This window comes from Pseudarthrobacter oxydans, from assembly GCF_013314975.1.
Lineage (GTDB): Bacteria > Actinomycetota > Actinomycetes > Actinomycetales > Micrococcaceae > Arthrobacter > Arthrobacter oxydans.
This window is the reverse complement of sequence record NZ_JABTYH010000036.1, coordinates 1-44,580: the sequence shown is the minus strand read 5'-3', so window position 1 is coordinate 44,580 and position 44,580 is coordinate 1. Positions and strand designations below refer to the sequence as shown.

Annotated in this window: 45 protein-coding genes and 1 pseudogene; 26 read left to right on the top strand and 20 right to left on the bottom strand. The window is 61.5% G+C overall.

Annotation, left to right across the window (positions count from 1 at the left end; genetic code table 11):
• The coding region (locus tag HTS88_RS18790; RefSeq protein ID WP_174181086.1) for a ParB/RepB/Spo0J family partition protein at positions 1-1,353 on the top strand (1,353 nt) is incomplete at its 5' end.
• Positions 1,354-1,700: 347 nt separating this feature from the next.
• On the opposite strand, the gene HTS88_RS18785 is transcribed toward HTS88_RS18790, so the two are convergent.
• A complete protein-coding gene (locus HTS88_RS18785) occupies positions 1,701-1,928 on the bottom strand; it encodes a DUF2188 domain-containing protein (protein WP_174181084.1) in 228 nt (75 codons plus the stop codon).
• 579 nt (positions 1,929-2,507) lie between these two features.
• On the opposite strand from HTS88_RS18785, the gene HTS88_RS18780 reads away from it, so the two are divergent.
• Genes HTS88_RS18780 through HTS88_RS18770 form a run of 3 tightly spaced genes read left to right on the top strand, consistent with a single transcriptional unit; the run spans position 2,508 to position 3,975 of the window.
• A complete protein-coding gene (locus tag HTS88_RS18780) occupies positions 2,508-2,774 on the top strand; it encodes a glutaredoxin family protein (protein WP_174181082.1) in 267 nt (88 codons plus the stop codon).
• Positions 2,775-2,788: 14 nt separating this feature from the next.
• Entirely contained in the window at positions 2,789-3,709 is a 921-nt protein-coding gene (locus HTS88_RS22525; protein ID WP_238340940.1) for a single-stranded DNA-binding protein, read from the top strand.
• Positions 3,709-3,975, top strand: a complete 267-nt coding sequence (locus HTS88_RS18770; RefSeq protein ID WP_174181080.1) for a ParB family protein — start codon at positions 3,709-3,711, stop codon at positions 3,973-3,975. The genes HTS88_RS22525 and HTS88_RS18770 overlap by 1 nt, the downstream gene beginning before the upstream one ends.
• Positions 3,976-4,013: 38 nt before the next feature.
• On the opposite strand, the gene HTS88_RS18765 is transcribed toward HTS88_RS18770, so the two are convergent.
• Both HTS88_RS18765 and HTS88_RS18760 read right to left on the bottom strand, forming a co-directional pair.
• Positions 4,014-4,466, bottom strand: a complete 453-nt coding sequence (locus tag HTS88_RS18765) for a DUF6278 family protein (RefSeq protein WP_174181078.1) — start codon at positions 4,464-4,466, stop codon at positions 4,014-4,016.
• A gap of 94 nt (positions 4,467-4,560) precedes the next feature.
• On the bottom strand, positions 4,561-4,968 hold the full coding sequence (locus HTS88_RS18760; RefSeq protein WP_174181076.1) for an SHOCT domain-containing protein: 408 nt from the start codon (positions 4,966-4,968) through the stop codon (positions 4,561-4,563).
• A 1,822-nt stretch (positions 4,969-6,790) separates the two neighbouring features.
• Between HTS88_RS18760 and HTS88_RS18755 the strand changes: the two genes are divergently transcribed.
• The 3 genes from HTS88_RS18755 (at position 6,791) to HTS88_RS18745 (ending at position 8,246) form a co-directional block, all read left to right on the top strand.
• Positions 6,791-7,474 carry a DUF4166 domain-containing protein gene (locus HTS88_RS18755; RefSeq protein ID WP_174181074.1) on the top strand — a complete coding sequence of 228 codons (684 nt, stop codon included), beginning with the start codon at positions 6,791-6,793 and terminating at the stop codon, positions 7,472-7,474.
• Positions 7,475-7,647: 173 nt separating this feature from the next.
• Positions 7,648-7,854 (top strand): hypothetical protein, encoded by a 207-nt coding sequence (locus HTS88_RS18750; protein ID WP_174181072.1) that lies wholly within the window; start codon positions 7,648-7,650, stop codon positions 7,852-7,854.
• Between the two features lie 149 nt (positions 7,855-8,003).
• Positions 8,004-8,246 carry a PLDc N-terminal domain-containing protein gene (locus HTS88_RS18745; RefSeq protein ID WP_174181070.1) on the top strand — a complete coding sequence of 81 codons (243 nt, stop codon included), beginning with the start codon at positions 8,004-8,006 and terminating at the stop codon, positions 8,244-8,246.
• Between the two features lie 229 nt (positions 8,247-8,475).
• On the opposite strand, the gene HTS88_RS18740 is transcribed toward HTS88_RS18745, so the two are convergent.
• Positions 8,476-8,931 carry a hypothetical protein gene (locus HTS88_RS18740; protein ID WP_174181068.1) on the bottom strand — a complete coding sequence of 152 codons (456 nt, stop codon included), beginning with the start codon at positions 8,929-8,931 and terminating at the stop codon, positions 8,476-8,478.
• A gap of 190 nt (positions 8,932-9,121) precedes the next feature.
• On the bottom strand, positions 9,122-9,310 hold the full coding sequence (locus HTS88_RS22520) for a PLDc N-terminal domain-containing protein (RefSeq protein ID WP_425515571.1): 189 nt from the start codon (positions 9,308-9,310) through the stop codon (positions 9,122-9,124).
• On the opposite strand from HTS88_RS22520, the gene HTS88_RS22260 reads away from it, so the two are divergent.
• Positions 9,309-9,536: a hypothetical protein gene (locus tag HTS88_RS22260; RefSeq protein ID WP_174180997.1), complete on the top strand. Its 228-nt coding sequence runs from the start codon at positions 9,309-9,311 to the stop codon at positions 9,534-9,536. The genes HTS88_RS22520 and HTS88_RS22260 overlap by 2 nt on opposite strands.
• A gap of 136 nt (positions 9,537-9,672) precedes the next feature.
• Here the strand turns inward: HTS88_RS22260 and HTS88_RS18725 are convergent, their stop codons facing one another.
• The 3 genes from HTS88_RS18725 to HTS88_RS18715 form a co-directional block, all read right to left on the bottom strand.
• On the bottom strand, positions 9,673-11,214 hold the full coding sequence (locus tag HTS88_RS18725; RefSeq protein WP_174181066.1) for a site-specific integrase: 1,542 nt from the start codon (positions 11,212-11,214) through the stop codon (positions 9,673-9,675).
• A gap of 233 nt (positions 11,215-11,447) precedes the next feature.
• Complete coding sequence (locus tag HTS88_RS18720; RefSeq protein ID WP_174181064.1) at positions 11,448-11,768, bottom strand: helix-turn-helix domain-containing protein; 321 nt, start codon at positions 11,766-11,768, stop codon at positions 11,448-11,450.
• Between the two features lie 4 nt (positions 11,769-11,772).
• A complete protein-coding gene (locus HTS88_RS18715; protein WP_238340941.1) occupies positions 11,773-12,855 on the bottom strand; it encodes a tyrosine-type recombinase/integrase in 1,083 nt (360 codons plus the stop codon).
• 135 nt (positions 12,856-12,990) lie between these two features.
• Here HTS88_RS18715 and HTS88_RS22515 point away from each other — a divergent pair.
• The 6 genes and pseudogenes from HTS88_RS22515 to HTS88_RS18685 form a co-directional block, all read left to right on the top strand.
• Positions 12,991-13,213: pseudogene (locus HTS88_RS22515) on the top strand (single stranded DNA-binding domain-containing protein); the annotation flags it as partial.
• 66 nt (positions 13,214-13,279) lie between these two features.
• Complete coding sequence (locus HTS88_RS18705) at positions 13,280-13,885, top strand: DNA-binding protein (protein ID WP_174181060.1); 606 nt, start codon at positions 13,280-13,282, stop codon at positions 13,883-13,885.
• Positions 13,878-14,138, top strand: coding sequence for a ParB family protein (locus tag HTS88_RS18700; protein WP_174181058.1), 261 nt, complete (start codon positions 13,878-13,880; stop codon positions 14,136-14,138). Before HTS88_RS18705 ends, HTS88_RS18700 begins: the two co-directional genes overlap by 8 nt.
• Positions 14,139-14,140: 2 nt before the next feature.
• Positions 14,141-14,437 carry a helix-turn-helix domain-containing protein gene (locus tag HTS88_RS18695; RefSeq protein ID WP_174181056.1) on the top strand — a complete coding sequence of 99 codons (297 nt, stop codon included), beginning with the start codon at positions 14,141-14,143 and terminating at the stop codon, positions 14,435-14,437.
• Between the two features lie 48 nt (positions 14,438-14,485).
• A complete protein-coding gene (locus tag HTS88_RS18690; RefSeq protein WP_174181054.1) occupies positions 14,486-14,737 on the top strand; it encodes a DUF6225 family protein in 252 nt (83 codons plus the stop codon).
• A 128-nt stretch (positions 14,738-14,865) separates the two neighbouring features.
• Entirely contained in the window at positions 14,866-15,114 is a 249-nt protein-coding gene (locus tag HTS88_RS18685; protein ID WP_246256468.1) for a tudor domain-containing protein, read from the top strand.
• 562 nt (positions 15,115-15,676) lie between these two features.
• Here HTS88_RS18685 and HTS88_RS18680 read toward each other — a convergent pair.
• Positions 15,677-16,003 (bottom strand): hypothetical protein, encoded by a 327-nt coding sequence (locus HTS88_RS18680; RefSeq protein ID WP_174181050.1) that lies wholly within the window; start codon positions 16,001-16,003, stop codon positions 15,677-15,679.
• Positions 16,004-16,178: 175 nt separating this feature from the next.
• On the opposite strand from HTS88_RS18680, the gene HTS88_RS18675 reads away from it, so the two are divergent.
• Entirely contained in the window at positions 16,179-16,664 is a 486-nt protein-coding gene (locus HTS88_RS18675) for a hypothetical protein (RefSeq protein WP_246256466.1), read from the top strand.
• 51 nt (positions 16,665-16,715) lie between these two features.
• Here the strand turns inward: HTS88_RS18675 and istB are convergent, their stop codons facing one another.
• The 3 genes from istB to HTS88_RS18660 all read right to left on the bottom strand — a co-directional run bounded on the left by istB (position 16,716) and on the right by HTS88_RS18660 (position 20,099).
• The gene (gene istB / locus HTS88_RS18670; RefSeq protein WP_174181048.1) at positions 16,716-17,531 is read right to left on the bottom strand and encodes an IS21-like element helper ATPase IstB; all 816 of its coding nucleotides are present in this window, start codon (positions 17,529-17,531) and stop codon (positions 16,716-16,718) included.
• A complete protein-coding gene (gene istA, locus HTS88_RS18665; RefSeq protein WP_174181046.1) occupies positions 17,528-19,204 on the bottom strand; it encodes an IS21 family transposase in 1,677 nt (558 codons plus the stop codon). The genes istB and istA overlap by 4 nt, the downstream gene beginning before the upstream one ends.
• Before the next feature lie 184 nt (positions 19,205-19,388).
• A complete protein-coding gene (locus HTS88_RS18660; RefSeq protein ID WP_174181044.1) occupies positions 19,389-20,099 on the bottom strand; it encodes a hypothetical protein in 711 nt (236 codons plus the stop codon).
• Between the two features lie 236 nt (positions 20,100-20,335).
• Between HTS88_RS18660 and HTS88_RS18655 the strand changes: the two genes are divergently transcribed.
• Genes HTS88_RS18655 through HTS88_RS18645 form a run of 3 tightly spaced genes read left to right on the top strand, consistent with a single transcriptional unit; the run spans position 20,336 to position 23,632 of the window.
• Positions 20,336-20,728, top strand: coding sequence for a MobC family plasmid mobilization relaxosome protein (locus HTS88_RS18655; RefSeq protein ID WP_321202375.1), 393 nt, complete (start codon positions 20,336-20,338; stop codon positions 20,726-20,728).
• 3 nt (positions 20,729-20,731) lie between these two features.
• Positions 20,732-22,369 (top strand): relaxase/mobilization nuclease domain-containing protein, encoded by a 1,638-nt coding sequence (locus tag HTS88_RS18650; RefSeq protein ID WP_174181042.1) that lies wholly within the window; start codon positions 20,732-20,734, stop codon positions 22,367-22,369.
• 30 nt (positions 22,370-22,399) lie between these two features.
• Positions 22,400-23,632: a hypothetical protein gene (locus HTS88_RS18645; RefSeq protein WP_174181033.1), complete on the top strand. Its 1,233-nt coding sequence runs from the start codon at positions 22,400-22,402 to the stop codon at positions 23,630-23,632.
• A gap of 49 nt (positions 23,633-23,681) precedes the next feature.
• On the opposite strand, the gene HTS88_RS18640 is transcribed toward HTS88_RS18645, so the two are convergent.
• Positions 23,682-24,359, bottom strand: coding sequence for a helicase associated domain-containing protein (locus HTS88_RS18640; RefSeq protein WP_238340963.1), 678 nt, complete (start codon positions 24,357-24,359; stop codon positions 23,682-23,684).
• A gap of 113 nt (positions 24,360-24,472) precedes the next feature.
• On the opposite strand from HTS88_RS18640, the gene HTS88_RS18635 reads away from it, so the two are divergent.
• Positions 24,473-25,648 (top strand): ATP-binding protein, encoded by a 1,176-nt coding sequence (locus tag HTS88_RS18635; RefSeq protein WP_174181031.1) that lies wholly within the window; start codon positions 24,473-24,475, stop codon positions 25,646-25,648.
• A 23-nt stretch (positions 25,649-25,671) separates the two neighbouring features.
• Here the strand turns inward: HTS88_RS18635 and HTS88_RS18630 are convergent, their stop codons facing one another.
• Positions 25,672-26,139, bottom strand: a complete 468-nt coding sequence (locus HTS88_RS18630; protein WP_174181030.1) for a hypothetical protein — start codon at positions 26,137-26,139, stop codon at positions 25,672-25,674.
• Positions 26,140-28,057: 1,918 nt separating this feature from the next.
• Positions 28,058-29,176, bottom strand: a complete 1,119-nt coding sequence (ald, locus tag HTS88_RS18625) for an alanine dehydrogenase (protein WP_174181028.1) — start codon at positions 29,174-29,176, stop codon at positions 28,058-28,060.
• Between the two features lie 180 nt (positions 29,177-29,356).
• On the opposite strand from ald, the gene ehuB reads away from it, so the two are divergent.
• From ehuB to ehuA, 4 genes are read left to right on the top strand one after another with little or no spacing between them, the layout of a single operon-like run.
• Positions 29,357-30,250, top strand: a complete 894-nt coding sequence (gene ehuB / locus HTS88_RS18620; RefSeq protein ID WP_174181019.1) for an ectoine/hydroxyectoine ABC transporter substrate-binding protein EhuB — start codon at positions 29,357-29,359, stop codon at positions 30,248-30,250.
• A 28-nt stretch (positions 30,251-30,278) separates the two neighbouring features.
• Entirely contained in the window at positions 30,279-30,977 is a 699-nt protein-coding gene (gene ehuC / locus HTS88_RS18615) for an ectoine/hydroxyectoine ABC transporter permease subunit EhuC (protein ID WP_174181018.1), read from the top strand.
• Complete coding sequence (gene ehuD / locus HTS88_RS18610; protein WP_174181016.1) at positions 30,974-31,630, top strand: ectoine/hydroxyectoine ABC transporter permease subunit EhuD; 657 nt, start codon at positions 30,974-30,976, stop codon at positions 31,628-31,630. The genes ehuC and ehuD overlap by 4 nt, the downstream gene beginning before the upstream one ends.
• Positions 31,614-32,429 (top strand): ectoine/hydroxyectoine ABC transporter ATP-binding protein EhuA, encoded by an 816-nt coding sequence (ehuA, locus tag HTS88_RS18605; RefSeq protein WP_217432732.1) that lies wholly within the window; start codon positions 31,614-31,616, stop codon positions 32,427-32,429. The genes ehuD and ehuA overlap by 17 nt, the downstream gene beginning before the upstream one ends.
• Position 32,430: 1 nt before the next feature.
• Here the strand turns inward: ehuA and HTS88_RS18600 are convergent, their stop codons facing one another.
• The gene (locus HTS88_RS18600; RefSeq protein WP_174181014.1) at positions 32,431-32,886 is read right to left on the bottom strand and encodes a RidA family protein; all 456 of its coding nucleotides are present in this window, start codon (positions 32,884-32,886) and stop codon (positions 32,431-32,433) included.
• A 44-nt stretch (positions 32,887-32,930) separates the two neighbouring features.
• On the opposite strand from HTS88_RS18600, the gene HTS88_RS18595 reads away from it, so the two are divergent.
• On the top strand, positions 32,931-33,698 hold the full coding sequence (locus HTS88_RS18595; RefSeq protein ID WP_174181011.1) for a maleate cis-trans isomerase family protein: 768 nt from the start codon (positions 32,931-32,933) through the stop codon (positions 33,696-33,698).
• Positions 33,699-33,772: 74 nt separating this feature from the next.
• Here HTS88_RS18595 and HTS88_RS18590 read toward each other — a convergent pair whose 3' ends face one another.
• Entirely contained in the window at positions 33,773-34,504 is a 732-nt protein-coding gene (locus HTS88_RS18590) for a maleate cis-trans isomerase family protein (RefSeq protein ID WP_174181009.1), read from the bottom strand.
• A gap of 241 nt (positions 34,505-34,745) precedes the next feature.
• Between HTS88_RS18590 and HTS88_RS18585 the strand changes: the two genes are divergently transcribed.
• On the top strand, positions 34,746-35,399 hold the full coding sequence (locus HTS88_RS18585; protein WP_174181007.1) for a GntR family transcriptional regulator: 654 nt from the start codon (positions 34,746-34,748) through the stop codon (positions 35,397-35,399).
• 825 nt (positions 35,400-36,224) lie between these two features.
• Positions 36,225-37,625, top strand: a complete 1,401-nt coding sequence (locus HTS88_RS18580) for an MFS transporter (protein ID WP_174181005.1) — start codon at positions 36,225-36,227, stop codon at positions 37,623-37,625.
• Between the two features lie 737 nt (positions 37,626-38,362).
• Here HTS88_RS18580 and HTS88_RS18575 read toward each other — a convergent pair.
• The 3 genes from HTS88_RS18575 to HTS88_RS18565 all read right to left on the bottom strand — a co-directional run bounded on the left by HTS88_RS18575 (position 38,363) and on the right by HTS88_RS18565 (position 44,549).
• A complete protein-coding gene (locus HTS88_RS18575) occupies positions 38,363-39,781 on the bottom strand; it encodes an amidase (RefSeq protein ID WP_174181003.1) in 1,419 nt (472 codons plus the stop codon).
• Positions 39,782-39,981: 200 nt separating this feature from the next.
• A complete protein-coding gene (locus HTS88_RS18570) occupies positions 39,982-41,472 on the bottom strand; it encodes an NAD-dependent succinate-semialdehyde dehydrogenase (RefSeq protein WP_174181001.1) in 1,491 nt (496 codons plus the stop codon).
• Complete coding sequence (locus tag HTS88_RS18565; protein WP_174180999.1) at positions 41,469-44,549, bottom strand: FAD-binding and (Fe-S)-binding domain-containing protein; 3,081 nt, start codon at positions 44,547-44,549, stop codon at positions 41,469-41,471. The genes HTS88_RS18570 and HTS88_RS18565 overlap by 4 nt, the downstream gene beginning before the upstream one ends.
• Positions 44,550-44,580: the final 31 nt, after the last annotated feature.

The following is a 44,580-nucleotide window of genomic DNA, read 5'->3' as shown; positions in this document are numbered from 1 at the left end:
ATGATTGCAGCACCCACGCTGGAAATGCTTGACCCGGCAACCCTGACCGTGGACATCAACGTCCGGAAAGACGCCGCCCTGACCACAGATTTCGTCGCCAGCATCAAGGAACACGGCGTGATGGAACCGGTGGTCGCCCACCGCAAGGACGACGGAACCGTGCACGTCCTGATGGGCCAGCGCCGCACCCGCGCCGCCGTCGAAGCCGGACGGCCCCTGATCCCCGTAATGATCATCGAGTCCCCCGAGGAAGCCGAACGCATCGTCACGCAGGTGGTGGAGAACATCCAGCGCGCCGAACTGACCGAGGCCGACGAGGCCGACGCCTACCACCAGCTGTCCCTGATCGGCGTCTCGGCGGCCGCGATCGCCAAGAAGACCGGACGGACCAAGACCACCGTCGAGTCCGCCCTCAAAGCCAAGTCCACCGAGACCGGAGCCGCCGCCCTGGGCAAGGGATACACCATCGAAGAAGCCCTCATTCTCGCCGAGTTTGAGGACGACGAGGAAGCAACGGCCGAACTCGAGTCCGTCATCATGGACGAACCCGACATGCTCCTGCACGTCACCCAGCAGCTGCGCGACAAGCGCGACCGCGCCGCCGCGCTGGCAGCCCTCACCGCAGAACTGGAAGCAGCCGGAACCATCGTTGTTCCCGAATGCGGGTACGGCGAGGACAGCGAAACCCTCCGGGTCACGTCCCTGAAAAGGGCCGACGGGGAACCGGCCACCGACGAAGACGGAAACGCCGTCTACATCGAGACGGACTATCGCGGGCAGCACTCCGCCGTCGCCGTCGTGACCGGCTGGAAAGAGCTGGGCTTCACGCTCCGCTACTACAGCGGCTACGGCACGTCCTCAGCCCCGAAAGGCCCCATGACCGACGAGCAGAAAGCCGAACGGAAAACCCTGATCGAGAACAACAAGCTGATGCAGTCAGCGACCACCGTCCGCCGTGAATGGGTCAAAAGCCTGCTGGCCAAGAAGCAGGCACCCAAGGGCTGGCAGTACTTCACCCTCCACGCGATCACCCACCACCCCGAAACCGCCAGCGGCTACGAGGGCAAAGTGGCCGCTGAAATGGTCGGAGCCAAGGTCGAAGAATCCAACCAGTGGGCGTGGAACCCGCTCCGGGATCACGTCGCCAAAACAACGGCCCGCCCGGAGTTCGGACTGCTTGCGCTGGTCTGCGCCGGGTATGAAAAGACCATCCAAAAAGACTCGTGGCGCTCACCCAGCCAATCCCACCGGGACTACCTGAACCAGCTAGTCCTCTGGGGATACACGGCAAGTGAGACTGAGCAGATCATCATCGACAGCGGCAAGCCCGCCGAGGACGAACCAGCGGCATAAGGACCCCTTGCCGGGCGGACCCCCACCGCCCGGCAAGGCCCCAGCCAATCACCACAGGCAGGGACGGAACCTTCCAGAAGTCGGGCGGTCCGCCGCCCAGGACGAACCACAGCAACCACTCACCAGCGGCGGACCGCCGATCAACGCACCCATTCCCCATACCACCACGGTGCCGCGCCCCCAGGGAACAACGACGTCCGCCAGGACAGCTGCAGGCACCATCCACAACATTCAGCTAGGCTGAATCCGTAGATTTCCTTTGCCGAGGAGAACGCAGAAGGGCCGGCTCGTTGTGAGCCGGCCCTTCTTGTATCTCCAGGCCACCGAGGCCTATTGACGGGTAGCAATCAGCCCGGGACATTCCGGGGATCGTTGCCGTAGCTGTTCTTGGAACTGATCTGGCCGTCCTGGTTCTTGATCACGTGCTCCACCTTGTCAGCCTGGGCCGCCTCCCGGCCCGCAGCTACCGCTTCGTCTTTGGTGCCGTAGCCGGCACCGAACGCGCGGTCAGTGCCCTCGCGCTTGTTCTTCCATGAACCGTCTTCGTAGTACGTCTCGATATCGCCCTGAGCCAATGCACACTCCTTCTGCCGTTCCGTACACCGACATTTGCTGCGCAAATGCGGATAGCGAAAGGCCCCGCCGCACGCAGAACGTGAGCAGGGCCTTCCAGGTCGCGCTCCGCCTGATGGGGGCCAGGCGGAGAACTGACACCAACCTAATAACAAGCATGCTTACTTTTCAAGTTCACGTGCCCGGACGGCGGCCGGCAACCATACCCATGGTCTAAGCCTGGGAGGCCGGGGCACCTTTCACTCTGGGTCGATCTTCTTTCAGCAGGGACGACACACACCAACTCTCACATTTCGCCCCCGGCCGCACGTCACTGAACCAGGCGGGAGCCCTCTAAGGCACAGGGGGGCTGCCGCTGGGGGAGCCGGCGGGGATGACCACGGTCGCCGGCGGCGTCACCAGCCTTCCTTCCGTGATTCTGGAGGACATGGCCTGCAGCTATGGCGGGGTCAATAATGGAGGAAAAAACCGCGATAATACGCGGTAAAACCCCTAGTCATTCAGTTGAATGATTGCTAAAATTGAGGTAGCAAGTCAGCCAGACGAACGAAACTTATTTGATACGAAACCAGGTGCTGAAAATGACTGCTTCACCGACCGCTTACACGGTCTACACCAAGCCCGACTGTCCGAACTGTGAGAAGACGAAGGACTACTTCGACTCCAGAGGCATCACCTACACGGCCGTTGATATCACCGAAGTGCCGGCGGCGCTGGAGTACATCACCGCCGAACTCGGCTACTCCCAGGCACCGGTGGTTGTGAACAACGCCGATGACCAGGACCACTGGTCCGGCCTGCGCCGCGACAAGCTCGTCCAAGCGGCCATGAGCCACAGGGCGGCGTGAGGACCGTGGAGAGAATGCGCCCGGTCGTCGGGTTCAACCTCAGCCCGCGGATCCCGTTGGAGGTGGACCTGTTCCGGCAGGTTAACCCCAGCGGCAGGATTCCCGCCGACATTGTGGATCCCTACGTTGTGGAACCCGCCATTGTGGAACCTCTCAGTGAGGACCTGTACGAGGGCTACGCCGTTCCGGGCAGGGGAGGGGATGACGGGTTCCTTGACGCGATCAGTCGCACCCCGCTCGGGGAGGGCGGACTGTGGGACGAACATACTGCGAACCAGTACCAACCCAACGACCTCACCCACGACGAACCGGGTGGGAACGAACCTCAGAACGAACCCACAACAGACACCGAGAACATCACCAGCACACGAGGAAAAGGAACCATCATGGCCGGCGAAACCACCATTACCGTCATAGGAAACCTGACATCAGATCCAGAGCTGAGATTCACTCCGTCGGGATCCGCGGTCGCGAACTTCACCATCGCATCCACGCCCAGGACCTTCGACCGGCAGTCCAATGAATGGAAGGACGGCGAGACGCTTTTCCTCCGGGCGTCTGTGTGGCGGGAAGCGGCTGAGAACGTTGCCGAGTCCCTGACCAAGGGCATGCGCGTCATCGTCACCGGGCGGCTGAAGTCCCGGTCCTATGAAACCAAGGAAGGCGAGAAGCGCACCGTGATCGAGCTCGAGGTGGACGAGATTGGCCCCTCACTGCGCTACGCCAACGTCCCCCGTGGGTTCACTAAAAGTGAAGCGTCTTCCGGCGCGAACCCAAGTCCAGAAAGTGCGGTAAATGATGGTGCCCCGGTGGACGGGTTCACTATCAGCGACCGGGAGTTCGCCGACGACGACCCGTGGTTCGGCACGGAGGCGAACCCGGCCGGCAGGATCAACGTTACCGGCCCGCCGGTGAGCCGGCATGGTGGTGAGTAGTGGGGGCTAAGAAGGTCGCAGCCTTCACGCCGTACTTCACGGAAGATGAGGCTGGCCAGGTCCGCGCGGCGTTCCTGGCCGGCGGCGCCCCGGAGGGGTACGCCTCCGTGTCGGACCTCATTGTGGCAGCAACCATGCGCGAAGTCAGGCGCCTGCAGCGCAAGCACAACGCCGGCAAGAAATGGCCTGGCCTCCCCGCTGGAGCGCTGCGTCGCGGCCGCCGGACCCGCGAAGAAATCCGCCAGCAGAACGCGGAGCGCACGTAGGGTAGGCCTCTTCCCAGCTGCCTCTTATGCCGAACCCTCTACGGTTCTTGCCTGACGAGTTCGAGGACGTGGGCATAGTTTTGTTCGAGGGTGGGCTTCGGGGTGGCCAGGCGCCGTAACGCGACTCGGACGACGTCGACAGCAGTTTTCCTGGTGATCCGAACCAGGGGGTATCCCTCCTCGACTACTTCCCAGTGGGCGCCGGGAACAGTGTGCGTGAGGAGATCTCCGTAGAACATCCCGATAGGGCGGACAAGCTCGGCCGGCAAACCATCATTGATGGCTTGATCAAGAGTGGCGAGGCTTTCTGCTTTGCGTGGCAGCGTTTCACCTCGCTCTTGGAAATAGCTGAGGAGTTCGTTGTATCCGCCGACGTTAGTTGGCGGAGGTACCAGAGCATCCGAAGTGACTCGCTTATATTCTGCGTACCTTCTTGGCATTCCCGCTGGCAGTTTCTGCAGAGGTTCGTCGGTATCTTCCGGGATGCTCATGTGGTCATCCTAGGCACACCCATTTGGCGTCGGTCGGATTACCGGGAACCGAACCTCGACAGCAAATCCTCAGCCGGGAGCGAGCACTTCAAGGCTATCTGCTCCCAAGGATGCGACGTTTGGCAGCGCTAAATTCCTCGTCAGAAAGTGCGCCACTTCTATGGAGTTCTGCAAGGAGGGCAAGTTCCGCCGCCAGGGACTTCTTGCCCGTTACCTTGCCGAATATCACTCGGCGATCCCTGGTGCGTTCAGTAAGAGGCACCGGATTCAGCTCGTGCGCCCGCGATGAACTGCTGACGGCGTAGGCGATTAGCAGGGTGATCGCGAGGACTCCCAGGGCAATTCCCAGGGGGACGCGGAACGGTTCCGTGGCGTTTATCAGGACAGCAAGGGTTGTTCCGGCAACGACTGCACATAGCCCAGCTATCCGAAGTGTCGTTCGGCTAATGCCGAACGTAAATGTATATCCCTCGGCCTCGGCCGAAACCAAGTGTTCGTTCATCTGCCGAGAATAGCCCTGCGAACGCTTCTTGAACATCCTGCCGACCGTGGTCAGGGGCATGCGTTCGCAACTGCAACTTTTATCGGCACACTCAGCCGCGTCGCGTCTCCGATCTGGTAGGCGGCGGCAATTTGATGGTTAGTTTGTTCGATTCCCTGGTTAGGGAGTGCTGGGCATTGGTGCAGGCGAAGCGCTCCTCATTCTTTCGGAGGTCCATTCACGCTGCTCTCCATTGAAGCTCTGGGCCTGTGAGTCCGCTGAATCCCCTTCTGCATGGGGCTGGGGTTGAGGGGGCATCGGGGCGGGTGTGGCTCCGCGCATTTGTTCTTCGGTCAGTGGGGCGGGTTCGGGCCCGCAGCTGGCGGCAGTTGCAGAAGTAGCCGGAAGCGCAGGCAGCTGTGTTGAAGAACTTGGCCAAGTGAACGATTCGCGGCAATCACTGCGCTCGGCTGCGCCGGCCCCATCATCGGCTTCAGGGGAAGGCGGAGTTGATGGCAAAGCTGGATCTTGGCTGACTTCTTCTGGGGAAAGAATCGTGACCTTCCCGCTGCTTAGGGCTTGATCAACGCAATATGCGACTCGCACGGCGTCGACCTCTGCCGATCCTGCATTCAGTCGTATACCCAGGCGGGAAGTAGGCATGTCGGCGGTTATGAGGGACTTCTCGACACTCGGGTCATCGTCGCAGTGGTCCAAGGATTCATAGACGGGGAAGCTGACACCGACACCCCAGCGGTCATCGGCAGAGGCGGCACGCGGGTAGTCTGCTGGAGCGGACGGCGCGCAAGCGGCCAGCAGCACCACGAGAAATAGGGTTAGTCCCGATTTCCGCATGTAGTCCTCCTGACGTCAATTGCCAGCATGTCTGTCTCTATGATTGCCGCTATTGCTGCGTCCTGATAGTCAACCCTTTACGGGGCAGTTGGTCTTGCTGGCATTCAGATCGAGCTGGCAACGAGGCTTGGGCGTCGTGTGGGTCTTAGCGGTCGTGTACGTGCTGCCCTTTATGATGCTGCAGTGGGGGGAAAAATGCGCCGGACAGCTGCTGTGTCACGCAGGCCGATTTACGTTGAGATTGGTATTCGGGCGGCAATGGACCGGGTGTGGAAGCTAAGCCAAGACCCGTCTTTGCACCCTCGATGGGATTTGCGGTTCTCCCGAATTACCCCGATTGAGCAAGACGGCCAGGGGCCTCTTCATTTTCGTTATGAGTTCCGCCTTCCGCTCTATGTCATCCGGGGAACGGGTACGTCGCTGGGGCACCGGTTTAGGCATGACGGGCAGGCCACCTCGGTTTTGAAATTCGACACCGCTGACCCTGTGTCACCCATCGGGCAAGGCTCCGGTTATTGGCGTTACATCCCAACAGAGGACGGCCTGCGGTTCATCACGGGGTACAACTATCAGCCGGGAATGGGTGCTCTCGGAAGGGCCTTGGACTCATGGGTATTCCGCCCAGCCTTGGGGTGGGCGACAGCAATAAGCTTTGACCGCCTGAGAATGTGGGCCGAGTCTGACCTCGATCCCAGGGACTCCCGAAACCACTGGCTGATCGATGCCGCAGCCAGGACATGCGGCGTTCTGTCCGCCTGCGTCATGCTCCGCCGAGCCCTGGCAGGACGAACCGCCGGCCCCGCAGCACTGGGCCTGACAATCGCGGTAGCTTCGTTGATGCTGACGCCCCACCGGACCGTACCCAGGGCAGGACGATGCCTGCGAAAGGCACCGGACTCACGGTCCGGGCGTTCCCCGTCGGCACTTGCTGATCTGCCTGAACCAGCCACACCTGGTCTGGCGCCAACTCGGGAGGGCAGGGATAAACGTGGCGTCAATCTTTGAATTAGCACTCGGCAATGACTTCCACCGACTGCACCCTATGCTGCAGAAACGCTTCGGCGTTGACACTGAAGCAGGCTACGCGTGCGTGGGACGCGGGACCTTCTCAGAGGTCCGCCGCGGGGCGTGGTGGACAGTCCCGTTTCTGCAGTTGGGGGCCTACCGCAACATCCTGTTTCCCGACCAGGGAAAGAACATTCCTTTCACGATCGAGAACTACCCATACATCGATGGCTTCGGCCGTCCTACAGTTACCTTCGTCAGGACTCTGGAACTAACCAACTCCAAACGCCGGCGCTTCGACGCCACCATGGTGCACAGCAAACATACTGGCGGCATCGTTGACTACCTCGGCACCCACCAGCACCTTGCTACTGACCTTGCTTTAGAGGTGATGCCCGATGGATCACTACATCTGCAATCAGGGGCACAAAGGTTCTACGAAGGCTTCGCGGCGTTCGAATTTCCCGCCGTTTGCACAGGCACGGCAGACCTCTTCGAGAGCTTTGATGATGCCCGAGGCGTGTTCACGATCCAGATGCAGGTCCGGAACCCCATCCTCGGGTTTCTCTTCGGATATCGAGGCGAGTTCACATGCACCTATCCAGCCCTCCAAAACGGTGGCGTCCCCGAGCACCTCAAACCTGTGAGGCAAGAGCGCCGCGAATAGGAGACCGCCACCGGAACGTCTATGGGACGGTCAACCACCAGTTGCCCATGCGGAGGAGGACGTTGAACCGGATGTAGTCTGATTCGAAGTTCGGCTCAATTACGAGCCGTGTCATGAGACTTGGGGGCCTCTTGTATAAGACTCGAAGCAACTTCTGGACACTTGCCTTTGCCGTGAGCGTCACGCTGCTCATTTGCGGAACCGTGGCGCTGACCAACGCCGGGATTGTGGCGGACGAAAATAACCTAAACGGGAATTTTTACCCGGCCCTTTGGTTGATGTTCGCGTCAGGGCTCATCGGAGTGCTTGGTTCATTGCCCGCAATGGTGGCAACCAAACGAATCGAAAAGCTGCGAAAGAGCAGCCCGGAAGTGTCCTGACAAGACTTCGTCTGTCTGCGCAAGCCTGCACCGTGTACGGCCCCGGAACCGTGTGCGGGACAGGACCGGCTCGCATACAGCTCCGTCTGATGCTAGGTCCCAGATCTCCTATCTCTTTTGGCCACGGCGTGCTTTGCTGAATGTTCAAAGTGTCTGAAGAACCATCATCGGGGGAAATTATGGAACTTTGGCAATGGGTTTTAGCACTGCTCGGTGGGGCGTTCGTGGTCTTCATCTTGGGTGCCATCATCTGGGGCATTTTTGATGTAATAGGGAACGCTCGGTTAGACCCAGCTGTCAGAATCGGTTGGGTGCTCGTGATGGTTTTCGTGCCCATCTTCGGGATAGTTGCCTGGCTCTATGCAAAGCCAAAGCTATACCGCTCCTTCTGACGAACCCCATACGGTCTCTTTCCTTCCCTCAACGGAATTAGGCTTCCCGGTATGAGACCTCGCGGAATTCTTATCGCGGCCCTGCTGCTGCTAGTCATCGTGGCCGCGAATATCGTGGTCTGGGCGATGGTCGGTGACCGCCCAGGTCCCCTGAATGCTCGCGCCTTCTCTCACGCCGTAGACGTGAGGGCTGGAACCTCTAAGTAGGTTCTGGGTGGGATTGTTCCAGCTATACGCCGACGATTGCGTATTCGCCGTTCAGTTCCGTCGCCAGGCGTTCGATGCTCCGCGTCGGCGGTTGGCCAGTTGCCATTTGACTGAAGTCCACAACCATCCGGTTCTTTCCGTGTACGAGATGGACTTTGCCCTGATTCGTATCAGACAAGATCTGGTAGCTCTCTTGAAGAGCCTTCTGATCCGTGTAGAGGTCTATCTGGACGTTTTCAAAGCACAGCTTCTGCGCCGACGTCAGTCGAACGCCATCTCCCATCGGAACAGTTGGCTCACCAATGGGGTCAGGTTCACAACCCAGGATCTTATCGACAGCGGTGTAGGCCTCATCTATGGAGCCGAACTCAGGTAGATTTTGGCCGCTAGGTTGGTTTTGCGCCCCACATCCTGTCAGCGGGACTGCTGCAATAAAAGTAGCTACAGCGATGACTCGAAAACGTCTGCGTTTTGTCACTTCTAAACCCCAATTCCTAATGGCACTATTCCACATGCGCGCAGGCAGGTGAAGCCTAAACTTCACGAGTGCCTATTGCTGTCCCGCCAGGCGTAATCTCGGACCCGTCCCCGGCCTGCCCAGCCGGCGAACCTTGACTGCAGCAGTTTAGAGAGGGTTGCGGCACGGAATCTGGCGCCCGCTCTACCCGCTAACTCGATAGATTGCGGAGGCGAGAACCAGAGTCCCTGCGCCCGACCAAGAACCAGAGAATCGAACCAAGTACTGGTATCGAAAGGACAATGAGAGCCCAGACGATCGTGCCGCCGGTGGTATGAGTTCTATTACGCGCAATGCTCACTAGCGCGGCAATGAACAGGACTGCATTCAGCACCAGCATGAATCTCAAGATGCCCCAGGACGGCATCAGTGGATTTACTTCCGCTGTCGAGAGTGCCATTATCATCGCTTCCCCCAAGATTTTGCGGCTAATGATGCTCAACCATATCGTCAGGCGTCTGCTCCTTATCGAAGCACGAACAAACGAAGCATCCAGGGTGATCGCGCAAGCCATGATTTTCTCGGCCTCGTCCCGCAAGGGTTCGGTTTCGAACCTGTCCCGTTAGCCGGTCCTTCAAAGGAGAGACCCTCACCACCTGCGCTGTTGATTTGCCCTGATTGTCGAAGGATCCCGTAGGACCCGTCCGGTGCATCGTCCGCTGGGGTAACCCATGCGCGGCACGATTCAACTTGTCGAGAGGATCAGGACGTGGCCCCTGTTGACGCTTTGTGCTGGTGATGGTGGCCCGAAGGTGTGGCGTTAACCGTTTGGAGGCCTGGGTGGGCCAGGACGGTGGAGTAGCGGTTCGCTCCGGCGATGCTCAGGCCGAACATGTCGCAGATACGGCGGAGGTCGCCGCCGCTGGCGTGCAGTTCGTACAGGATCCGGTCCTCGCGGGCTTGTTGGACGGTCATCCCCATGGAGGTGGTGATCCATTGGACGCCGACAGGGGCGCTGTCCAGGGCGGTGCGCCTGCTGATGAAGACGTGCGGGTTCCTCGTCGATGGCCAGTGCCGTTCCCGGTAGGCCAGCCAGACGGAAAGCCGGTCCCGGACCGGTTGGGCCAGCGGGATGGTGCGCTGGTCCAGATGGAGGCGCCCGTCGTGGATATCGGTCAGTTGCAGCTTGCGTAGTTGTCCGGATCTCAGTCCGTGAAAGGCCACGATCGCTGTGAGTGCTGCCCCTGCCGGGTTTGTGGAGTTGATCGCGTCGCGCAGCTGGGCGGAGGCCAGAGGCATCGGGTGGCGGGTTTCATGGGTGCCGGTTCGCATCGGGCCGATTGGGTTGAAAAATATGACGCGGTGGCCCTTGAGGACACGGAACAGACAACGTAGTCCTTGCCCCATAGCAGCCCGCGGGTTACCGGACGGGGGAAGGACGTCCTTGACGTGTTCCGGCGTGATTTCCCGAAGGGAGGTTTGTCCGGAAGCGGCCCAGGAGTGCAGGGCGGGCAGTGACCAGCGCAGGTAGAGGCGGGTTGTTGTTTCCGAGCGGGGTTTGCTGCGGGGTGGGGTGCTGCTGCCGTTGAGCATGATGGTGTACCAGCTGTCGAGTTCGTTCCTCATCTGCTCCGGCAGCTCAGCTGTCGCGGTCTTGAACCATTTGTCCACGGCGGGTTCCCGGTCGTCTTCGAGCAGGCCTGCGGCCGCGCAGACTTCCAGGAGCCGAAGGGTTGTGATTCCTATGCCCTGCAGACCGAGGATGTCCGTCGCGCGTAGTGGTGCCCCGGGAGTGTCCTGCAGGCCGAGCGCGATGGCCAGTCCGCGGCGTGTCCTTTTGGTGTGTGTCAGGCTCCACCCGTGTTTGCGGGCGTGCTCGGTCAGGAGTTGATCCAGGAAGGCAGCCATTCTCGGTTCGGCCGGCGGGGGGAAGCCGTGGGCGAGGCCGTTGGCAAGGTCGCGGGCCGCCGGGAACAGGGTGAGCTGGCGATGGGTGACGGGCGTGAACGCTGGCGCGTGGACCGCGTTGGGCGGTTCTTCGCGCTTCCGGCGCGTGCCGCGGTGTTGGCCCACGCTGGCATGTCGGAGGTTGGCCAGGGAGAGTTGCTGCCCGAACCGGTTGGCCTTCAGCAGATCAATGCCGCCTTTCCTGCCTCCGCTGGTGATGAACTGGCTCCAGCAGAGCCGACACGCCTGGTCGTCATTGATGGCGGTGTCCGCGGAGCAGGCTGTGCATTTCCCTCGTGGGTGCTTCTTCCGCCAGTGCCGGCACGCTTCGCAGAGCCATTGATGGGTGCGTGTCACGCCCCAGGCGTGGCAGTCCCTGCAAGCACCCACCTGTTGAGGTGCACTGCGGTGGCATCGGTCGCACAGGCCGGCGGAGTAGTAGCTGTCAGTGCGTCCGCAGCGCTGGCATGGCGGCGGGGTGTAGGGTCCTCCTGGCATACAGCCGTAGCAGAACTTTGTGCGCCGCGGGGCGCTCCACGCGACCGGCCGCTGACCGCAGATCGTGCATGTGGGAGGTGGATGGGATCCGCTCATGCCGGGGGCTTGGACCGGTTTCGCCCGAGCCGGGGAACCACGGATGGCACCGAACCGGCTGCTGCGGCGTGCGCTTTTGGTGGGCGTGCAGCGGCGACCTTCTCCGGTTCACGGATCAGCAGTTCAGTTGGCGAGCAGTTGAGCACGGAGCAGATGATGTCGAGGTCTTCAAGGCGGATCGTGGTAGGGGTACCGGTCCAGAGACCTGACATTTTGCCCGCACTGATTTCAAGGCCGGCATCGGCAAGCTGGCGGCGCAGCTCGGTCGACTTCCAGATTCCGCGCTCCGCGGCGACCATCCGTAGATTCCAACGCATCCTGTCACTCTCCTGTCAGCCGGGCGGCCACTCGTTCATTAGCGACGGCCCATGCATGGTTAATGTGGTTCTCATGGACATGGATATACCGGGTTGTGGTCGACAGCCATTCGTGTCCCAGCAGTTCCTGCACTGCCTTCAGGTCAAGGCCGCGAGCATAGAGGGAAGACGCGCAGTAGTGGCGCAGCCCGTGCGGACTCAGCCGCCCCTTCCAAGAAGGTAGCCAGCGTTCCACGGCCCCGGCCAGCCCGGCACGGAGAGCATCGTCACCGGCCCGGGCACAGCCACCCGTGTGACGGTCGCGCCGCTCGCTCGGAAGCAGCGGAGCATCAGGGTCCAGGTAGTCGTCGCCAAATTGGTGACGAACATCCGTGAACCACCAGTCCAGCAGCCCATCGACGGAATTGATCGCGGGAACAAGCCGGGGTTTCGGGCCGCGGCCGCGGCTGCCTTTCCCGAAACGGACGTGGAGCTTGCCGTGGTCTCCGAGGTCCGGCCGCCAGTCCTTGACGTCGAGCATCACAGTCTCGTTGATCCGCAGTCCGGCCCGGCGCCAGAGGGAGGCGGCCAGATAGTCACGGGCAGCGGGCAGGTACTTTCGTGCGGTGGGCAACGCATCACGCCACTGCGCGAAGAGAGCTTCAACTTCAGGGTCGCTGGGCGGGACCCGGGCGGACGTTGAGGAGGAACTTGAGGGACGGTTGAACTCGTCGATCGGCTGCGTGAGCACATAACCGGTCAGGGCATGGACATCGCCCTGATATCTCGCGATCAGGAAATCGAAGAACCGGGCAAGAGTTCCTGCCTTGCTTTCCCGCGTGCCCCGCGCCTGTCGCCGCTCGTGCCGCAGATACGCCAGGAACCGGTCGGCATCGGACGGCGAGGCCGTCCAGACAGGCTGCCCTAGAAATCGGGCGAACTCGAAGATCACCGAACGCTCTGTCCGGACGAACTGGTCAGTGAGACCCGCACCAACCTGGGCCAGCGCAAACTGATCCACAAGTTCCTGCTCGAAGTCCTCCTCGTCCTGTGAAGATTGAAGTGCCCGGCTGAACCCGATGGAGCGGACAGCGGCAAGCACCATCATGCACCCCTAGGTTCGGCAATACATCGCACCGATCATGAATATCACAGAAGCTTCAGGAATCATGAAAATATTTCAAACATCACGCAGCGAGGCAAAATGAGTGGTTTCGGCGAATATCCGCGCGGATCAGGGGATCCCGCACTCCGGCATAAACTCACGGGATTCGGGACAGCCAAGGTCAACCGCACCCAGCGCAGCGGCGGCCAGGCCGAACAGGGGAATGGTGGTTTCGGCAACCAGGGCAACACCAGCCAGCCCGGCAGGGCAACCCACCGCGCAGGACGATGCGTGGGCGACTCCCGCGACCAGCACCGCCGGCGGCTGGGGCGCCGGCCCCGACTCCGAACCGCCGTTCTAAGCGTTGAAAAGTAGTAGTAGGAGTAGTAGCGTTACTACTGCTACTACTTTTACTGGAGAAGCCGCCATGACCACGAGCGTGAAAGACCGCGTGTTTGCCGCCGCCGAGCAGATCAGCGCCGAGCGCCGCCCGACTGTCTCCACGGTCCGTGCGGCTGCGGGTGTCAGTAACGCGGACGCTACCCGGTACCTGAAGGAATGGAACGAGGAGAAGCTCGCCGCCGGGGGACAGGTGGCCGCGACGCCGCCCGCCCTGCTCGAACAGGCGACCCGGCTCGCCGCAGCCGTCTGGGCCGAGGCTTCCACCCAGGCCGCCGAACGGCACACCGCCGTCGAGACGGCCTGGGCGCAGGAACGCAAGGACAAAGACCAGGAAATCGCCGAACTGGTGGCGGACCTGGACAAGGCGGCCGTAGAGAAGGAATCCGCGGCCGCCGAATTTCAAGCCCGAATCACCGCCGTGGAGTCGGAGGTGAAGGCTTTGGAGCAGCGGCTGGCCGCCCTGGGCTCGGAGCTCGAAGAAGCACGTGCGGCAGAACGCGCTGCCGCCGGCGCGGCAGCGGAAGCGGAGAAGAAGCTCGCCAGCGCCGAGGCGCGCAGCACCACCTTGGAGAAGGTACACAACGCGTTGTTGCAACGCGTTGCCCCGGAGACCAAGGCTCCCGGTGCCTAAGAAGAACAAATCCTTTTCGCCCTACTTCACTGAATCCGACGCCGACCAGGTGCGCGCGGCCGTCCAGGAAGCCGGCCACCTCGAGGGGTACGCGTCCATCACCGACCTGATCGAGGCGGCGACGCTGCGGGAAGTGAAGCGGCTGCAGCGCAAGTACAACGGCGGCAGGAAATGGCCGGGAGTCCCCGCGGGGGAACTCCGCCCCGGGCAGCGCACCCGCGAAGAAATTCGACAACGGAACGAGGACAAATAAGCATGCCGAAGTGGAGCAAGGACATCGAGCAGATACCAGCACTTGAACCGGAGAAGCCGAGGTTCCCGCGGCTGCTGACTCTCGCCCAGGTCAGGGAGATCCTGAACGTGGGCATGCCAGCCGTATACGCCTTGGTTTCATCGGGGGAACTGCGCGCCCTGCAACTCAGTGGAGGCCGCCGCATGTGGCGTGTCAGTGAGGATGACCTGGAAACCTACCTGGAGCGCTGCTACCAGGAGACCCAGGAACGTATCGCCGCCGGAACCATCAAGGCTGAAGCCCTCGACGGCGAGGACTGACGCGGTGGTCATCGCCCTTTTGTCAGTGCCAGGTGAAAGGATCTGACAATGGACTTCGAACACGCCGCTCACGCCTGGACGGTAGGGCAGTTGCGTGAGGCCCTCGCTGGGCTGCCCGATGACCTGCCAATCATCGTCGACGTCGCCGAGGAACCGGGTGGCGATACCGTTCAGGAGCAGGTTGTCGTCCATGCTGGCTTTGGTCACGGAGTCGATGGCCGGGGGGAGCCGTTCGTTGGAAGGGATTTTCGGATCGGCTGTGAGTTCCCATCGGGAACCTATCTGCAACGCGACCGATAACGGCCACTATCTGGCAACAGAGTCTTCCCGGGCCTAACAACAACGGATTGGAGCAGCGGCAAGCCATGAGCGACAACGAGACGAACTACGTAGCTGGCCTTGCAACGCGCTGGGCTAGAACCGACCCCATGGAGCAGTGGGTGAATGCGGCCCCCGAGGGTGGGCGAACACCTCTTGACGAAACCATTCGCGAGTACCTGGGTAGCCACAACCCGTTCCCTGACGAGAGCGCCGTTGAGGTTTTGCGGGGCGATGGGTCCAGCTGGGAGCAGGCTGTCATCGTTGAACGCGTTGGCGTGGACGAGTGGACCGTGGAGTACAAAGACGGCGAGCAGGCATGGCGCGACCATCACGAGCTGCGGCCGGCGGCCGGGTAGGATCAGGCCATTCCGGACGCCGATGTCTCTGCCGACGTTAGAGGATCCAGGCCCAAAGCAGCATGAAGGCCGGCACCTATGGGTGTCGGCCTTCGTCGTCTAAGTGGTTGTTTGTGATGCCTGTCTACGCGGTTGGTGCCATTGCTTGGATCACGCGGGCCTGCGGTACTTGGTGGTGATGAGCTCCGCCCTGCAGCTTGTGGTTGTCACCGCCGGTGACCGGGCTGGAAGCCCACCGAGCGCCTTAGAAGCCGGTCACTGATCATGGTTCCGTCCCTGCCCAACTTCGCCCCGCGTGGACGGTGTGTGTCGTCCCTGCTGAAAGAAACCTGACCCCCGGGTCGGGTTGGCCGGCGGCGCCGGTCTTGGTCCATGGGAAAGGGCTCCGTTGGTGACTTCAGCGTTCCCAGGCTGTGCACATTCGCCGGTCCCGCTGGTGAGGTTCCCACCTTGGTGTCCTGGCGTTTGTGTGCAGCCGGTCAGGTGGGTCCCGTCGTCCACCTGGGTGCGGGAAAAGCCCGAAGGTTTTTAGCTTTTGCCGTGCCCCTGTGGACGAGGGGCTTTAGTGATCCTGCGCGGTTTCCCCATCGGCTGAATCAGCGTCTGTCGCGGTGTCGTTGGGGGTGCGGGCGGTCTTGGCCTGGGCTTTGCGGCGGCGGCCTGCGGCCGCCGGTTCGAGACCGAGTTTTTTGAGTTCGTCGGGGCTCCAGCCGTCGCGGGTGGCTTTGACGTAGGCGCGTTTGTCGTCGCGTTCAGCCGCGGCGAGCTGGTCTTTGAGGTCGGTCACGCGTTGGCGTGCCTGGACGAGTTCTTCGACGGATTTGATGCGTGAGTTGAGCAGGGCTCGGGCCTGGTTTTTGGTTTCTTCGATGTTGATTGAATATGTCAACGTGATTCGGGACCACTAGGACGGCTTGATTCAGGGCCACCAAGGTTCCAGCATTAGCACCCCCCGCTATGCCAAGCTCCGGCGAAACCTGTGTCGCTGATAGTTCGCGGACCGGCTGCTTCCAGTCAATTCGATTGGGGTTTAGAGTCGGAGGACAACTAGTTGGGGGACAAAATTGGAAAAGACATCTAGCCCGGATAAAACTACAACCAGCTCGCAGGGGCGCAGCCCGACTATTTCTATCGTCGCCGCCTTGGCCAGCCCTTTGCTGTTTACTCTCTTGGCGGGTTACCTGACCCTGCAGCTGCAATTATCGGAAATCTACGCTGTCATAGGTTTTGATTCACGCCCTGTTGCTGTCTCCGGCGACTGGCTGCCTTATGTGTGGCAGCTTAGCCTCGTCGTCCTCGCCCTGGCCGCGGTGATGGTCTACAGCCTCATAATTCGGGGCACAGTCGCGAGGCTGATCGCGTTGGCCACTCTGGCTGTCGTCGCCATCCTTGGCAGCCCGGTCGCATCCGGCACCTTTGTAGCCAATGAACAATATCCACTGGGCCTGGCAATCGCATGGACGGGTGCTAAGTCTCATATGATCCTCGCCCTCATAGGAGCGGGTGTCGTCAGCCTAATCCTTGACGGCCGCAAGACACGAGCGCGCTAACCCCATCATCCAGAAGAGAAACTTGCCCGGTAGGTGCTTTGCTTCGGACAACTAGGCGTTTTGTTGGGCTATGGTGTGGGCAAGTCGGTAGGAGTCAGTGCCGGTTTCGATGATGGTGCCGTTGAAGGTAAGGCGGTCCACGATCGCGGCGCACAGGCGCGGGTCGGTGAACGTCTTCGTCCAGCCGGAGAAGGATTCGTTGGACGCGATGGCGATGGAGTTCTTCTCCTCGCGTTCAGTGAGGACTTGGAAGAGGAGTTCTGCGCCACGCCGGTCCAGTTCCATGTAGCCCAACTCGTCGATGCAGAGTAGGTCGACGCGGCCGTAGCGGGCGATGGTTTTGGCCAGCATCTTTTCGTCGGCGGCTTCAACAAGTTCGTTCACAAGCCGGGTCGCAAGGGTGTATTTGACCCGGTAGCCCTTCTCCGCAGCCGCGGTGCCGAGGCCGATCAGGAGGTGGGATTTCCCTGTTCCGGAGTCTCCAATGAGGCAGAGGGGTGACCCTTTGCGGATCCAGTCCCCGGTAGCCAGGGTGTGGATGGTTGCGGGGTTGATGTTCTGGTTCGCGTCGAAATCGAAGTCCCCAAGCCACTTGTCCCGGGGGAAGTTCGCGGCCTTGACGCGGCGGATCGACGAGCGACGGTCCCGGTCGTCGCATTCGGCCAGCAGCAGCTCGGCCAGGAACCCCTGGTACGAGAGCTGCTCTTTCCCGGCCACGCTCAATGCTTCGTCCAGGACCGCCCTAACGGTGGGCAGGCGCAGTCGGCGGCAGGCCTGATCCACGGCTGCGACCGCGGCCTGCTCGGTCAGGCCGCGGCGTCGGCGCAGGGTCGGAGTGATTGTGGTGGCCGGTGCGGTGGGGCTCATGAGATGTTCTCCTTCGACGGTTTTCCTGCGGAATGCTCGTTGCGTTTGGCCAGCAGCTCGTCATAGGCACCGATCGACGGAAGCGGGCGGGTGTCGGGTGGGAGCCCCGCGATGACCGCTGCTGGTTCCATGAGCCGGCGTTGGGTCAGACTGACAACCCGTTGCACATTCACTTCAGCAAGAGCACCCTGATGACGGTTTGAACCGGAGCCACCCCCGGTAGATGCCGTTGCGTGTCTGCGGGCCTCGACCGCGACGACATCTGCACTGACTGCTCCCACGCTCAGTGCTGCTGTGATCCCCGCCCGGATGTCTGCGGCGTCCATGGAGCGGTGGAGCAGCAGGACGTCGATGAGTTCACGGGTCCCTTCGGCATCGCCGTTGACGCGGCGGGAGGCTGCCCAGAAGGCCTCGTGGGCACTGGTGAACGCACCGGACTGCCGGGCCCGGGCCAGTGCGGTGGAACCGGGCAAGGCCCCAGGCTTGGTTTTGAGGACTTCAAGGTAGTGGTCCAGCTGGACCGACTGCCCGGACCGGGCGGCTACGCGCTGATGCCTGGCGACCACGGCCCGGCCTTCGAAAACCACGACCTCGGATGCCCGCAAGGACACCCGGACCTTCCGGCCGATGAACCGCGCCGGGACGGAATATTTCACCATCCGCACAGTAATCAGCGATGACCTGTCCACCGTCGGGTTGAGCATCAGGCCCGGATCGAATTCCTCCGTTGGCAACGGTGCCAGGAACGGCTGTTCGGCGGCGAAGTCCTGGCCGACCGTGTGGATTCGGTCCATGATCCGCCGCCGCTCGTCCTGGGCTTCCCAGGCACGGATGCGGTCGTTGAGTTCGTCCAGCGACTCCACGACCGGCATCGGGGAGAGCCGATTGCGGCGGAACCAGCCGACCTCGCCCTCGACTCCGCCCTTTTCGTGCGCCCCGCCGATGCCGGGCTGGCAGTAAAAGGCATCGAAGCCGTAGTGCGAGCGGAACAGCACCCACCGGTCGTTCTCCTGCCGCTGCCGGCCCTGCCCGAACACCACGGAAGTGACCGCGCTGGTGAGGTTGTCGTAGCGGATGTGCCGGACCGGCACGCCCCCGATTTCGTTGAACGCCTCGATGTGGCCTTCCAGAAAAGCTTCCTGAGCTTGGGTGGGGTAGATGCGGTGGATGGCCTTGCCGGAATGGGAGAGCCGGAAGACGAACATGTGGCACTTCGTCTTCACGCCGTTGAGCACCACCCAGAGTTCGCCGAAATCCACCTCGGCCTCAGCACCGGGTGCGTGTTCCTGCGGCACGAACACCTCAACTCGGCGGCCGGCTGTGAGATCGATCTGGGCCCGGCGGACCCGCACGTAGTCCCGGACTGTCGAATACGAGAGCTCCTCCGCTCCATGCTCCTCAATCAGTCGGGCAAGAATCCTTCGAGCCGTATGACGCTGCTTCCGCGGCGCTGTGGTGTCCTCGGTCAACATCACATCAACCGCCGGTTTGAACGGATCCAGCCTTGGCGATGACCGCACCGGCTTCTTCCGCGCTGGTGGGACAGGATCCGACAGAGCCTGCCGGACTGTGTCCCTGCCGACCTGATACCGCTTTGCCAACCCGCGGATCGACACGCCCTCCACACGGGCATCTCGGCGGATCCTGGCAAACAGCTCCATGCGCACCCTCATCCGGGACCTCCAAAGCTCGCTTTCACAGATGAAAGCAACACTGAGGTGGTCCTGACTCAAACCGTCACAAGCAACCGGCGAGTCGTGGGTGGTCCTGATTCGAACCGTCATACCGGTCCTGAATCAAACTGCCATACTCAGTTGATGGAGGCCATGGTGTTCGGGTGCCTTTCGGTGTTGCGGTTCAGCGTTCGAGGTCGGGGGAGGTGCGGTGTGAGCCTGCGGCACCTGCCGATGCCGCTGGAGCGGTTCCGGCGTTGTGCAGTGATGCGCCTGGGTGTTGCGGGAAGGAGAGCCCGGCGAGTCTTATGGACGCTGGCACGGGCACCTCATCGATTCCCAACCTGCGTTCGTGATGCTCGATGACTTCTGTGAGTGTTACCCGGTCGATGGAGCGGATCACGTCTGCCGTAGGCGGGATCTCCTTGGCGGCCATCAGCGCGAGCGTTTCGGCTTTGTGGCGTTCGAGCGGGGGCAGGGCGGCTTCGATGCTTCGGGTCAGTTCTGGAAGCGCCAATTCCTGACCGGCGGTCAGCACCGGGCCGGCATGTTTGCTGGCACCAAATGCGTTGTCGTGCTGGAGATATTCCGGAGTCACGGAGGTGTCCATCTCGATGGTAAGGGCGTAGCCCTCATCGACGATGCGTGCCTTTGTTCCGGTCAGTTCCTGCAAGTGACGGGTGGCGACATTGTTGATGCTTCCGCAGACCTGGTCGGTGCCACCGATGAGACGTTCTTCGGCGGCACGCTGGCGTGCCAGGTTTGCCGGGCTGAAGTTCTTCTCAACCTCGAGTTCGAGAAGAATGTGCGCCGGACGTGAAGCGGTCGGCTGCAAGTAGGTGGACGTCCCGACACGGGGCATAGGCTCGCCCGGCTGGTTGTGTTCTGTGAGCATGTTTCCCCCAGGGTTGGCTGTACAGATGGTGCCAGCCTACTCGGCGCCGGCGTGCGGCCCCGAGGACATCGCACGGCGAGCCGCGAAAATCAGTCCGGCGGAGCAAGCTATACATTTACACGGGTGTAAATGGCGTGTCGCTCACGGCCCTGTGGTTGTTTGCTTGGCACACTGGCTTGTGTGGTCCCCGGTTTCGGGGTCGCTGCGCTGGGCCGTTGGGGGGATTGGGGGAGTGCGTGTCTGAAGAGAATGAGAAGCCACGCTCCCCGCTGTCCAGGCGGCGCCGTGCGAATGCTCCGGCAGGGACGAAGAAGCGCCGCGATGTCTGGGTGACTGCGGAGGAGGAGGCGGCCCTGATCGCGAAGGCTGCCCGTCAGAAGGTCACGGTCCCGAACCTGCTGCTGACCGCTGCGTTGTCGGAAGGCTCGGAGATGCCGACGGAGCGCAGGGCGGCGATGGCCGAACTGATGGCAATCCATACGTTGCTCGCGCGGGTGTCGAACAACGTGAACCAGATCGCCCGGCACGCGAACGCCGGCGATGAGTTCCCCCAGGACGCGAAGGCAGCACTGGCGTATGTGCGCGAGGTTGCGATGCGGATCGACCGGACGATCGAGGAGCTGATGTAGGGCATGATTCCGAACATCACCCGCGGCTCCCGGATGTCAGGGCTCATGCTCTATCTGGCGTCCACGGACACGGATAAGACGAAGAACGCGCACACCGACCCGCACCTGGTGGCCGGGGACGCGGCGATCATGGCCTGGTACGACGACGGCGTCCTGGACAGGGACGACGCGGTCGCGATCGCGAATCATTTGGACCAGCCCCGCAAGGCCTTCGGCGTCGAGGTCTTGCAGAAGGATTTCCGCTGGGACCCGGCCAAAAAAGAACGCGTACCGAACGGGCACAAGCACGCCGATGTGTGGCATTGTTCCCTGAGCCTCCGCGCCGAAGAAGGTGCCCTGACGGACCAGCAGTGGGGCGACATCGCGAACGACTTCGTCGACACCATGGGGTTCACCGAGGCCAGCGGAAAAGCGCAGTGCCGATGGGTCGCGATCAACCACGGCACCAGTGAGAACGGCAACCACCACATCCACATCGCCGTGTCCCTCGTCCGCGAAGACGGCACCAAAGCCTCCACCCACGGGGACTACAAACGCGCACAACAGACCTGCCGTGAACTGGAGACCAAGTACGGCCTCGAAGAACTCTCCAGTGTGCACGCCACCCGCGGCTACGACCGGGCCGAGAAGGCCACCGCCGTCCGGGACGAACGCGAAATGCACCGCGCCTCCCTAGCCAGGAAGGTGCGCGCCTGCGCCAGCGCCTCCGCTACAGAAGCGGAGTTCGTCCGCCGCGCCCGGGACACCGGAATACTGGTCCGGCCGCGCTACGCGAAGAACACCACCGACGTCATCGTTGGCTACTCCGTTGCGGAACGCCCCAAGCCGGGGGAGCGGCCTATTTGGTTCGGTGGCGGAACGCTCGCGTCGGACCTGAAGCTCGGTGCGTTGCGTGAGGACTGGATGGACTCCCCGCACCTGGCGACCGAGGCCGCGGCGGAATGGAACGCCGCCGCGCGCAACAAGCGCAAGGTCTCCAGGACCGGCCCCGAGAATGCAACCCCGTCAGCAGATGTGTGGGTGGAATACACCCGCAACGCCACAGCGCTGGCCGACCAGCTACGCATTATTCCGCGTGACGATCACGCAACCTGGGCCAAAGCAGCGCGTGAAGTGTCCGGTGCCTTCGCGGCATGGTCATGCCGGCTTGAGGCCACGCCAGGGCCGCTGGCGGCCACAGCTGCCGAACTGTCCCGCACAGCCCAACTGCGGGCACCCCGGCAGCACGGCAAACCCGTCACCCTGCCCTCCATTGCCGGCACCGCCATGTTATTCATGGCAGCGTCGAGCAAGGACAAAACAGCCGCGCAAACAGCACTCATGGTGCAGCTGATCAACACCGCCTTCGCGGTGTACGAAATGCACGCCCAGTCCGGCCGTACCCGCGAAGCTCAACGCATCCGATCAGTGGTCGAAAACCAGCTCGCCCCGTTCACTGCGACGATGCCCAAGGCCGTCCTTGTAGGAGCAGAACGGCAGCCGGCCGAAGCGGCTGCGGTGCCGCCGAGGGCTGTTGATATTGCCCGCCGCGGCATGGCCCCGATCCGTCCCGGTTCGGTGGTTCCCACGACACCAACACCCGGAACACCAGCGAAAACCTATCAGCCCAGCCGCAATACCGGGCCGGGACTCGACCGATAAGAATCACACCACTAGTGCAAGGGGAACACCATGAGTGAATCAGACGGCATCGACGACTTTTTCGACAACGGAATGCGGCAATCCCTGATGATCGCCTCACGCATCGCAGAGACGCTGGCCCGCCGCCGGCAGGAATCCCGGCGGCAGCAGGAACACCTGGACTCCCAGGCTGCACACGAAGCCCAGACCCGCCTTAGTGCTGAAAGGAGTTCAGCCCTCGCCGTCCTCGCACCCGTACAGAAGGATGAGTGGTGGGACAAGGCCCAGCCGGTCGACATCGCCACGGCACACGCCGTCGCTGAAGGCTGGAAAGACCACGACCCTGCCGCCCTTGAAGCCTCCGCGAAGATCCGCGAAGAAGTCCTCGCCCGGTACGGTATCGACACCCACGACGTCGGCACGGACACCGCCTACCTTGAATCGGGAATCGCGACTATCGCAACCGGGAAGGCCCGGCTGGACGAGCTGGCACGCAGCCAGGAAGAAGCACGGAAAGCCGCTGCCGAACATGAGAAGGCAATGCAGCTGATCGCGGCTGCGCAGGCAGAAGAACTTCGAGCCCAGGCGACGAAGCTGGCACCCGAAATGGAGCGCCACCAGGTACCCGTCGAGTACCTGGCAAACCCCGAACTGGCACAGGCCCTTCAGCGCGCCCACAACGCGAAAACACCAAAAGCTGCTGCGGCGGCAGATTCTGAGATCAAAGAACGGCTGTTCCTTATTGGCAAGGATGGCATCAGCGGCCCCGACATTGAGCAGCTGCGCAAAGAAACCACCGCGAACCTCAGCGGTGCCGGCGACATGCACTTCCGGGACCCCGTGTTCGTGAAAGCAGCCAAGGAGATGCACGAAGCCAAGCTCCTGGCCGAAGGCGGCTTCATAGGCTCTCCATCTGCATCAATGGAGCAGCGGTATGAACGGGCCGAAAAGGAACTCTTCGCCCGTCTTGAAGGCGTCGGCCGCGAAATAGAAGAGCGCGTCACAGGGAACGACAGCAGCCAACTTAAAGATCAGGCACTCAAAACAGAAACCGCATCAGCTACCGGCTATGGCTCAGCCGAACACCACGCAAAGTTCGCGGAGTCCCTGGAGGACACCGGCGCCAGCGAAGCCCAGATCCGCGGGCGGCTCACTGCGGCACGCAGTGAAGGTACCCATCCCAGCGCAGCAGTCACCATGGGCAAAGGCGCAGCCAAGGCCAGGAAGAGCCGTGCGGGGGCAGCCGTGGGAGCCGAAAGGTCCAAGGGCGGACCCAGCCGATAAAACAGGAAGGCAGGCGAGGCGGGGCCTCAGCGCCTCCGTTTCGCATGGTCTACCTGTCGCCAGGGCTTTGCGGTGTTCGTCGTGGTCGCCGGCCACGCGGCCGGCCCTCGCGCCAACCTGGCAGGACCTCATTCAGCAGAGACTCCTTCTCCGGGGCCAGCTTTCCTTGGTTGTAGTTGATCCGCTGGGCGTGCAGCCACACGCCCAGGACGCGTTCGTCCGCATCCGGGGTCTTCTGATGACGCGGCCACTCGCCGCCGGCATCCCGGACTTCCTTCACCTGCTGCAAGCGCTTCTGCCACCTGGCCTCGTCCTCGGCCTTCCGCTTCGACGCCAGGCCCCAACCGGGAATCACATCCAGCCTGTCCCGGACAGCGGGGGAGAGGGTACCCGCCTGCGCTTCCCGGCGCCGGAGGTACAGCCACCTGCCCAGCGTCGCCTCATGGGGTGATTTCGCATGGGCCGATGGCAGCCTGCCGCAGGTGCCGTAGAAGTCGACAACGTCTTGCATCATCGTCAAAAATGCAGTGGACGGTCCCTCAGACCTCGGCAGCGCAGCCGCATGCTCGGTTTCGAGCTCCGGTTCGAGCTTCTTCGCGACCTGCAGGTGATAGCGCACGGTGGTGGCGGGAGCTGAGTCCAGCGCCGCGATCCTCGAAGGAGGGATACCCCTCCGGTACATCTCCACCCATTCCTCGTGCGGGGCCGTGCGCCGTACCTTTCCCATAGCTACCGACGATATCCTCATCATCCAAGCCTTCGTCAGTTGAGACCCTAACCAATAATAAGCCGTAATAACAGATGACGTTATAAGTCCCTATATCTTGCTATTGTTGGTGTATGGATCCTGCTCTCAACCCGTTCAACCCAGGTTCTGGCGTCCAGCCACCGGCTCTTGTGGGACGCGGTGCCGAAATTGATGCTTTTGATCTGTTGGTCGCCCGCGCCAAGTCAAACACAGTGGGGGACAGGGGAATGGTCCTGTCGGGCCTCCGGGGAGTCGGCAAGACAGTATTACTCAACGTCTTCGCCAACCATGCTCGCCGTAACGACTGGCTCGTGATCCAAATTGAGGCCCAGCCGGGGGAAGCCGGCAAGATTGCCACACGCGCAAAGCTCGCCCGCGAACTCGAAGTAGGTGCCCGCAGGCTCCGTGGCAAGCCCGCCTGGAGCTTCATGCAGGACGCCATGACCAGTATCGGCAACATCTCGGCCAGCCTGGGAGCAACGGGCGTATCTGCCTCAGTCACGACAAAACAAGGACGCGCGGACTCCGGCCATCTGGACATCGATATCGAGGAGCTCGTCGAAGATGTATCCCAGGCGATGAGGAAATCCAGAGCAGGATTTGGCCTGTTCATCGACGAGATGCAGGACCTGGACGAGGAACTTTTGACCGTGCTGTTATCTGTCCAGCACACCGCCGGGCAGCGCGGGTGGCCCTTCTACATCATCGGTGCCGGCCTGCCCAACCTCCCCGGCAAAATATCCGAAGCCAGAACGTACGGCGAGAGGCTCTTCCTCTACAGGACCATTGGCCAGGTCAACGAAGCGGCCGCTTCGGAAGCGCTGACCCTGCCTATCACCAGGCTCGGTGCCTCGCTGGCGCCGGACGCACTGACTTTGCTGCTGTCCGCCGCGAACGGTTACCCGTTCTTCCTTCAGGTCTACGGGCGTTCGGCCTGGGAAGCTGCTTCAGACAAAGTCATCAGTGCCGAGGATGCCAATATCGCCGTCCGATACGGCACGAGCGACCTGGACCACGGATTTTTCGAGGCACGATGGCAGCGCGCCACCAACGCCGAACGACAATATCTGAAAGCCATGGCAGAGGACGGGGACGTACCGTCGTCGACAGGAAAAATCGCCGAACGCCTCGGCAAATCAACTAACAAACTCGCCGTCATCCGTGCCCGCCTCATCGCTAAGGGCGTCATCTACGCACCCGAATACGGTTCCATCCAGTTCACGGTCCCCGGGATGGCCGCCTTCATCGCTCGCCAGACAGAGGAATGACAGGCAGCCCGCACGGGGAGGGGTCAATCTAAAAAGGCTCCGGGGCGCATCCGCTCCACATCGAGCTCCAAAGCCAACTTCTCCTCCATGGTCAGGGGCCGCACCGCCTTTTCGAACAGTGACAGGCCAGCGGCCCAGTCATCCCATCGGCCGTCGCTCATAACGACACCGGTTCTCTCACCGAGTGCACGCACGGCGGCAGCTATCAGTATGGCTGTGACAACCTGGTCGTACGGCTGGTTCCCCGTCTTGCAGAACTCGGCCATCCCTGGAAACCTGGGTGCAGCGTTACCTCGAAGGTGAAACGTCTCGCAGGACTCGCCAGCACCGTCACAGCCGTTCAACCTGATGCCCTCAGGTTCAGACATGATGGGCTGGCCCTGGCCGTTGGGACCACAAATACTCACCCCGGAGGCGGCCACAATTCTCACGGCATCAGCGATCACTTCGGCACTGGCCCTCAACCCGGGAAAGTAGTGGCTATAGCCCATGTTGCTCCTCGTGTTCGTTCCAGGGCCCGTAGGCCCCAGTGCATAGCCCCCAATATCCAATTTTCCGGCACACAGACACTCTGGCCCGCAAGACAGGGTGGATGCTAGCTTCATAAACCTTTCCAAGGGGGAAGAATTCGTCATGGCTGACGTAAGCGCCAACCAGTCGAAGTTGCTGGTCGTTGTTCCGAGCAGGATTCACCGGGGTGACGTCGGTTGGCATGTGGCCAGATCGGGCTATCGGGCAACGCATCTGTCAGATTGACTTCTTAGGCTCTTGGTGAGAGGTGTACCGAAGGGTGCCAGCTGACTCTAACCTGACGGTATTTGAGTGACCGTCTGGCGTCAGGTTTGGGTGTGCCCTAACTGGAGAGGAGACTGCACGCGAGTCAGGTTTTTGGGCAAGACCACTCCGCCTACCCACGATGCCGCGTTCCCCACAACTTCGATCAGGCTGATCCTACAGCGTCATTAAAAGGCTCCAATAGTTCGAATTGATGTGCACGCGTACCAGTAACCAGACTCGGGTATTTGGCACCATGAGCTCTGGCTGAGGGCGCCAATTCAAACACAAGAGTCCAGAGAGTTTTTCTTCCGTGCAGTAGTGGCATGGTCTCGCCTTGCTCTAGATAGCGAAACGGCGCTGGGTCCCCGTCCGGCCTCCACCAACCACTCAGCGGTGCCAGGTCACCGGTTGTCGCAGTGGAGCACACGTCCTGGTGCTGTTGCACTTGATGTTCATTAGTTGGCGTCATGGTCCTTGATGTTCCTAAACATGAGCTCACTTATTTAAAGGTCCGTGATAGTCCCAAGACCCCATACCCCTGGTTTTAGTGATCCTAGGGGGACCTATTGGCGCTAGGCATGCACCAACAGGGTCTTTCCCTCGAGCACGATTCCGAGGCTAGCTGCGCAGAAGTTTCCCAAACGAGTCCCTTCTCAATGCCGCTAACCAAGCCGCAGTGCGCAGAGCTGAAACCATGAACTGCGGTCGTTTTTTCTCAACCGACAGCGGGGGTCCCTGCTGCTGCACCCTTTGTCCACGCAACCTGCACCTCGGCTAGGTCAAGTAACCGGCGCCCCCCATTCAGATCGTCCATGATCCAGAACATCCCATGGTCCGGTGCTATATCCGTCACCCGCCCGCGGTGCACGAGCGCCCCTCTGCGAGTCGCGGCGATCTCATCTCCAGGCGATAGATCAACGCAGGAGTTGACCGGAACTTCTTCCGTTTCTCGCACCAGTTTCTCCTTTGGCATGTATTCATTGACTAAGGACGGTGAAAGACACCGTCCTGTAGGGACAGATGCTTCTTTACGCCAGATATTCCCGTAGCGGGACGCATCGTGGTGTAAGGGATTGCAGACCCAGCGCATTGATCCCAATCGACAGCCAACAGCTGTTCCGTGTGTGGCTCAGGCGGGAATAATAACCACAGCGACACGGGCCTTCCCGGGAGCTCGCTGATCCGGGAATCAGGCCAGCATTCTTTAAACCCTTGATGATTCCTGTGGTTGGCCACTCTCTTGTCATCAACGCCGGCGTCCTGCTACAGCACTCTGAGCGTCCACTGCCGATGGCCGGTTCCGCTGGCGCCAAAGTCAGATGGTATCGAGGGAAGTTCCCCTGGACGGAAGATCATGGCGCGTTATCTGGGATTGCTGCTGATTGCTCATAACCAGTTTCCAGTTACTAGGCCCACCGTTGGCTGATGGCATGATGCTCCCCTCAGTGATGAAGTATGGGTTTTCAACGTCATTGAACGGCGCCCACCATCCGTTGGCCGGGCAGTGGTCACCGGTCCGCGCGCTGTGAGACATTCGAACGTTACGCATCAGGGGGGCCGTCAGTTGGGTTCGCTTTTTCATATTCTTTCCTATGATCTTTGCCTGTTAGCGAGTTTGCGGGGTAGTGGGGGCTAGGCCGGAACCAGTTCGCGCCAGTCCTTCACGAGGGGCAGGTTGTGTGCCCCGGACACCGATCGGTGGGCAACGTGGCCTGCGGCGATGTTCAGGCCCGCAGCGAGGGCGGGGTCGCGATCGAACGCTGCTTTGACGCCTAGGTTGGCGAGGGCCACGGCGTAGCGCAGGGTGACATTGGTGAGGGCGTATGTTGAGGTGTTGGGCACGGCACCGGGCATGTTGGCCACGCAGTAGAAGATGGTGTTGTGCACCTTATACGTGGGCTCCTGGTGCGTGGTGGGCCGGGTGTCCTCGAAGCAGCCGCCCTGATCCACGGCGATATCCACCAAAACCGAGCCCGGCTTCATGCGGGCCACCAGGTCGTTTGTGACGAGCTTCGGGGCCTTTGCACCGGGGATCAGGACTGAGCCGATCACCAGGTCAGCATCCACCACGGACTTTTCGATCTCGTAGGAGTTCGATGCCACCGTCTTGAGCCGGCCCTGGTACTGGGCATCCAGTTCCCGGAGGCGGTGGATGTTGATGTCCATGATGGTGACGTCCGCCCCCAGGCCCAGGGCCATGGCCGCTGCATTGGTGCCTGCAACACCCGCGCCGAGGACAACCACCTTGGCGGGCCGGACGCCGGGAACGCCGCCCAGCAGGACGCCCTTTCCGCCGGCGGGGGCCATGAGTGAGGAGGCGCCTACCTGGACGGAGAGCCGGCCAGCCACCTCGGACATGGGGGCCAGGAGTGGCAGGCTGCGGCCCTCCTGGACAGTTTCGTAAGCGATGGCGGTGACGCCGGAGTTGATGAGCTCGCGGGTGAGTTCAGACTCGGCCGCGAGGTGCAGGTAGGTGAAGAGGACCAGGCCCTTGCGGAACCGGTGGTACTCGGCCTTGATGGGTTCCTTGACCTTCATCACCATGTCCGCGCGGGCCCAGACGTCGTCTGCCTCGTTAACGATCTCGGCACCGGCAATGGAGTATTCCTCATCCGTGATGCCCGAACCGAGTCCCGCCCCGCGCTCCACCAGGACCGTGTGTCCATGGGTGCGGAACTCGTGGACGCCGGCAGCGGTGATGGCCACCCGGAACTCGTTGTTCTTAATTTCTGCGGGAACACCAATGATCATTTCGTAACTCCAATCCAAAGTCTGCTTAGGGCCCGAGCCTGTCCCTTTGACGGCTCCTCGATGCAGAATCGTACATTCGTATTGTTGACAATGCTACATGATTATCTTAGGTTGTGTAACACAGCTCACAGGGCGCTTGTCCTGATTTAGTGCCGGCGAGGCCGGGCGAATGGAGAAGAAATGAGAAGCAACATCACACGGCGGAACCTCCTTCGAGGTGCTGGCACAGCCGCTCTCGGAGTGACGGTAGCTGGTTGGATAACCAGCTGCTCCAGTGTTCCCGCTGGTAACCCGGCAACGGGTGCGACGAGCAACCTGCTGGAAACTGCAAAGGCGCAGGGATTCATCCGAGTAGGCATCGCCAATGAGCCGCCTTATACGCAGGTCAGCCCGGACGGTCAGGTCACAGGATGCGAACCCGACGTCTTGAGGGCAGTCTGTAAGCGCTTGGGAATCGATGAGGTTCAGGGCATCATCACACCGTATGAGTCCATGATCCCCGGACTGAATGCCAACCGCTGGGACGTGATCGCAGCCGGCCTGTTCATGAAGCAGTCACGATGCTCGCAGATTCTTTACTCCGAGCCAGTCATTGTTTCTACCGAATCCTTCGCCACGCCCAAGGGCAATCCGAAAAGCATCCTAACGGTGGCCGACATCATTGCAGATCCCGCTTTGCGTATCGCCGTTCTCCCCGGTGGATTTGAAGAAGGAGTGCTCAAGGCGGCTAATGTTCCTGCCAACCAGCAGCTTAAGGTCAATGACGGTCGAAGCGGCCTCGAAGCGCTGAAGGCAAACCGCGCGGACGCTTTCATGCTGCCCACCCTGTCGCTGAAGTCTCTGGCAGAGAGCGACAATAGCTTCGACATCACAGCACCGGTTGAAGACGCGCCACGCACTGGCTCGGGAGCAGCTTTCCGCCAGGGAGACACGTCCTTCCATGAGGCGTACAACAAGGAGCTTGCGGCGTTCAAGGCCACGCCGGAATTCAGCGAGATCCTCACCAAATGGGGCTTCGATTCAACCGTCGTCGAAGGCGTAACTGCCGAGGAACTATGCAAGACCGAAGGCTGAACACCCCTAAACAGGGAGGTGGCACAGGATGAATGCCGTTATCGAATATGCGCCCCTGCTGTGGCAGGGCCTGCTGACTACCTTGACGGTGACGGTGCTTGGGGGTGCACTGTGCTTGGTAGTAGCCTTCGCCGCAGGTCTGGCCCGTCTGTCCCGGCACCGAATCCTCCGGTGGCCTGCCGGCGTCTTCATCGAGGTGTTCCGCGGAACGTCCCTGCTGGTGCAGATGTTTTGGTTGTTTTTCGCACTGCCGTTTTTCGGAATTCAGCTCCACCCGCTGACAGCTGCAGTCCTGGCACTAGGCCTCAACGAGGGGGCCTATGCCGCCGAAGTGGTCCGCGGTGCCATCGCCAGCCGAGCCAAGGGGCAGACAGAAGCCTGCATCGCCCTGGGCATGGAACCCGCGTTAAGGCTTCGCAGAATCATCATCCCGCAGTCCATCCCCGCCATGCTCCCACCGTTTGGCAATGTAATGGTGGACCTGTTGAAGAACACGTCGCTCGTTTCACTGGTCACGGTAGCGGATCTGACCTTTAGCGCCCAGATGATTCGAAGCACGACTGGGCAGACGACTGCAATCTTCACCACAATCCTGGTGATGTACTTTGTTTTGTCCTACCTGCTGACTCTGCTCACAGCTTGGCTGGAGAAGCGTTTCGCGCTTGACCGCAAAGCCCTGACTCTGCAGAGAAAGGAAAACATTCTCATGAAGGTGGGTGCAGCATGATTTGGGATAATGCGTTTGCGATATCAATACTCCCGATCCTGTTGCAGGGGCTGTGGACCACGGTCCATATAACTGTCGTGGGAACTCTGCTCGCAGCCGGGCTCGGTCTTGTCTTCGCTGTTCTCCGACGGCTTGCCATTCCCGTGCTGTCAAAGGTCATTGCCTTCCTGGTCGTGTTTGTCCGCGGTACTCCGCTGTTGGTGCAGGCCTACGTTGCCTTCTTCGTGCTCCCTTCCTATGGCATAAGCTTCGATGCACTCACAACCGGCATCGTGGTGATCGGCGTGAACTACAGCGCCTATATGGCCGAGGTCTACCGCAGCGGCATCCAAGGTGTCTCCAAGGGGCAGTGGGAAGCGGCGACAGCATTAAGCCTTCCCGGGACCCGCACCTGGGGCCGAATTGTCCTGCCGCAGGCAATCCGCACCGTCGTCCCGATGCTTGGCAACTACCTCATCCAGATGTTCAAGGATTCAGCAGTCCTATCCGCAATTACAGTGGTTGAACTTATGGCCACCGCCCAGGCAATTGGAAGCTCCAACTTCCGTTATCTGGAGCCACTCACCCTCGCAGCTCTGCTGTTCCTGGCAGTAAGCTACCCAGCCTCCCGGCTCGTCAATAGATTGGAGCGGCGCTATGCGCCCCAGCACTGAACCCCAACCCCGGACTTCGGGCGTTGCTCTGCCTCCGGATCCCATCATTCGGTTCGAAAACGTCAGCAAGAACTGGGGAACGAACCATGTCCTGAAATCACTCAACTTCGATGTCGCACCCGGAGAGAAAGTGTCCATCATCGGCCCTTCCGGTTCGGGAAAAACCACCATCCTTCGTATCTTGATGACACTCGAAACCCCCAGCGAAGGAAAAGTGACTGTGGATGGGGACACCCTCTGGGACGTCAGCCTCGGCCAAAAAGTCAGGGAAACCAGACAATTGCGCGAGACCCGCAAGAAAATTGGCATGGTCTTCCAGCAGTTCAACCTGTTCCCGCATATGACTGCAATGGAAAACATCATCGAAGCACCTATCCACGTTCTCGGCATGAACAAAGCCGAGGCACGCGAACGCGCTGCGGAGCTGCTAAACCTGGTGGGCCTGGGCAAGCACATGAACCACACCCCACCGCAGATGTCCGGCGGCCAGCAGCAACGCGTAGCCATTGCCCGGGCATTGGCGATGCGGCCCAAAGTACTGCTCTTTGACGAGCCCACATCAGCGCTGGACCCCGAACTCATCGGTGAAGTCCTGAACGTGATCCGGAACCTGGCCCACACCACGGACATGACCATGCTTATGGTCACGCATGAAATGCGCTTCGCGGAGGAAATCTCTGATCGGGTTGTGATGTTCGATAACGGCGCCGCCGTGGAGAGCGGTCCGCCGGCCCAGATCTTCAAGGACCCACAGCAGGAGCGGACCCGGAGCTTCCTCCGGGCGGTACTGCAGCACTGAGTCAGCCGTCGCGGCGGCTGGCAATCAACGATATCTCTACGGGTGCGCCGTCGGGAAGGCTGGCCACACCGACAGCTGCCCGGACGGGACGACCTCGCTCTCCGAAGTAGGAAACCAATACCTCAGACGCCCCGTTCATCACCAGCGGATGATCGGTGAAGTTGCTGCCGGCCGACACATAGCCGGTCATGGAGACAATTTCCCCAACCCGGTCCAGCCCCCCGGTATGAGCGGCAAGCGACGCCAGGCAGTTCAGCACCGCCGTGGCGGCCGCGCGCTGCCCTTGCTCAACGGTGAGCTCCTCGCCGATGCGACCGCTGTATTCCAGATGGTTTTGTACAGCCGAGGTGTGGCCGGCTGTGTAGAGTACGCCCCCCAACTCGCGCACGGGCACGTAGTTTCCGGCCGGAATTGGGGTGGGAGGCAGCGGAAGGGGTGTGTTCTGTTTTTTATCCATAAGCAGATATTGTAGACAATAGAACAAACGTGAGAAAGTGGTGTATGACACTCGAACCCAACTCAACTTTGGCGCCCGTTGCCGACCCTCCGGGCCCGCAGGCCTGGCACGACATCGGCGTCGTATGCCCCTTTGACATGGCGCTCGACCATGAACTGTGGCGCTGGATGCCAGAGGGGGTGAACCTCGTTTTTACCCGCACCCCGTACTACGATGAGCCCGTAGGCTTGGACATGGCAGAAGAAATCAGCGACCTGGCTGAAATTCAGGACGCGGTCCGCAGCGTGATGGCTATAAGCCCGGCTGTAGTTACTTACGCCTGCACCTCCGGAAGCTTCGTCCACGGGGTGGAGGGCGCCCGCAACCTTTCCAGCGCCATTGTCGCCGCCGGCGCCCCCGCGGCAATCACCACGTCCGAAGGCCTACTAATGGCTCTGGGTGCATTGGGCGTATCAAAGGTGGCTGTGGCTACGCCCTACCTTGCGGAGCTCACCACTCGCCTCTCATCCTTTCTCGAACAAGGCGGGAAGTCCGTAGTCTCGCAAAAGGGGCTGGGGCTGGACCGGAATATATGGAAGGTCCCATACGCCGCCACCTGCGACCTGATCCGCAAGGCGGATGCACCGGATGCCGAGGCTATTTTTGTCAGCTGCACAAACTTGCCCACCTACGACGTCATCGCATACATGGAGCGGGAACTTGGAAAGCCCGTGATCACCGCTAACCAGGTCACGGCGTGGAGCGCGCTGCGGCTGCTGGGCCGTGACGCCGTCGGGCCAGACCAGGCCCTCCTGGCCGCGGCCAGAGAATAATCCTGTATCCGCCCTAGCAAAGAAGGCCTCCGGACCGTTGAACTGACGGTCAGGAGGCCTTCTGCTTGCCGGAATCAACTGCTGCGGAACAGTCTGCCCAATTGGTCGGAGTGCACAGACCGGCCAGCGAGCTGCAGTCCATACCAAGCAGTCACTTGATTGGCAGTCAGAACGGTCTTTCCAAGGACTGACTCCAGCTCGTTGAGCCAGCGAACGGTATGAAGGGCTGTGTCCGGGATCAGGACCGCTTCGGCGTCAGGGGCGTTCGCGCTCCGGGCGAGCTCGATCACTCCGTCATGGTCAAGCTCGCCGGCGTCCTCGCCGGAGGCGATGTCATGAGAGGCAAGGTCCAGGACCTGGATGTCCTGATGACCGAGAAGCTCTACGAAGTGGCGGGAAACGTCGTCGGGATAGGTCGCCGAAATGGAGACCCTGGAGATGCCCATGTGCTTCAATGCCGCCGCAAAGGCCAGCGAAGTGGAGGACGTCGGAACATTGATGACGTCCTGAATCGTGCGCACCTGCTGATGTGCGCCCTCCCAGCCGAAAACGAAGCTGCCAGAGGTGCATGCCCACATAACAGCATCGGGAGTGTACTTGCGCGAGATCTCACTGGCGCCCTCCAGCAGCCGTTCAGGCTTGCCAAGGTCCAGCAGGGCCTGCACCTCATGGGTGGTAATTTCATCGGGTCCGCCCACAGAGGTATGGACCACAGGAAGACGGACGTCCTTACCGAGGACCGATTCAAGGTAGGGATATTCATCTTCGGCGCTGTGACCCGGGTAAAGCATTCCAACGGTTGTCATGTGTCTCCTCGTAGCGCATCAGGGGCAGAAGGTGTGTCCATCACTGCACGAATAGCATACGTTCGATTGTCTACAATCGGAAGATGTTGCGCTATGGTATGAACCAAGCGCCCCTTACTTCGCTGCATGCGGAGTAAAATGTTAAATTGTCAACTATAAGACATGGGTACGCATAGCGAATCTACTGATGACTCTAGCCAGAAGACTGGTGGAGTTCACTGCAGCAAGGATGGAGAGCCGAATGAAAAGGGGAGCCCTGGACCCGGTCGTACAGGAGTCCACGCCGGCCATTATTGCCCGCCGGATCCGTGATGCAATTGCCCGTGGCGATTTCGCTCCCGGCATTCAACTTGGCGAAGCGGAGCTCGCCAAAGAACTGGGAGTCAGCCGGGGCCCCCTGCGGGAGGCCATGCAGCGCCTCACGCAGGAAGGACTGCTGGTCAGCCACCGGAACAGGGGTCTCTTCGTCGTTACCATGGATGAGGACGATTTCCGGGATGTGTACTTGGCCCGGACCGCGGTTGAGGCCGCCGCCATCAGCCGCGTGGCCAGCACGAACCCCGAGGGCAATGCGGCCAAGCTAATGGAAGCCGTGCACGCAATGGAGGACACAGCGGATTCCCCCAACAGCGAAGCCATGACCGAAGCGGACATGAGCTTCCATGCCCTCCTGGTTGAACTTGCCGGCAGTCCCCGCCTCAAGAGGATGCACGACACTCTCCTGACTGAGACACGGATGTGCCTTAATGCCCTGAAAAGTACCTACCGTACGGCGGATCGGCGCATCGCTGAGCATAAGGGCATCGCGGAGGCCATCTCCCGGGGGGATGCAGACCTTGCCGAAAAGCTCATGGCGGAACACATGGACGACGCGCTGATGCGGCTGATCCCCTAGAGTCGTTCTCCCGGCTTCCCGACGTTTCCCTGAAAGAACCCGCCGCCTCTTGGACTGAGCAAAGATCTGGGGTCTGTGCTTTTTATTCGCACCGGCGTTAGACGTTTGGCAGGCACACCTTCTGGGGCCAATACTGCAGCAGTGAGTGGGTTCGACTGTTGTTTGCCGGACAGCTGTTCGATGAGCCCGGCGGCGGTTACGTCAGGCAGTTTGCTGTTGCGGTTACTGGAGACACTGTAAAGGAATGTTCATGGTTTCTGCCTGCGGAGCGGGCAAGGCCTGAGGCTTTCAGCAGAGCTCGGAAGGGGAAGCCAGCCTTGAAAGCGACCAGGGCCCGTGCCTTCACCGTGGCTTTGTGCCCTCTAGCCCGTAATGTCCAAGCCGCAGCCCCTTCCGCCCACAATGGTCCTGTCTCCCGATGCAGACGTTACAGCTCGGGGCTCCTCAGGGTGGCGGGCGGCGCGCTTCTTGGATCTGCCTCTTGGTTGGTCCGCAACACGTCCCCGTCGCCCAGCGAACGAATACTCGGATCCCTCGTCATGAACAGGGCGAGGATAAGCCGGCTTCGCCGGCGATATCCGGGGCAAGTTGCCCGGCGAGAACCGTCATAACCAGTGCGAGCTTGAGCTCGAGTGAGTACGACAAACTTGTCCGCTTGCTCGCACTGGCCTCGCTACCGTCCTCATCCGCGCCCTTTTGAAAATACGCCGCGTTTCCGTTGCACCGTCGCGACCGCGAATACGTCCTCGAAGTCTCCTATTGTCAACAATGGGACATTACGGGTAGTGTGATGAGCGATACATTTGCTCTCTATCGAGGATTGTCATGTCTAACGCACAACCACACGGCGCCGGCACCGGCGCCGGCGCGGGGTTCACAGGTCCAGACGAAACGTCCCGGGAAGGCAAGAAGGTACTTCACCGGGCCATCGGGGCCTCAGCTATGGGCAACGCCACCGAATGGTTTGATTACGGCGTCTATGCAGTAGCAGCAACCTACATAACTGCCAATTTTTTCCCGGGCGAAGGCGCTATGGGAACAGTATGGACGCTGGCCACCTTCGCACTGTCGTTCCTGGTACGTCCCCTTGGCGGGCTGTTCTGGGGACCCTTGGGAGACCGAATCGGGCGTAAGCGGGTCCTGGCGCTGACCATCATCCTGATGGCAGGTTCAACGTTCGCGATCGGACTTCTGCCGACTCATTCGATGGCTGGCTGGGTGGCCCCGGCGCTGTTGATTTTGTTGCGCATGCTCCAAGGCTTTTCCACCGGCGGTGAATACGGCGGCGCTGCTACATTTATGGCCGAATACGCACCGGACAAGAAGCGCGGCTTCTACGGAAGCTTCCTCGAGTTCGGCACTTTGGGCGGTTTCGCCCTCGGCTCTCTTATTGTCCTGCTCTGCAGCCTCATCCTGGGCAACGACGCCATGACCGAATGGGGCTGGCGGCTGCCGTTCCTTATTGCAGGCCCAATGGGAATCATCGGCATGTACCTGAGGAACAAGCTTGAAGACACTCCAGTCTTCCGTGAACTAGAGGCCAGCGGTGAGCTGGAACCGGCCACCAGCACTGCCCTGAAAGACCTGATCCGCAACTACTGGCGTCCAATGCTGATCATGGCCGGCCTTGTCATTCCGCTGAACTTGGTCAACTACACCCTGCTCACGTATATGCCGACCTACCTTGAGGGAACGGTGGGTATGGATGCCAATACTGTGCTGACCCTGATGTTTGTCGGTCAGTTCGCCATGATGCTTATGATCCCCCTGGCCGGTGCCCGCTCAGACAAGATCGGGCGTAAGCCGATGTGGTTCTTCTCGCTGACAGGACTGTTCGTCCTAGCCATCCCCATGTACATGATCATGGCAAAGGGCTTCTGGTTTGCGATGCTTGGCTTCGCCGTCCTGGGCCTGTTGTATCTTCCGCAGCTGGCCACCATCTCGGCCACCTTCCCGGCAATGTTCCCCACCCAGGTGCGCTACGCCGGCTTCGCCATCACCTACAACGTCAGCACGGCCCTCTTTGGTGGAACTGCCCCCATGGTGAACGAACTCCTGATCAATGCCACAGGGAACGTTCTGATGCCAGCGTTCTACATGATGGCCGCCTGCCTGGTTGGCCTCGTGGCCGTCTGGAAGATGCCGGAGACCGCCGGAGCATCTTTGCGGAACATGAAAATTCCCGGGATCAAGAAGGTGCACATCCCGCGCCGGCTGGAAGGGTAGTCCACCTGACGATCGGGCAGGCTTTTAGAAAGCCCCCGTTGTTCCTTAACCAGGAGCCAACGGGGGCTTTCGTCTGGGTGCCTGTACCTGCTGACAACTTCCGGGCTATGGGCCCAACCCGGGTGCTACGCCGGCTTCGCTCGTCCTGAAGCCGTCGAGGACATAACGCTGTCTTCCTGGTGGGCCTCGTCGCGGTCTGGAAGACGCCAAGGATCGCCGTAGCATCGCTGCGGAACATGAAAGCTCTCGCTCTCGGAAACATGAAGGGGAACCCACCCGCATCTGCTGGAAGGGTACCCACATCGCGATGGGCCGGACTGCAGAAAGCCCCCTTGATTCCTGAACGACGAGCCGGCGGTGGCATTTGTCCCTGTGCTGGAACCTGCTGAAAGCTACCTCCCCTGTATGCGCCACCGTGTATCGGCTCGGCCGTCACAACAGTTGGCGCGGCGCTCTTGGTGGAACGGGCCAGATGGCAATGGTCTCCTGATCATTGCCACAGGGAACGTCCTGAGGCCGCCGTACTATGTAGTGGCTGCCTGTCTGGGGGGCTTGTCGCCGTCGGGAAGGTGCCGGAGACCGTCTGAGACCATTGCCGTACATGCAAATTTCGCGCGATTACGAAGGCAACCTATCCCGCTTCGGCTGGAAGGGTAGTTCACGGCTTGATGATCGGACTGCAGAAAGCCCCCGTTGGTTCCTGAAGCAGGAACCAACGGGGGCTTTCGTGGGTGAGTTTACTTCGTGCTGTGAGCTCGGAGGCGTGCGGGGCGCTCCGTACCCCAAGGGGCTGCCTTCTCGTACGCTTGGGCGGCGCGGAGCACTTTGCGGTCGGCGTGGCGTGGGCCGACGATTTGCAGCCCCGCGGGCAATCCTGCTTCCGTGAAGCCGCAGGGGACGCTGATGGCGGGCTGCTGAGTCATATTGAACGGGTACGTGTACGGCGTCCAGCTGGTCCAGTTCGGAGAATGCCAGGCTTCAGGTGCATCCCTATCCCGGGGAAAGGCCGTTATGGGCAGTGTCGGGGTCAGCAGGAGATCGTAGGTCTCGTGAAACAAACCCATCTTCACTCCCAAATCCATCCGCACGGCGGTGGCGTCCAGGAAGTCCGAGGCAGTCAGATCGCCCTGTTCCTCAATGGAGCGGCGCAGCCCGGGATCCACCTTGGTGATGGCGTCCGGGCCGTAAGCCTCCAGGACCTTCGCCGCCCCGGCGAACCAAAGGACATGGAAGGCCTCAACGGGATCGTAAATACCCGGATCCACTTCCTCGATGATCGCGCCGGCGTTGGCCAGTACGTCAACTGCAGCCCTGACCAGCCGCTCGACTTCCGGATCGTTGGTGCCAAATCCCAACGTGGGTGAAAACGCGATCCGCATGCCCTTCACGCCGTCATTAAGGCCCTCAAGGAAGGACCTGGCAGGCGTGGGAAGGGCTGACCAGTCACGTGCATCAAAGCCCGTAATGACGTCAAGCAGCAATGCCGTGTCTTCCACGGTGCGGGTCATGGGGCCTGCATGTGCCAAGGTGCCAAACGGACTGGCCGGGAACATGGGAACGAGGCCATATGTCGGCTTGATGGCAACCGTCCCGGTGAACGCGGCCGGGATGCGGACAGAGCCCCCGCCATCAGTCCCGACGGACCAGGGGCCCATGCCCAGGCCAACGGCAGTGGCGCTGCCGCCGCTCGAGCCGCCCGATGTGAGGCCTGCCGCCCGGGGGTTCCCGGTGGATCCGTGCCGCAACGAATCGGTGACGCCTTTCCACGCGAACTCCGGGGTAGTGGTCTTGCCGATCAGCACGGCACCGGTCTCCCGCAGCCTGGCAACGCAAGGCGCATCCTGGTCCCACGCTGCGTCGGCGTTAATGAGGTTGGTACCGCGGAGCGTGGGCCGGCCGCGTGTGTAGAAGATGTCTTTGATGGAGGTCGGGACGCCGTCACCGGGTCCCAGGGGCTGGTCCTTGCGCCACCTCCCTTCCGATTCGCGTGCTTCCTGCAATGCCGTCTCGGCTTCAACCGAGACAAAAGCATTGACGTCCTTGTTGGCCGCTTCAATGGCATCAAGGGCAGCCTGGGTGGCATCCACAGGGGAGATCGTGCCCTCGCGGTAGCCCGCCAACAGCTCAGCCGCTGTCAGATCGGTCAGATCACTCATTTCGTTTCCTCCTGCTGGCCACTGCGTCTATGCGTAGTAGGTGCGTGGAACCAGAATCGACGTATTAACCCTCTCGCACCTTTCGACCCAAAGCTCCCTCACCTTTCCATTGTGAGGAGGAAAGGTGAGAGAGCCGTCAGGTGGGGCTGCGGATGAAGAGAGGGTTGGAATTTTTATTTGAAAGGTCTTAGAGGCTGCGGTCAGACGCGCGGGATGGCCATGTATTTGATCTCCAGGAACTCATCCAGGCCGACCTTGCCGCCTTCGCGGCCCAGGCCGGAGGCCTTAATACCGCCGAACGGAGCTGCCGGGTTGGACACGATACCGGTGTTCAGACCCACCATGCCCACCTCAAGTTCATCGCCGACGCGGAAGGCGCGGTCCAGGTCTTGGGTGAATACGTAGCTGGCAAGGCCCCACGGGGTGTCGTTGGCCAGCCGGACCACTTCCTCTTCCGTGTCGAAGGGGATGACCGGAGCCACCGGGCCGAAGATTTCTTCGCTCATCAGAGCCGCGTCGGAACTGACATCGGACAGTACTGTGGGGGAGTAGAAGTAGCCGTTGCCCTCGGGACGGGAACCGCCGCAGACCACGGTGGCGCCCTTGGAAACGGCATCATCGACCAGCTCCTGGACCTTGTTCAGCGCCTTCTCCTCAACCAGGGGTCCGACGTCCGTGCCTTCCACTGCGCCGTCGCCCACCTTCAGATCCCCCAGGCGCTTGGCGAGGCGGGCGGAGAAGTCGGCTGCAACGGAGCGCTGGACAAAGATCCGGTTGGCGGCGGTGCAAGCCTCACCCATGTTCCGCATCTTGGCAGCGAACGCACCTTCCACCGCGCGGTCCAGGTCGGCGTCTTCGAACACGATGAGGGGTGCGTTCCCGCCCAGCTCCATTGAGGAGCGCATGACGTTTTTGGCAGCCTGTTCCAGAAGACGAATGCCCACGCCGGTGGATCCGGTGAAGCTGACCTTGCGGGCAATGCCGCTTTCCATCCATGGTGTCACCACGTCAGAGGCCTTAGTGGTGGTTACCACGTTCAGCACGCCCTTGGGCAGGCCGGCCTCTATCAGAATGTCCGCCAGCGCCAGCGATGACAGCGGCGTGAGATTGGCCGGTTTGAAGACCATGGTGCAGCCCGCGGCGATTGCGGGGCCGATCTTTCGGGTGCCCATAGCCAACGGGAAGTTCCATGGCGTCACCAAGACGCAAGGTCCGACCGGTTCCTTCGAGACGAGGATACGGTTCTTGCCGTCGCCGGTGGTGGTCAGATCTCCGCCGATACGGACAGCTTCCTCTGAAAACCAGCGGAAGAACTCAGCGGCGTAGGCCACCTCGCCTTTGGCCTCAGCAAAGGGCTTGCCCATTTCCGTGGTCATGATTAAAGCAAGTTCGTCCTGGCGGGCCATGATCAGGTCGAAGGCACGGCGCAGGATCTCGCTGCGCTCCCGGGGCGGGGTTTTGGCCCACTGTTTCTGTGCACGTCCGGCGGTTTCAATGGCACGGCGTGCGTCTTCGGGGCCCCCGTCAGCGACACTGGCGATGACTTCCTCGGTGGCGGGATTGATGACATTGAACCGGGCACCGGAAGCTGCTTCGGCCCATTCTCCGTCAATGTAGAGGTTCGTGCTGACCTTGGCGACGGCGTCGAGCGCCTTTTGCGAGGTCCGGGAGGCGGCTGCCTGGATGCTCATGATGGATCCTTTTCTAGGTTGGAAGGGAGTGGCTGGTGGCTGTGCTCGGAGTTCACTGCCGATTTTTCGGCGGGGTCCAGTAGTTGGGCAAGGTGACGGCCCGGCCTGGAGTTATCAATCTGCTTTACCTGCATGGCGCAGGAGAATCCGTCCGTGAGGATCACGGTATTGGAGCCGGTCTGGCGCAAGGCCGGGGCCAGCGCCTGCTCTGCCACCAGCATGCTGACGTCGTAGTGCTCCTTTTCGAAGCCGAAGTTGCCGGCCACGCCGCAGCAGCCGGTGGCATCCACTACGCTGTCCACACCCACGGCTTTGAGTGCAGCGCGCTGAACGCCGGCTCCGAACACGGAGTATTCATGGCAGTGCGTTTGCAGCACCACTTGCTCCGGAAGGGGTTGGGTCGGCGCCGGTTTCCAACCTGCCTGGGCGAGCTCTTCGATGTGTGTCGCAAAGCTCCGCACCCGGGCAGCAACCCGGCGGGCCTGGTCCGTGTGGACCAGTTCGGGAAGGTCCTTGCGCAGCGCCGCCGCGCAGCTGGGTTCCACCACCACGATGGGCCGATCGGTCCCGTCATCCAATGCCACCGCTGCCTCGGCCATCAGCTTTTTGGCGGTGTCCAGCTGACCGGTGGATATCCAGGTCAGGCCGCAGCAGGCGTCAGCTGAGCATTCCACAGAACCTGCACCGGCCAGGACGCGAGCAGCGGAACCGGCCACCTCCGGACGGAACCCGCGGGTAAACGTGTCCACAAACAGCACAACACCGTTGACGGCCGGAGCAATGCCGCCGTTGGAGTTTGTTACTGGTCCGATGCCGGCAGCAGCTACTTCGCGGCGCCATTCGCCTGCTCCGGCGAAGCGTGGCATTGCCCGCCGGGTGGTGAGTCCGCCCAGGGCGGATGCGACCTTGGCCAGTGGGGTGGACATCACAGCGTTGACAAGTGGCGCGGTGCGGCCCGTGATCTTAAGCCACCGGGGAAGCCAGCCCAGTGAGAAGTGGGACATCGGGCGGAGTTTGCCCTTGTAGTAATGGGAGAAGAACTCGGACTTATAGGTGGCCATGTCAACGCCCGTGGGACAGTCGCTGGAGCAGGCCTTGCAGGACAAACATAGGTCAAGGGCCTCGCGGACCTCCTCGGACTTCCAACCTTCCTCCATGGTGCGGGCGCCGCGGACCATTTCCTGGAGCACCCGGGACCGGCCACGGGTGGAGTCCTTCTCATCCTTCGTGGCGCGGTAGCTGGGGCACATCACGCCGCCCGCGTCCGTGCGGCAGCGGCCTACGCCTATGCAGCTTTGAACCGCGTGGACCCACGGATCCGTCCCGCTGCCGGTAGAGGTTTCGGGCGTGTCGGTCTCGGTGGTCGAGCCGCCACCGGCTGTGATTGGGCGAAGGTCGAAGGTGGTGCGCCACTGCCGCTCGGGGATGCCTTGGAGCGCCAGGTTGGCGTCCATGGGGTCAGGTTCGGTGAGGGACCCGGGATTAAGGATTTGTGCCGGGTCCCAGGTGCGCCGGTATGTGGCGAAGGCTGCCAGCATACGCGGCGAGTACATCAGCGGAAGCAATTCCGAGCGTGCCCTGCCGTCGCCGTGCTCGCCGGAGAGCGAGCCGCCGTGGCGGACCACCAGTTGGGCAGCTTCCTTGGTGAAGCCGCGGAATACGGCGCGGCCGGCCTGCGTGCGCAGGTCGTAGGTGATGCGGATATGCATGCAACCGGCACCGAAGTGGCCGTACATAACGCCCGTCAGATCATGGCGGGCCAGGAGTTCGCGGAAGTCCGAAAGATAGTCCGCGAGGTTCTCAGGGGCGACCGCCGAGTCCTCCCACCCTGGCCAGGACTCACCACCCGTGGAGAGGCGAGCGGAGAGCCCGGCGCCGTCCTCGCGGACCCGCCACAGAGCCGCTCGTTCCTGGAGGTCCGGCACCATGCGCCCATCCACCAGGCGGCCGTTTTCCCTGAGCCGTGCCAACAACCGGTCAGCTTCTGCCCGGACCTGGCCCGGGTTCTCGCCGTCCAGGTCCACGTACAGCCAGGCCTTCCCTTCGGGCAAGCCCGTTACTGAGCCCTTGCCGCGGCGGAAACGCATAGTGTCCACAATCGCCTCGTCGATACCTTCGACGGCGGCCGGGGAAAACTCCAGAATAGTCATGATGTCACGGGCAGCGTCGACGACGTCCGCATAACCCAAACACACCAGCAGGGCGCTGGCTGGTTTTGGGACGAGCTTCATCCGCGCGCCCACAATGATGGCGCAGGTTCCCTCGGAACCTGCGAGGGCGCGAGCGATGTTGAACCCGTTTTCCGGGAGCAGGTTGGCCAGATGGTAGCCGGAGACTTGCCGCTGGATCCGTTCGAGTTCCAGGCGGAACTCGGACAAGTGGCTGTGGGCCAGTTGCTTAAAGGAGGCGGTCAATGCACCGGCACGTGCTGCCGAGGCATTGTCCTCAGGATCGGTTGCACGCAACCCCGTGGCGGTGGCGGTCAGGCGGGCGCCGTCGGAGGTGACGACGTCGATCTCCGCTACGTGGTCAGATATCCGGCCGTAGCGGACGGAGTGGTTGCCGCACGCATCATTGCCCAGAGAGCCGCCCACGGTGGCGCGGTTCTTGGAGGACGGGTCCGGGGCGAAGGTGTACCGGTTGCCCGTGGCCTTTTCCACCTCCCGGGAGAGGACGGCGAGCACCACCCCGGGGTCGACGCTTACGGTCCCGGTAGCTTCGTCGATCTCGTGGACAGCGTTCATGTGCCGGGAGAAGTCCAGTATCACGCCTGGTCCCATGGCGTTGCCGGCCATGGAGGTCCCGCCGCCGCGCCCAATTAGCGGCGTTGCGGTTTCACGGCAGGCAGCAACAACCGCGACGACGTCCTCAACCGTCCGTGGAAACACTACGGCAAGTGGTGCTACCCGGTAGTTGGAAGCGTCATAGGAGTATTCCGCGAGGCGGCGCGGCGAGCTGTCGGCGGCCACGCCTGCCGATGCCAGACGTGCTAGCACAGCAGGGGAACCGGCAACCGGTGCACCGGTCCGGCGGGTACCCGTTGCCGGTCCTGCGGGGGAGCGAACAGCATCAATCATGGCGGGGCTCAGGATCCAGTGGAAACGGTTA

Coding starts and splice junctions, on each gene's coding strand:
- HTS88_RS18780 (WP_174181082.1), top strand. CDS start 2,508: ATGACTGCTTCACCGACCGCTTACACGGTCTACACCAAGCCCGACTGT.
- HTS88_RS22525 (WP_238340940.1), top strand. CDS start 2,789: ATGCGCCCGGTCGTCGGGTTCAACCTCAGCCCGCGGATCCCGTTGGAG.
- HTS88_RS18765 (WP_174181078.1), bottom strand. CDS start 4,466: ATGAGCATCCCGGAAGATACCGACGAACCTCTGCAGAAACTGCCAGCG.
- HTS88_RS18760 (WP_174181076.1), bottom strand. CDS start 4,968: ATGAACGAACACTTGGTTTCGGCCGAGGCCGAGGGATATACATTTACG.
- HTS88_RS22260 (WP_174180997.1), top strand. CDS start 9,309: ATGAATCTCAAGATGCCCCAGGACGGCATCAGTGGATTTACTTCCGCT.
- HTS88_RS22520 (WP_425515571.1), bottom strand. CDS start 9,310: ATGCTGGTGCTGAATGCAGTCCTGTTCATTGCCGCGCTAGTGAGCATT.
- HTS88_RS18720 (WP_174181064.1), bottom strand. CDS start 11,768: ATGCGTTGGAATCTACGGATGGTCGCCGCGGAGCGCGGAATCTGGAAG.
- HTS88_RS18715 (WP_238340941.1), bottom strand. CDS start 12,855: ATGATGGTGCTTGCCGCTGTCCGCTCCATCGGGTTCAGCCGGGCACTT.
- HTS88_RS18705 (WP_174181060.1), top strand. CDS start 13,280: ATGACCACGAGCGTGAAAGACCGCGTGTTTGCCGCCGCCGAGCAGATC.
- HTS88_RS18695 (WP_174181056.1), top strand. CDS start 14,141: ATGCCGAAGTGGAGCAAGGACATCGAGCAGATACCAGCACTTGAACCG.
- HTS88_RS18690 (WP_174181054.1), top strand. CDS start 14,486: ATGGACTTCGAACACGCCGCTCACGCCTGGACGGTAGGGCAGTTGCGT.
- HTS88_RS18685 (WP_246256468.1), top strand. CDS start 14,866: ATGGAGCAGTGGGTGAATGCGGCCCCCGAGGGTGGGCGAACACCTCTT.
- istB (WP_174181048.1), bottom strand. CDS start 17,531: ATGAGCCCCACCGCACCGGCCACCACAATCACTCCGACCCTGCGCCGA.
- istA (WP_174181046.1), bottom strand. CDS start 19,204: ATGAGGGTGCGCATGGAGCTGTTTGCCAGGATCCGCCGAGATGCCCGT.
- HTS88_RS18660 (WP_174181044.1), bottom strand. CDS start 20,099: ATGCTCACAGAACACAACCAGCCGGGCGAGCCTATGCCCCGTGTCGGG.
- HTS88_RS18650 (WP_174181042.1), top strand. CDS start 20,732: ATGATTCCGAACATCACCCGCGGCTCCCGGATGTCAGGGCTCATGCTC.
- HTS88_RS18645 (WP_174181033.1), top strand. CDS start 22,400: ATGAGTGAATCAGACGGCATCGACGACTTTTTCGACAACGGAATGCGG.
- HTS88_RS18640 (WP_238340963.1), bottom strand. CDS start 24,359: ATGGGAAAGGTACGGCGCACGGCCCCGCACGAGGAATGGGTGGAGATG.
- HTS88_RS18635 (WP_174181031.1), top strand. CDS start 24,473: ATGGATCCTGCTCTCAACCCGTTCAACCCAGGTTCTGGCGTCCAGCCA.
- HTS88_RS18630 (WP_174181030.1), bottom strand. CDS start 26,139: ATGGGCTATAGCCACTACTTTCCCGGGTTGAGGGCCAGTGCCGAAGTG.
- ald (WP_174181028.1), bottom strand. CDS start 29,176: ATGATCATTGGTGTTCCCGCAGAAATTAAGAACAACGAGTTCCGGGTG.
- ehuB (WP_174181019.1), top strand. CDS start 29,357: ATGAGAAGCAACATCACACGGCGGAACCTCCTTCGAGGTGCTGGCACA.
- ehuC (WP_174181018.1), top strand. CDS start 30,279: ATGAATGCCGTTATCGAATATGCGCCCCTGCTGTGGCAGGGCCTGCTG.
- ehuD (WP_174181016.1), top strand. CDS start 30,974: ATGATTTGGGATAATGCGTTTGCGATATCAATACTCCCGATCCTGTTG.
- ehuA (WP_217432732.1), top strand. CDS start 31,614: ATGCGCCCCAGCACTGAACCCCAACCCCGGACTTCGGGCGTTGCTCTG.
- HTS88_RS18600 (WP_174181014.1), bottom strand. CDS start 32,886: ATGGATAAAAAACAGAACACACCCCTTCCGCTGCCTCCCACCCCAATT.
- HTS88_RS18595 (WP_174181011.1), top strand. CDS start 32,931: ATGACACTCGAACCCAACTCAACTTTGGCGCCCGTTGCCGACCCTCCG.
- HTS88_RS18590 (WP_174181009.1), bottom strand. CDS start 34,504: ATGACAACCGTTGGAATGCTTTACCCGGGTCACAGCGCCGAAGATGAA.
- HTS88_RS18585 (WP_174181007.1), top strand. CDS start 34,746: ATGAAAAGGGGAGCCCTGGACCCGGTCGTACAGGAGTCCACGCCGGCC.
- HTS88_RS18580 (WP_174181005.1), top strand. CDS start 36,225: ATGTCTAACGCACAACCACACGGCGCCGGCACCGGCGCCGGCGCGGGG.
- HTS88_RS18575 (WP_174181003.1), bottom strand. CDS start 39,781: ATGAGTGATCTGACCGATCTGACAGCGGCTGAGCTGTTGGCGGGCTAC.
- HTS88_RS18570 (WP_174181001.1), bottom strand. CDS start 41,472: ATGAGCATCCAGGCAGCCGCCTCCCGGACCTCGCAAAAGGCGCTCGAC.
- HTS88_RS18565 (WP_174180999.1), bottom strand. CDS start 44,549: ATGATTGATGCTGTTCGCTCCCCCGCAGGACCGGCAACGGGTACCCGC.